The following is a 54983-nucleotide window of genomic DNA, read 5'->3' on the forward strand; positions in this document are numbered from 1 at the left end:
TCTCCCACAACCCCTCGCTGCCGGCGCGCGTCCCCCCCCCCCCCCCCCCCCCCCCCCGCGGCGCGGGGGGGGGCCCCCCCCCCCCCCCCCCCCCCCCCCCCCCCACCCCCCTGCCCGTCAGACCCGCGCGGGCCGCCGCGCCGCGAAGGGGTTGCGGCCCTCCGGGTCCAGGGCCAGGCGCCGCTCGGGGTCGGTGACGCCGCGCCCGGGCTCGGGCGCCAGGCACAGCACGCCCACCTTGCCGAGGTGTTCGTTGCGCTGGACGAGCGCGGCGGCCTCGCCGACCTTCTCCAGCGGGTACACGTCGGACAGGACGGGGGCGAGACGGCCGAGCCGGAACAGCCGGTTGCACTCCCACTGCTCCTGGAGATTGGCGGCGTGGCTGCCCACGACGCGCTTGAGGTTCATCCACAGGTAGCGGTTGTCGAAGTGGTGGTCGTAGCCGGTGCTCGAGCCGCAGGTGACCACCGTGCCGCCGCGCCGGACCACGAAGACGGACAGCCCGAACGTCGCCTTGCCGACGTAGTCGAAGACGACGTGCGGGTCCTCGCCGAGCGCGTCCCGGACGGCCCGCCCGAGCCGCTTGCCCAGCTCGATGGTCTGCTCCGGCGTGCGGTCGGGCCCGGCGTCGAGACCGAGTTCGGCGCGGTTGATGACGACGTCGCAGCCGAGCCGTCGTAGCGCCTCGGCCTTGCGCTCGGAGCCGACGACGCCCACGGCGATGCCCCCGGCGTTCTTCACCATCTGGAGGGCGTAGCCGCCGAGCCCGCCCGCCGCGCCCCAGATCAGCACGATGTCGCCCTGCTTGATCCGGGCTCCCTTGTCGCTCACCAGCATGCGGTACGACGTCGCCGCGGTGAGCAGCACGGAAGCGGCCTCCTCCCACGTCAAGTGCGCGGGTTTGGACAGGAGTTGGCTGGCGCGCACCACGGCGTAGTGGGCGAGGCCCCCGAAGTTCGTCTCGTAGCCCCAGATGCGCTGCTCGGCGCCCAGCATGCCGTCGGCGTGCGTGGCCGGTTCCTGGTCGTCCACCTGGACGCAGCTCACCACCACGTGGTCGCCCGCGGCCCAGCGGCGCACGCCCTCTCCCGCGCGCACGACGACGCCCGCCGCGTCGGATCCGACGACGTGGTACGGCTGGTCGTGGCGGCTCGCGAACCCGCCCTGGCGGCCGAGGCGCCGGAGGAAGGAGAAGGTGGGCACGGGCTCGAACGTCGCCGACCACACGGTGTTGTAGTTGATGGAGCTGGCCATGACCGCCACCAGGACCTCGTCCGGGGCGAGTGCGGGCATGGGCACGGTGTCGACGTGCAGGGTGGTGCGGACGTCACGTTCCTCACCGGGGGCGAACCGGTCCATGTCCTCGGCCCGTAGATGCGCCGCCAGATAGGCGGAGGGCGGCGCCAGGCCCTCCCACTCGCGGGTCGGCGCACCGGCCTGCAGGGCCTCCGTCAGCGCGTCCATGGCAAACCTCTCCCTCGTCGGGCGGTGTCGGGGGACGACCCCCCTCCCGCATAGGGATTGCACGTGCGCGCGTGCGTGTCCGTACAGTCATCGGGGGTACTCAAACGGGCTTGAGGACGAGTACTTCCAGGGCGTAGGTGGCCGCCGGGACCCGCCCTACGCTTGCTGGTCGAACCCCCGTTACGCGCCGATCCAGGGTGGGCAGAGGTGTGACCGAAGAAGGCAGGCAGGGCCGCGCCGACGAGGTGCTCGTCGAGCGGCGCGGCCCGATCCTCGAGGTGCGACTGAACCGGCCCCGGGTGCGCAACGCGCTGACCCGGGCCATGGCGGAGCGCGTCGCCGCGGCCTTCGCGGAGCTGGACGACCGTGCGGAGCTGCGGGTGGGCGTCCTCACGGGCACCCCACCGGCGTTCTGCGCCGGAATGGACCTCGCGGCCTTCGCCCGCGGCGAGCGCGCCTCCCTGCCGGGGCGCGGCTTCGGCGGCCTCACGGAGCGTCCGCCCGCCAAGCCGCTGATCGCCGCCGTGGAAGGGGCCGCGGTCGGCGGAGGCTTCGAAATGGTGCTCGCCTGCGACATGGTGGTGGCGTCGGCGGACGCCACGTTCGCGCTGCCCGAGGTGCGCCGGGGGCTGGTGGCCGCGGCCGGCGGTCTGCTGCGGCTGCCGCGCGCGATCGCTCCCGTCGTGGCGATGGAGATGGCCCTGACCGGCGAACCCATCGACGCGCGGCGCGCGTTCACCCTGGGCCTCGTCAACCGCGTGGTGCCCGCGGGGACGGCCGTCGCGGCCGCCTGTGCGCTGGGGGAGAGGATCGCCGCGCACGCGGACCACGCCGTCCTCGCGAGCAAGGCCGTGCTTGCCCGGGCGCGCGACGGGGAGCTGGCCGCCGAGTACCGCTCGCATCGCGAACTGCTGGCCGACATCATCGATTCCCCGGGCGCGCGCGCCGGGGCACGCGACTTCGTCCGGGGCCGAGCGGGCGGGAGGGACTGAGGCGTCCGCGGGGGATGACCTCGGTGGACGCGGCCTGACCGGTCAGCCCCTGGCTCCGGTGGTCACGTCCGCCTGGAAGGAGTACTTGCGAAACAGCTCGCGGCGCCCGCTGACTCCCAGTTTCCGCAGTGCGCTGCTGACTTGATTCTTTATGGTCTGCGGGGCCAGGGAGAGTTCACTGGCGATTTCCTCGTTGGTGTACCGCCGCAACACGAGGCTCAGCACCTCTTCTTCCCTGCGGGTGATGGCGGGTGACCCGTCGGACGTGACGTTCCGTACGTCGATGTGATTGCGTTCGTTCTTGCTGAGGATCCACATGCGCTGGCCGAGGTGGGTGCGGACCACCGCGTCGACCAGTTCCGCGCTGCCCACGCTCTTGTGCAGGAAGCTGTCGGCCCCGGCCGAGATCGCGGCGACGACGGCGCCGGGTGTGGTGTCCCCGGTGAAGACCACGATCCGGGGCGAGTTCTCCATCGCCTTGACCTGCTGGCACAGATCGGTGCCGCTGGTCGAGCCCTCCAGCTCCAGTTCGAGCACGACGACCCCCGGGCAGGAGTTCTTGACGACGTGCCAGGCCTCGTCGCTCGTCGCCGCCTCGGCGGTCCACGCCACTCTGGTGTCCAGCAGGGATGAGACGGCGTACCTGATGACGGGATGCCGGTCCACGACGAGGACACCTAACGCTTGCATGGAGAACTCCTCACATAGTGAGTGCAGCGGATGCTGGTCGGGTCTGGGGTGCTCCGAGATGCGGCGGCGATCACGCTCCGGACGTCGTTCCAGGGGCGGCGGAGGAAGGCGAGGAGGGCTCTGCCACCGTGCGGCCCGAGGGCCTGTCCACGGCTGACGTCCGCGGGCTGGTCAGGCCGCGGCTCGGAGCCATGACACATCACGTGAATCGGTCGTGAGACAACACTCCGTCGGCATCCCGAGACCGGAATATCTCGCTCCTCGACACTCCCTTGGACAATCCGCGATCGGATTGAGTCGTTCCCTTCTGGCTGTTCCGAAAAGACCAGCCGACTCGCTAGAGACTGCCACGGACGCGCGCTTCATCGGCAGCCACTCGTCGTACCGTGTACGATAAACCGTACGGTACTTGGGGTACCGGTGCTATCCATAGTGGTGAACTTGCCGAGTGTTCTCAGTCTTCTTTGTGTTAGCGCCACAACGGAGACCGGTAGTGCTCCAGATATTGAGAATCGTTTCTGCGGGAACTCCCGGGCCTGGGGCGGCAGTTGGCGCGCGGAGCCGCATGGTGGATGAGGCCGCGGACGGAATGACAATTTCCGGGGTGCGGTGGCGCGAGGGTCGCTAGACGGAGAAGGCCACACGTCCTCCGAACCGGTGCGTGCGCCAGGTGACGGTGCGTGCGTCAGGTGACATCGTGACGACGAGTTCCGGCCTGGGCGCGGCGACGGGGCGTTCGTGGCCATTCGTGGTCGTGATCAGGGACCCTGTGGTGACCCAGAAACACAGGAGCACCCACGTGAAGTCCCCGAAGCACACCCTGCGCGCCCGCGTTCTCGCCCCGTCCCTCGCAGCGGCCCTCGCCGCTCTGCCGCTCGCGGGCTGCTCCACGGAGAGCGGTTCCGCACGGGAGGAAGGGGACGCCGCCACCCGGCCCGAGCTCCGGCGCTTCTACGGGCAGCGGCTGACGTGGAGGGACTGCGGGGACGTCGAGTGCGCCCGGCTCACCGTGCCCAGGGACTACGCGCACCCGGGTGACGGGAAGACCTTCGTCCTGCCCGTGGCCCGGGCCGCGACCGCCGACGAGGGGCGGCGCGTCGGCACCCTCGTCTACAACCCGGGCGGCCCGGGTGAGTCGGGGGTGGCCGACCTCAAGGAGGGCGGGGCCGAGTCCTTCGGGGCCAAGGCGCGGGCCCGCTTCGACATCGTCTCCTTCGACCCGCGCGGCGTCGGGGGCAGCCGCCCCGCGCTCGACTGCCCGGACGACGAGGAGGACGAGGAGGACACCGCCGAGGACGACGGCGCTGAGGAACAGCCTGCGGTTCCCCGCACCGCCGCCGCCCGCGCCCAGGCGTTCGCCGACGCCCGCGCCGAGGCCACCGCGTGCCGCAAGGGAAGCCGCGGCCTCCTCCAGCACGTCGGCACCCGGGACGTGGCCCGCGACCTGGACGTCCTGCGCGCGGCCCTCGGCGAGCGGAAGCTGACCTACGTCGGCTGGTCGTACGGCACGCACCTGGGCACCCGGTATGCCGAGCAGTTCCCGCGCCGGGTGCGCGCCATGGTCCTGGACGGCGCGGTGGACCCCTCCCTCGGCTGGGCGCAGCGGGCCCTGAGCGAGGCCACCGGCTTCCGCAGGGCCGTCGACGACTACGCGGCGCAGTGCGCGGACGTCGTCGGCAAGGGCTGTCCGGGTGCGGGCCCGGAGGAGATCCGTCGCCTGATCCACGGTCTGTACGCGCGGGCCGAGCACGATCCGCTGCCCGTCGACGGCGAGGAGGAAGGTCTCGGTGCGACGGAGGTCGTCGACGCCGTCTCGGTGGCGATGTACACGCCCGAGGAGCAGTGGAAGCCGCTCTCCGCGGCCCTGCGTGCCGCGGCCCGCGGCGACGGCACGAAACTGGCGGAACTCTCCGAGGCCGATGATCCGGGGCCCGCCGCCCGTGCCCGGCGCGCGGGCGACGCCACCGCGGCCGACGAGGGCCCCGTCGACAACAGCGACGCCGCCATCCTCGCCGTCTCCTGCGCCGACGCCGCCTACCCCCGCGCCGCCGAGCCGTACTGGGACGCCCTGGACCGCGCCGAGAAGAAGGCGGGCCTGTACGGCGTGTCGAGCGTGCTGAGCGTCCTGGCGTGCAAGGACCTGCCCACGGGTACGCAGCGGCCGCGCCGGGTGGCGGCAGCGGGGGTGCCGCCGGTCCTCGTGGTCGGCACCACCGGCGACCCGGCCACCCCGTACGAGGAGGCCGAGAGCCTGGCGGAGCAGCTCCCCGGTGGCATGCTCCTGACGTACGAGGCGCCGGGGCACACCGCCTACGGTCGGGGCGACGCGTGCGTCACGAAGCGCGTGGACGACTACCTGGTCGGGCTGCGCGAGGTTCCTGACGGCACCACCTGCTGAGGCGTGCTCAGGCCGGGGGAACGACCGCGACCGGGCAGCCCGCGTGGTGCAGCGCGGCATGGGCCACGGAGCCGATGCGCGTGCCGATGGGGGAGCGGCGCGTCTTGCGGCCGACGACGAGGAGGCTCGCGTCGGGGGTGGCCGCGAGGAGGACCTGGCCCGCGCTGCCGATCTCGACGTGTTCGACCACGGGCACCTCGGGGAACCGCTCGCGCCACGGGGCGAGCGCACGCGTCAGCGCCTGCTGTTCGAGCGGTTCGAGACCACCGGCCTCGTCCGCGACGTGCAGCACGCCGGTGTTGTAGGAGTACAGCGGCGGCAGGGTCCAGGCCCGCACCGCGCGGACGGCCGCGCCGCGGGCGGCCGCGGCCTCGAAGGCGAACCGCAGCACGGCCTCGCTGTCCTCCGGCTCCCCGTGCTGACCCACCACCACCTCGCCCGCCCCGTCGGTCCGGGGCGACGCCTCCGTCCCCGTACCGGCTCGTACGGACACCACCGGGCCGGGGGCGTCGGCGATGACCTGCTGTCCGTAGGACCCGAGCAGGAAGCCGACGAGGGCTCCGTGACCGCGCGAGCCGAGCACCAGCATCTCGGCGCGCTCGGCCTCCTTGAGCAGGGTGTCCACAGGGGTGGCCTGGACGACCTCGGAGGCGATCGTGAGGTCCGGGTGGCGGCCGGAGACGCGCGTCACGGCCTCCCGCACGAAGGCGTCGGCGGCCGTGACCTGCTCGTCCCCGCTGCGGGTGAGGGGCACGTCGGTCGACTGCGGGAGCCAGGCGTGCACGATCCGCAGCGGCGCGCCGCGCAGCGCGGCTTCGACGGCCGCCCAGTCGGCTGCGGCCAGGCTCTCGGCGGATCCGTCCACTCCGACGGCGATGGCGCGGGTCATGGGGCCTCCGTACGTTCTCGGGACGGGGGTGCGGCACCGTGGCCGCTCCTGTCCCTCGTGGGTCTCGTGCTCGGTGTGGTCTCTCCTTGTCCTTTCTCCTTCTCCCTGCCGCTGTCGGCAATCGGAATCAGCCCGTACGGATCTGTGTGAGTTGTGTCAAACCGGGACAGGGCCGCAGGGCCCGCCACCGGGGCGTCGGCAGCGGGCCCCGCTCGGGTCTCAGGCCGCGGGCCTCGGGCGCGGCGTGACGTTCGTGACCGGCAGGCTCTCGCTCGCGCCCGTGATGTAGTAGTCCTTGGGCGTGGAGAAGAGCACGAAGTCGCGGTCGTAGCCCCGGATCTTGGCGCGGACGGTGAAGTTGCCCCGTGCGTCGGTGGTGGTCTTCGCGTTGTACGCGGACTCGTAGTAGGTCCGGAGCAGGACGCGGGTGCCCGCGACCGGGCCGTGCCCGGCGGGCCAGGTGACCTTGCCGGTGACGACGAGGGTGTCACCGGCGCGCACCTTGGTCTTGTTCACCTTGTAGGTGAGGGAGCTGTCGACCGACCGGACGCCGACCGTGGTGTCGGCGAAGGAGAAGTGGCCGTCGTTGGGATCTCCCGGGTCGTAGGAGGCCTGGAACTCGACCTCGTGGCGGGGGAACAGATGGACGCTGTCCCGGTCCAGCCAGCGGTCCGCCGGGACGCCGGAGAGCTTGAACTTCCCCTCGGCGTCGGTGTGGAGGGTCCCCAGAGGCAGGGTCTCCCGCTCGATGGGGTCGATGGGGTCGCCCCACGGGTTCCACGTGTTGTACAGGACGGTCTTGTGGAGCTTGACCGGCGCGCCCGCCACCGGGGTGCCGTCGGCGCGGGTCACGGTGCCGCTGAGCTTGACCTTGCGGTGGGTGAAGTCGGTTGTGGAGACGTTGGAGGTGAGGGTGACTACGAAGTCGTCCGGCGCGCGGTGCGACGCCCGGTCGGCGTCCGCTGCCTGGGCGGACGGCACCCCCAGGGCGAGGGCGAGCGCGGCGGTGGCGGCGAGGCGGGCCACCGGGAAGCGTGAACGCGAGTGCACGTGAACTCCGTGGGTTCGGTGGGTGCGGGATCGGTGGCGCCGGGGGACCGGCGCACCGGCACGGAGTTCGACACGGGGAACGGGGGCTGTGGTTGTAGGCCGTGCGGAGCGTGCATGAGCCGTATGCGGTGTGTTCGACGGGAGGTCACCTGCCCGTCTCCTGGGTGGGCCGGAAGCGCCCGGGCGGCACGCACAGGGGCCTCTCTCATGGGACCGGCCGGGCCCGCGAGGGCCCGACCGGTGCTGCGCCGAGAGGAATCAGCGGCCTGCCGCGGGGCCGCTAGTGGTTGGTGCCGGAGGCCCAGATGGCCTGGCTGCCGTCGTAGATGACGACGTTGCCGTCGTCCTGGATGACGAGGCGGGAGCCGGGGTGACCCGCGGTGTGGGACGCCCAGACGGCGCGGCCGCTGCGGGTGTAGACGACGAGGTTGCCGTCTTCCTGGAAGCGCGTGGTCCAGCCCTGGCCGACGGTCCTGCTGGCCCATCTGGGCCTGTTGAACTCGTCGTAGATGACGAGGTTGCCGTCGGACTGCTGGATGAGGCGGGCCGTGTTGGAGCTCACGGACTCGTTGTGGTTGAGGGTGAACGGCGCGTACCGCACCTGGTCCGCGAGGGGGCCGGGCCGCGTCGATGTGGAGGAGGGGGCGGGGGCGTGGTGTGCGGGGGCGGCGTTCGCCTGGCCGACGAGGGTGAGGGAGGCGAGAGCGGCGGTTGCGAGCAGCGTCGCGGTTTTCTTCCCCACGAAGAGAACTCCTTGGAGTCAGGTAGTTCAGCCACCGGCGCCCTGTTGGGCGCCGCACCGGGACTCTGGCACCGACCCTGGGGCGGAAGGATCGGCTCCGCGTGGGGATGGCGGTTTGACGCCCCTCAATGACCGGAAAATGTGAACGACCTGTGCCCAAGATGGGTGTGTCCCGTGTGCCCGCCTCAGGTGGAGCGCGCGAGGGCGAGCGCCCGGTCGCGGTCGCGGGCCTCAAGGGCGTCGACCAGGGCGGCGTGGTGGTCGTACCGCTCCTGGAGGTGCTCGACCGCGTCGGGCTCGGCGACCGGGAGGAGCGTCGCGTACAGCGAGCGCAGCAGCGCGTTGGGGCTGACGGCGGCGAGCCGCGTGCGCAGCCGGTGGTCGGCGTCGGCGAACGCGACCGGGTCGGCCCGTCGCGCGGCCTCGGCCAGCTCCGTCAACTCCTGTCGAAGCGCCGCCACATCGGCCGGTGAACCGTGCCACAGGGCGTCCTCGACCAGGAGCGGGACCAGGGCGTCCCGGATCCGCCGGGCCTCGTCGGCGCGCGTGCCGTCCGGCTCCTTGGCGTCCAGGGCCAGCACGGAGTTGCCCAGGCGCCGCATGGCGGACTGCTCGGCGGCGAAGAGGCCGCCGCCGGGGCCGGGGCGGACGGTGACGAGCCCGCGCGACTGGAGCAGCCGCAGCGTCTCGTTGAACGTGCCGACCGACACCCCGCAGGTGGCGCGCAGCTCCTCCTTGGTGCCCAGGCGCTCGCCCGGCTCCGCGTCCGCGACCATGGCGGCGATGCGCCGCGCGGCGACCTCGGCGCGGGTGGCCGCGGGGCGCTCCCACTCGCCGCGCCGCAGGGCGGGCGGCTCCATGCCCCCTCGGGTGTCGTCCGTGGCTCCCACAGGTCCTCCCATCCTCGCGACGATCCGTGTAGCGACCCTCGGAATGAATTGATTATGACCAATAGCATCGCATCCCTTGACGTACTTTCAAAGCCTCCTCCATGATCACCATAATCATCATGATGGATTGGAGGGACGCTGTGATGACCGAACAGGACTTCCGGGACCTGATGGCCGGGGTCTGCGCCCCGGTGACCGTCGTGACCGCCGCCGAGGGGGGCGCGCCGCACGGGTCCACCGTCAGCGCCTTCGCCTCGCTGTCGCTGCGCCCGCCGATGGTGTCGGTGGCGCTCGACCACGGGTCGGGGCTGCTCGCCCGCATCCTGGCGACCGGGCGGTTCGGGGTGAACGTGCTCGGCGCGGAGCAGGAGGAGTTGGCCCTGCGCTTCGCCGACCGGTCCGCCGACCGCTTCGACCGGATCCGGTGGGAGTACGACCACGGACTGCCCCGGCTTCCGGACGCACCGGGCTGGCTCGTGTGCGAGCTGACGTCGGCCGTCGAGGGCGGTGACCACCGGCTGCTGCTCGGCACGGTCGTCCACGCCCGCACGGCCGCGGGCGCGCCGCCGCTGGTCTACGGCCACCGGACCTTCGGCACGCACTCCGCCTTCACCCCGGTCGCGTGACTCCCGCCATCCCCTTACGTGTTCGAACCATGGAGACAGACATGACCACCACCGAGACCGCCGCTTCGACCAACGCCGAGTTCGTCAGCCGGGCCACCGCGCTGCAGCCCCTGCTGCGCGAGCACGCCCCGAGGATCGACGCGGACCGCAAGCTGACCGACGAGGTGATCGACGCGCTGGCGGACGCCGGGCTCTTCAAGCTGACCGTGCCCCGGCGCTTCGGCGGACACGAGGCCGACATGCGCACCCTGGTGGACGTGTCGGCCGAGCTCGCGGAGGGCGACGGCTCCACGTCCTGGGTGGTGGCCGTGGTTAACACCTGCAACTGGCTCGCCGCCGCGCTCTTCCCCCTCCAGGCCCAGGAAGAGGTCTTCGGCGCCGACCCCGACGCCCGGGTCACCGGCGTCTTCAGCCCCACCGCCACCACCCGGAAGGTCGAGGGCGGCTGGCGGACGACCGGCCGCTGGTACTACAACTCCGGTGCCTGGCACTCCAGCTGGGCCGTCCTCGGCATCCCGCTGACGGACGAGGGCGGCGAGCTGGTCGACCAGGCGATGGCCCTGGTCCCGCGCACCGACCTGGAGATGCAGGACGTCTGGCACGTCGCCGGGATGCGCGGCACCGGCAGCAACTGCCTGATAGCCGAGGACGTCTTCGTGCCCGAGCACCGGGTCGTCTCCGTGCCGCGCGCCCTCAGCGGCGAGGTGCCGGCGACGCACGGGGAGACGGGCCTGTTCCGCTCCCCGCTCTCGCCGCTGCTCGCCCTCGGCCTGGCCGGGCCCCAAGTGGGCCTGGGGCGCGCCGCGTTGAAGCTGGTCTCCGAGAAGGCCGCGAGCAAGCCCATCTCGTACACGTACTACGAGTCGCAGGTGGACTCGGTGGGCGTGCAGCTCCAGATCGCCGAGGCCGCCATGAAGATCGACACGGCCCAGCTGCACGTGCACCGCGCCGCCGCGGACGTCGACGAGGCCGCGGCCCGTGGCGGCGAGCTCGACGTGCTGACCCGCGCCCGCGTCCGCGCGGACAGCGGACACGCCATCAAGAACGTCCTGGAGTCCATCAACACCCTGCTCAACGTGCACGGCGGCGGCGCCTTCGCCGAATCCAACCCGCTCCAGCGGATCTGGCGGGACGCGAGCACCGCCGGACGGCACGCGGTCTCCACGCCCGCGGTGGGCATGGAGATCTACGGCAAGCTGCTCCTCGGCGTCGAGGAGCGGATCACGCCCTTCGTGTGATCCGGCACGGGCCCGGAGCGGCGACGGCCGCTTTGGGCCCGGTGCCCTCCCGCCGGAGCCCGGCGCGTCACCCGCCCGGCTGCGCCCCGCGGAAATGACGTCGCCGCCCGGCCCCGGCTGTGGAATCATCGGCGGCTCCGCGCTCGGATCCCTGCGAACGGTGGTGCGCTGAGATGTCTGCCGACTGGCAGTGGGACGACACCCTGTTCTCCGGGACAGCCGCGTACTACCGGCGCGGACGGCTCCCGTACGCCCCCGGGCTCGAGGACGCGCTCACCGAGGCGCTGGACCTCGACGGCCGGGGGCGTCTGCTCGACGTGGGGTGCGGCCCGGGCAGCGTCGCGCTGCGGCTCGCGCACGAGTTCGCCGAGGTCGTCGGGCTCGACCCCGACAGCGGAATGATCGCCGAGGCCCGGCGCGCGGCGGCCGGGCAAGGAGTGGCCGAAAAGACCTCCTGGGTGCGGGCCCGGGCCGAGGAGCTGCCCGCCGGCCTCGGCACCTTCACCGTGGTGACCTTCGCCCAGTCCTTCCACTGGATGGACCGCGACCTGGTGGCACGGACGGCGCGGGACATGCTGCGCCCGGGCGGCGTCCTCGCGCACCTCTCGGACCTGAAGACGGAGGACCGGTCTCTCGCGGACCCGCCGCATCCGCCGGTGCCGTACGCGGCGGTGGACGAGCTGGTCAGGCGGTATCTGGGACCGGTCAGACGGGCCGGGCGCGGCGTGCTGCCGCAGGGGACGCCGGGCGGCGAGGCCGCGGTGTTCGTCCGGGCGGGCCTCTTGGGTCCCGAGCGCCTCGTCGTCCCCGGCGGGCAGGTGCTTGAGCGCACGGTCGACGACGTCGTCGCCGGGGTGTTCTCCCTGTCGTTCTCGGCCCCGCGCCTGTTCGGGCCGCGCCGGGGCGACTTCGAGTCGGATCTGCGCGAGCTGCTGCGGAAGGCCGCTCCGGCGGGCCGCTTCGCCGAGCGTCAGCCGAGTACCGAAGTCTTCCTCTGGCGCACCGCGCCTACCGGGCGATAACACCCGTCTCGCCCCTCTTCGGCGGCACGCCCGTCTCTCCTGGCGCGGCCCTTCCGGTCGATCAGCCCTTTATCAAGCCGTTCAGCTCCATCCAGCTGATTGGCCCCTTTTGACCCACCGTTCCCACTCGTGCGCATTCCCTGTCGCATGGGTGAAGAGAGGGTGAATAGCGCCCCGTGCGCCCCAAAGGATCAAGCCAAAGTCTCCGCCCTGGACGGCTTTTGAGCCAGTGACGCATTGCTCGCCTTTGACTTCAACTTGGTGGTGCTTTTACCTTCGATTGCAGCGGTGAACGGGCAGCAGTCCCGCCGCACATCCCCCCTTTCCCTGGAGGTACGACGTGGAAAAGCTCATCGCGAAGATGGCCAAGGACGATGTCTGGAACCAGTGGACGGCCCTGAACTCGCCGAAGGCGTCCGGAAAGGAAGGCTGCATCAGCGCGGACAAGTCCGGCTGCATCAGCGTCTCGGCGAAGTCCGGCTGTATTTCCTGAACACCCGTTAGTTGCCCCTGCTACTACAGGTGCTACGACCGGCCCGGCACGCCCCACGGCGTGCCGGGCCGCCCCCCCACATACCCGAGCAGCCCCGAAGGGTGGTCATGAACGGTCAGCCCAGTGCCGAGGTCATCGCCCAGATCCAGGACATACCGATCTACCGGCCCCACGTCGAGCGCGGCCACTTCCCCATTCTGGAGAAGCCGGAGATAGCCCGTGGCTTTCCCGACAACTGGATGACCCCCACCCTGGCTGCCGCCCTCGCGGCCGGAGAGGCCGAGTTCGTGCTCTCCACGGGCACCAACCACGCGCGGATGCAGATCATCCGGCCCCCGTACTTCCTGCTCAACTCCTACTACCGGCTGTGGAGCGAGCACCCCGACATCGCCGACACCTGGCACGAGGGGTGTCGGCGGGTCTCCCTCACCACCGTCCTCGCCACCGAGCACGTCGCGCGCGTCAACGCCCGCAAGCGGGGCGGCCCGCGGGCCGAGCCCGACCCGCTGCCGGACCTCGACCAACGGCGCCTGGACGAGCGGACGTGCTACGTCAACCTGCGCCGCGACCCGGCCCTGTGGGACCGCGCGGACGTCGAGCGCATGATCGAGGAGATCCGCACCGCGCAGGCCGCCCACCCCCGCGGCCGGTACCACCTGGACTGCTCGGGACCGCACCTCGCGCACCTGGTGCGCAAGGCCGTCGACTGGGGCCTGTGGGCCTCCTTCCCCCGGCCCGCGAGCATCGTGCACGCCTACGAGTACGCGCCGCTCAACGTGCGGCGCTATCTCCGGCACCACTTCACCTGCCCGGTCGTCGACCTGTTCGGCAGCACCGAACTCGGCTACCTCTTCTACAGCGACCGCACCGGCCGCTACCGCCCGTACCTGGACCGGATGAGCGTCGAGCTGATCCCCGTGGAGCCGGGCAGCCGCATCCACAGCCTCATCGTCACCAGCGTGCGCAACCCGCACATGCCCCTGGTGCGCTACCGCTCGGGCGACTGCGTGCGCACCGCCGACGGCTCGCCGGACCCGGACCGCATCACGCGGTTCTGCGGCCGCGAGAAGGAACTCCTGAAGACCCCGCACGGGCCCGTGGCACAGGGCGACCTCGACGACGTGGTCGCCCACGCCTCACCCCGCGTCTTCGTCCACCAGCTCGACGTCCGCGACCCCTCCCGCGCCCTGCTGCGCTACACGACCTTCGACGGCGCCCCCCTCGCGCCCGTCGAGGCCGACACGCTGCGCCAGGGCGTCGCCGCCCTCACCGGACGGGACAGCGACCTGCGCCACCAGGAGCACATCCCCATCGGCGGCTCGGGCAAGTACGCCTGGCTCGCCCAGGACACCTGATCCCCCTCCGCACGCCACGCCACCTCTCCCGGGAGCACCATGACCACGCAGCCGATCGCGTCCGCCGACACCCGTGCGCCCGCCGTCGACCACGTGACCCCCGCCGACCTCGCGTCCCTGCTCGGCGACGCCCTGCACGCCGAGGTGGTGGCCCACTTCGCCGCGACGGCCGACGCGCCGCGGGAGTACGTCGAGCGCCAGGTCACCGAGTGCCTGCGCTATCTGTACCTCGTCTCCCGCCACCCGGACCGGCTCAGCGGGCTCTTCCTCCCCGTCGAGCAGGAGATCGACGAGATCTGGCACTACCTGATCCTCCAGACCCGCGAGTACCGCGCCCTGTGCGAACAGCGGCTGCCCGGCGGCTTCTTCATCGAGCACCGCAGCATCGCGTACGAGGACTACCAGCGCGAGCCGGGCAGAGAGCGGGCCATCGAGGAGGCCCTGCGCTGGATCCCGCTGTACGCGCGGGAGTTCGGCCCCTTCGACGAGGGAGCGCTGCCGCACTGGACGATCGTGCGCTTCCTGCACGAGCAGCTCGGCATGGAGCTGTCCGAGATCAGCGAGCTGACCCCGGCGGAGCCCCAGGAAGCGGGCGGCAGTTGAACGCGCACCCGCGTGCCGACACGGCCGCCCCGACCCGGCTCCCCGTGACCGGCCGACCCGCGCGCACCCCCGCGCCCGCAGCCTCCTGACGGCGATGAAGCACCTCAGCACCGACCGCCCGGACGGCCGGGCCGCTCCCGTGCGCGCCCGGCAGCGCATCCGGCCCGGCCCGGCGGCACGAGCGCGCCACTGGGCCGTCACCACCGTGATCGTCCTGTTGTCCCTCCTCTGCGGCGGGGCCGCCCCGGCCGTCGTCGGCGCGGCCCCGGACGCGGCGGCCCCGTCCAGGCTCGTCGCGCCACAACCGCCCCCGGTCAGCATGGACACGCGGGAACGCACCCTCAGGGACAGCGAAGTCCCCCACCCGCCCCCGCACTTCGTCCGCGGCCGCGCGCACACCACCCCCGCGCACGCGCGAGCCGCCATCCCGCAGGCCCGGCCGGACGCGGCCGACCCCGCCGACACCCACCCGGCCCGCAACCCCACCGGTCCTCGGCCGGGCGCGCCCGTGCCCGCCAGATCGGGTGCCCAACTGCTCGTCCTGCACTGCGTATCGCGCTCCTGAGCGGCGCCGGGCCCCGCCCGCCGACCGCACACCCCACACCGACACCCCCAGGAGACGTCTTCGCCATGGAGACCTTCATCACGCATGCCCGCGGCATGACCGCCCGCATCGCCGAACGACGCGAGGAACAGGAGACGTTCGAGCGGCTCGCCGCCGGGCAGTCCCCGCTCGCCCTCTTCATCACCTGCTCCGACTCCCGGGTCGTGCCCTCCCTCATCACCGGGGCCCGCCCCGGCGACCTGTTCGAGCTGCGCACCGCGGGCAACGCGGTGCCCCCTTACGAGGCCGACCGGCCCGCCAGCTCGGAAGGCGCCACCATCGAGTACGCGATGCGCGTCCTGCGCGTCGCCGACATCGTGGTCTGCGGCCACTCGCACTGCGGCGCCGTCGGCGCCAAGGCCCGCGGCGAGGACCTCGCCGAACTGCCCGCCGTCCGGGACTGGCTGGACCGTCAGCTGTCCAGCGAACTGCCCGCCGACGACGGTCCTGCGGTCGCCGCCGCCGTCCAGCGCCACGTGCGCGAACAGCTGGTACGCCTGCGCGCCTACCCGTGCGTCAGCGAGCGCCTGGAGAGTGGCGACGTGCGCCTGCACGGCTGGTACTACGAGGTCCACACTGGCCTGGTGGCGGCTCATCACGCCGAGACCGACCTCTTCCTCCCGCTGTGAGAACGGGGAGATCCGGTGAAACCCACGAAAGCTGACGTACCGACCATGAAAAGGCCCTCAGTGCGTGACTTCGCCACTCTGCGCGCGGACTTCACCGCGTCGATCGTGGTCTTCCTCGTCGCCGTCCCCCTGTGCGTCGGCGTGGCCGTCGCCTCCGGCGTACCGGCCGAGCTCGGCCTGGTCACCGGCATCGTCGGCGGCCTCCTGACCGGTCTGCTGCCCGGCAGCAGCCTCCAGGTCAGCGGCCCGGCCGCCGGTCTGACCGTCCTCGTCTACGAGGCCGTGCAGGAGTACGGCATCGCGGCGCTCGGCGCCCTGGTGCTGATCGCCGGGCTCCTCCAGCTGGCCATGGGAGCCCTGCGGCTCGGCCGCTGGTTTAGGGCGATATCCGTGGCGGTGGTGCAGGGGATGCTCGCGGGCATCGGCCTCGTCCTCATCGCCGGGCAGCTGTACGCGCTCGTCGACGCGAAGGCTCCCGCGTCCGGCCTGGACAAGCTGGCCGAACTGCCCCGGCTCGCCGCCGACACGGCTGGTTCCGGCGACGCCCTGGCCGCGTTCGCCGTCGGCACCGGCACCATCGCCGTCCTGGTGCTGTGGCCGCGGTGGCGCGGGGCCGCCCGGGTGCTGCCCGCGCCGCTCGCCGGGGTCGCCCTGGCCACGCTCGCCGTGTTCGCCCTCGACCTGTCGGTGGCGAAGGTCGAGGTGCAGGGCCTGGTGGACGCGGTCCAGCCGCCCGGCGGCGACGCCTTCTCCGCCCTGGTGGAGGGCGGCGCCCTCGCGGGCGCGCTCGGCACCATCCTCGCCTTCACCCTGATCGCGTCCGCCGAGTCGCTGTTCAGCGCGGCCGCCGTGGACCGCATGCACGACGGCCCGCGCACCGACTACGACAAGGAGCTGATGGCCCAGGGCGCGGGCAACGCCGTGTGCGGGGCGCTCGGCGCGCTGCCGATGACCGCGGTGATCGTGCGCAGCGCCGCCAACGTGCAGGCCGGTGCCAGGACCAAGGCGTCCCGGGTGCTGCACGGCGTGTGGCTGCTCGCCTTCGCCGCGGCGTTCCCGGCGGCCCTCGGCGTCATCCCGGTGGCGACGCTCGCCGGAGTCCTGATCCACGCGGGCTGGAAGCTGATCCCCGTCAAGGCGTTCGGGCCGCTGTGGCGCGAGCACCGCGGCGAGGCCCTGGTGCTCGCGGTGACCGCCCTCGCGATCGTGGCGACCAACATGTTCGAGGGCGTCCTCATCGGCCTCGCCCTCGCCATCGTCAAGACGGCCTGGGACACCTCCCACGTACACCTGGAGGTCGACGGGCTGGAGGGGACCGGCACGATCCGCGTCCGCGTGGTCGGCAACGCCACGTTCCTGCGCCTGCCCAAGATCCTCGACCAGCTGGAGGCCCTGCCGGGGGACCGCAGGACCGAGCTGGACCTGTCGGGCCTGCGCCACCTGGACCACGCCTGCTCGACGGCCCTCACCATCTGGGCCGAACGGCACGCCACGGTGACGGCGTCCGACCGCGACACGCCACCCGCGGGGAGCGCGAAGCACCGCCAGGAGGACGAGGACCGCGAGGAGCACAAGGAGACCGCGGGAGCGCGGCGCTGACCGTGCGCCCCCGGCTCCGGCGGAGCGGGTGCGGCCCGGACGTGGACCCTCGCGTCCGCGCCCATCCGTGGCCTCAGAGCTGCCCCACCTGAGTGATCCCGTGGTCGCCGACGCGGTCCTGGACGTCGTCGAGGAGGACGCGCAGCAGCTCCGCGAGCTGGGTCTGCTGCGCGGGCGTGAGCGAGGCGATCAACTCGGCGTCGCGCAGCAGGACTTGGTCCACCGTCGCCTCGACGAGCTCGTGCCCGGCCGGAGTGAGGGCGACCAGGACGGCACGGGAGCGGTCCGGCGCCGGGGCGCGGGTGACGAGCCCCTCGCGTTCGGCGCGGGCGACGCGCTGGGAGACCGCGCCCGCCGTCACCAGACAGCGGTGGCCGATCTCCCGGGTGGTGAGCGTGTACGGAGGGCCGCTGCGGCGCAAGACGCTGAGCAGGTCGAGCGTGGCCGTGTCGACCCCGGCGCGGGCGAGCACGGCCCGCCGGTCGTCGCCGAAGAGCTTGGCCAGCTGCCAGATCGGCGTGACGATCCCGATGGAGTCGACCGGGGTGCCGGGGCGCTCGCGCTGCCAGGCCTCGGCGATGGTCCGGGCCGTGGGGCGGGCGTCGGCCGCCTCCTGCGCGCCGTGTGGATCTCTTGTCACGGGGAGCCCCCTCGTACTACGTTTAGATCTAAATTTAGGCCTATATGAACGTGATCGGAGCTCAGCATATGGCACGCACCATCCTGGTCACCGGCGGCGGCACGGGCATCGGCAGGGCCGTCGCGCGGCACTTCGCCGCCCAGGGCGACAAGGTGTTCATCACGGGCCGCAGGCCCGGCCCGATCGAGGAGTTGGCCGCCGAGACCGGCGCCCACGCCCTGGTCTGCGACCACACGCACCCCGACGACCTGTTGCGCCTCCTCGACGCGCTGCCCGAGCGCATCGACGTCCTGGTCAACAACGCGGGCGGGAACGTGGTCTTCGACGCCGACGGGAAGACGGACCTGGCCTCCTACGCCCGGGACTTCCGCGCCAATCTGGAGGCCAACCTCATCAGCGCCGCCCTCACCACCCGGGCGGTGACGGACCGCCTGGCCGAGGGCGGCGCCGTCGTCCACATCGGCTCCATCGCGGCCGACCAGGGAGCGGGATCCTACGGCGCCGCCAAGGCGGGCCTCGCCACCTGGAACATCAGCCTCGCGGGCGAACTCGGCGCCCGGTCCGTCACGGCGAACGTGGTCGCGCCCGGCTACATCGCCGACACCGAGTTCTTCCGCGACAAGCTCACCGAGGAGCGCCGCGGGCAGCTGGTGGCGGCCACCGCCACGGGCCGCCCCGGCACCCCCGACGACGTCGTGGGCGCCGTGGCCTTCCTCGCCTCACCGGCGGCCCGGCACATCACGGGGCAGGTCCTGCACGTGAACGGCGGAGCGCACACCACTCGCTGACCAGCGGGGACAGTGCGGGGCTCAGGGCGCGATCGGCAGCTGGCGCTTGTGCTCGGTGAGGCGGTAGCGGCGGACGATGGCCTCGAAGGCGGGCCCGTCGACCGGCTTGCCCTCCAGGAAGTCGTCGATGTCGTCGTAGGTGACGCCGAGCGCGTCCTCGTCGGGCTTGCCCGGGCTCAGCGTCTCCAGGTCCGCGGTCGGGGTCTTCCACACCAGGGCGGTGGGCGCGCCCAGGGCCTCGGCCAGGGCACGGACGCGCCGCTTGGTGAGGCCGGTGAGCGGCACCACGTCCGCCGCGCCGTCACCGAACTTGGTGAAGAAGCCGGAGACCGCCTCCGCGGCGTGGTCGGTGCCCACGACCAGGCCCTCGTGCGCGCCCGCGACCGCGTACTGGGCCACCATGCGCTGGCGGGCCTTGATGTTGCCGTGGACGAAGTCCTGGTGGTGCGCGTCGCGGAAGGCCGTGCCCCCGGCGAGGACCGCTGCGAGGGCCGCGTCGCTCGCGGGCCGCACGTCGACGGTCAGGGCCTGGTCGGGCCGGATGAAGTCGAGCGCCAGCTGCGCGTCGTGCTCGTCGGCCTGCGTGCCGTACGGCAGCCGCATCGCGAAGAACGTGGCGTCGTGCCCGGCGGCGCGGACCCGCTCGACGGCCAGCTGACACAGCCGCCCCGCGGTCGTGGAGTCCACGCCGCCGCTGATGCCGAGGACCAGCGAGCGCAGGCCCGTGGAGGTCAGCCGGTCGGCGAGGAACGCCACCCGGCGCTCGATCTCCTGCTCCGCCTCGAAGGTCGGGCTCACCTGGAGATCCCGGGCGATCTCCTGCTGGAGGGATATGGGCGCCATGTCGGTCACGGTCGTTCCTCGGTCGGGGTCGGCACGCGCCGTCGGCCGGGGCCGCGCGCGTCCAGGGACGGAAGAACTCTAGAGGAAGGCCGCGCGGCCCCCGCCGCCAGGCGGCTCAGGCCTTGGTCGGCAGCTCCACGGGGGCCTCGGCCCGGCCGTCGGCCTCCTCGGCGGGGGCGGGATGCGGGGCGCGGGCCTTGAGCACCTCGTTGACGCGCGCGGTATCGAGGTCGTTCTCCCAGCGGGCGACGACGAGCGTGGCCACGCTGTTGCCCGCGAGGTTGGTCAGGGCACGGCACTCCGACATGAACTTGTCGATGCCGAAGATGAGCATGATGCCCGCCGCCGGGACGGTGCCCACCGTGGACAGCGTCGCGGCAAGGGCGATGAAACCGGCACCGGTGATGCCGCCGGACCCCTTCGAGGTCAGGATCATGACGGCGAGCAGCCCGAGCTGCTGGCCGATGCTCAAGGGGGTGTCGGTCGCCTGGGCGATGTAGACGGCCGCCAGGGACAGATAGATCGAGCTGCCGTCCAGGTTGAAGGAGTAGCCCGTGGGCACCGTCAGACCGACGATGTCCCGTCTGACGCCGAGGCCCTCCAGCTTCTGCATCAGGCGCGGCAAGGCGCTCTCGGACGACGAGGTGCCCAGGACCAGGACGAACTCCTCGCGCAGATAGCGGAGCAGCCGGAAGATGTTGATCCTGAGCGCGGCGGTGACCGCGCCGAGCACCACGACCACGAAGAACGCGGACGTGCCGTAGAAGAGCCCGATGAGCTGCCCGAGGCTGGTGAGCGTGGAGACGCCGTACGCGCCGATCGTGTAGGCCATCGCGCCGAAGGCGCCCACGGGAGCGGCCAGCATCACATGGTGGAGGATCTTGAAGGCTACGGCACTGAGGCGGTGGACGCCCTCGACGACCGGTTCGCCGACGGGACCGACGGCCTTGAGGGCGACGCCGAAGAGCACCGAGAGGAAGATGACCTGGAGGACGTTGCCCTCGGCGAAGGCGCCCACGGCGCTGTGGGGGACGATGTCGGTGAGGAAGTGCCACCAGTCCTGTTCCTGCCCGTCCTTGACGTACTGCCGCGCGTCGCCTTCCAGGCGCAGCGCGCCCGGGTCGGCGTGGACGCCCGCGCCGGGCTGGAAGACGTTGACGGCGACCAGGCCCACGAGCAGGGCGGCGAGCGTCCCGGCCTGGAAGTAGAGCAGGGACTTCAGGCCCACGCGGCCGACGCGGCCGAGGCTGTCGACGCCGCCGATGCCCGCCACGACGGTCAGGAAGACGATCGGGGCGATGAGCATCTTGATGGCGGCGACGAAGGTGGTGCCCACCGGCTCCAGGGCGGTGCCGACCGAGGGCCACAGCCAGCCGGTGAGCACCCCGGTGACGATGGCGGTCAGGACCCAGAAGTAGAGCTGCCGGTACCAGGGCCGCTGGGGCGCGGGTGCGGGGGACGCGGGTGCTGCCATGGCGTTACTCCTCGTCGAGGAACGGGCGCAACCGGCCTTCGGGCTGCTCGCGGCGGCCGTCGGCGGCAAAGGGGGCGCAGGGGGGCGCAGGTCAGAGAAGTTCGAGGACCTTGTCGGTGAAGGCGGCGGTCGTGGCGGTGCCGCCCAGGTCGGCGGTGCGCACGTCGGTCTTCGCGAGGACGCCCGCGACGGCGTCGGTGACGTCCTTGGCCGCCGCCGGATGGCCCAGGTGGTCGAGCATCAGGGCCGCCGACCAGATCGCGCCCAACGGGTTGGCGATGCCCCGGCCCGCGATGTCGGGCGCCGAACCGTGCACCGGCTCGAACATCGAGGGGAACTCCCGCTCCGGGTTGAGGTTCGCGGCCGGGGCGATCCCGATGGACCCGGCGATCGCGGCCGCGAGGTCGCTGAGGATGTCACCGAAGAGGTTGGAGGCGACCACCACGTCGAACCGGCCCGGGTCGAGGACGAACTTCGCCGCGAGGGCGTCGATGTGCTCCTGCTCCCAGGCGACCCGGGGGAAGCGGGGCGCGCGCTCGGCGACGAGCTCGTCCCAGAAGGGCATGGTGTGCACGATGCCGTTCGACTTCGTCGCCGAGGTCAGACGGCCGCCCCGGCGCGCCGCGAGGTCGAAGGCGTAGTCGAGGACCCGGCTGACACCGGCCCGCGTGAACACGGCCTCCTGCACGGCGAGTTCCTCGGGGAAGCCGCTGTTGAAGCGCCCGCCGACCTGGCTGTACTCGCCCTCCACGTTCTCGCGGACCACCACGAAGTCGACCTCACCGGCGCGCGCGTTCCGCACGGGGCTCTCGATGCCCTCGAAGACGCGGATGGGCCGGAGGTTGACGTACTGGCGAAAGCCACGCCGGATCGGGATCAGCAGGCCCCACAGCGAGACGTGGTCGGGCACCTCGGGGTGGCCCACCGCGCCCAGCAGGATGGCGTCCTTGTCGCGCAGCTGGTCGAGGCCGTCGTCCGGCATCATCGCGCCCTCGCGCAGATACCGCTCGCAGGACCAGTCGTCGTACGAGGTGTAGGTGAGGCCGAAGCCGTGGCGGCGGCCGAGGACGTCGAGGACCTGCTGCGCGGCGGGCAGCACCTCGGTGCCGATGCCGTCGCCGGGGATCAGGGCGATGCGGTGGTTCGTCATGCCGTCGATTCCAGCAACGGGCCCGTACCGGCGTCCAAGACGCATACCGGATCTGCCTGATAGGCGGCCCTTATCAGGAGGCCTCGTCCGGGGCGCGGGACGCGACGGCGGCCGCGGCGAACGCGGCAGCGGCCGGGGACAGCACGCCGCGCCTGCTGACCAGGGCGATGTCGAGCGTGGTCGCGGGCTCGATGTCCAGGACGCGGGCGCCCGCCCGCCGGGCGAACTCCCGCCAGGAGTCCGTGACGACGGCGAGCCCGACCCCGGCCAGGACCAGCGGCAGCAGGGCCACCCGGTGCTCGGTCTCCGCGGCCACGGTGAAGTCGACGCCCCGCTCGCGCAGCGCGTCCACGTAGGCGCGCATGCCGGTGCCCGGCTGCCCGACGATCAGCCGCTGCCCGGTCAGCTCCGCGCAGCCGAGCGCGTCCCGCCCGGAGAAGGGGCCGCCGGGCGGCACCACGAGCACGAACCGCTGCCGCCCGAGCACGTGCGCGGCGACCTCCTTCTCCGGCACCGCCCCGGCGGTCGCGAGCAGCCCCAGCTCGACCGCGCCCGTGCGCACCAGGTCGATGACGTCCCGCGCGGTGAAGGCCGCCTTCACGGCCACCGAGACGCCCGGGTGGTCGTCGCTGAACGCGTGGATCAGCGTGGTGAGCGGCTCCACCGCCTGCGACGGCATGGAGGCGATGTCGAGGCGGCCCGCGCGCAGCTCGCGCACGGCGTCGACGCTCGCCCGCGCGGTGTGCAGGCTCCGCACGGCCGCGCGCGCCGGTTCGATGAGGGCCTGACCCGCCTCGGTGAGGACCGCCCGGCGGCCGACGCGGTGGAAGAGTTCCGTGCCGATGTCACGCTCCAGGGCCCGGACCGCCTGCGAGAGCGAGGGCTGCGACACGTACAGCGCCGCGGCGGCGCGGTGGAACCCGCCGCGGTCGACGATCGCGAGAAAGTACTCCAGCTGCCGGACATCCATGGCCGCACCCTCTCAGAAGCGCTGCCCGCGGCCCGCTTCCCCTCCGGCGAAGGCCATGACCCCGCGCAGCAACGGTCGGTCAGCCGATCAACTGGCGCACCGGGGCGAGGTGAAGCTGTGGGACACGGTGGGGCAAGGCCATCACCGGCAGCCACTGACCGGGGGCGGCTACCCGAGCCACACCCCCGCCCGCATGAGCACCCGCCCGGAGAGCTCGGACTCGCCGCGCCAAGCCAGCACGGTGTCCGGAGTCACCCGCAGATAGACGTACGACCCCTCGTCCGTTCGCGGGTCCCAGCCGAACTTCGCCGCGAATCCGGCCGCGCCCTCCTCCGGCACCTGTGGTGCGGGGAAGCAGTCCGCCGTCCCGCGCAGCTGCACCACGTCGAACGTGTCCGGCAGGGCCAGGCGTACGCGGGGGTCCGCGCGGAGGTTGCGCGCGGTCACGGTGGTCTCGCCGGTGCAGAGCCACAGCGCGTGCCCGTCCCACCAGAACCACAGCGGCACTTGGTGCGGGCCGTGCTCCGGATGGGCGGTGGACACCCAGACGTCTCGTTCGCGGTCCAGGCGTGCCAGCGTGTCGTGGGTGCGTTCCCGCACGTCGCGGCGTGTGGTGTCGGTGCTCTGCATGGGGAGCGACCGTAGCCGGTGGTGCGGGGAGCGCGCATGGGGCACCGGACCTACGTCCGAGGTCCGAGACCGCCCGGGAGGGTCAGCGGCGTACGTACGCGTTGAGCGGTGACACCCCGTCCAGGTCGACCTGGAGCCCGCGCAGCGCCTCGGAGTGCAGGAATGTGCGCGTCGGCACGTACAGCGGCACGGCCGCCGCCTCCTCCATCACGCGGCGGTCGACCCTCGACCACAGCTCGCCCGCGGCGGTCACCGAGTCCGCGCCGTCGGCGGCCTCGATCGCGTCGTCGACCTCGGAGTTCTTGAGGCGGGAGTAGTTCGACGAAGCGGGGGCGGCGGTCTCGCTGTCGAAGTAGTCCGGCAGGAACGAGGAGGCGACAGGAAGGCCACCGCCGACGGCCAGGCGGAACAGGTCGTACTTGCCGTCGCCCGCGTTCTTGAAGTAGTCGGTCGGCTTGTCCTGCTTGAGTTCGACCCGGAACCCCGCCTGCTTCAGTGCCGCCTCGATCACCTCGGCGCGCTGGGCGTCCGCCTCCGTGCCGTAGCCGAGGGTGATCCGGTAGCCGCTCTTGCCCGCGTCCTTGAGGAGTGCGCGCGCCTTGGCGGGGGACCCGCGCTCCCCGGCGTCGTACAGGTCGAAGGGGTGGGCTCCGCGCACGCCCGGGGGCAGCAGGTTGTGCTGGACCGTCCCGTTCTCGCCGCCCGCCGCGAGGACGTCGGCCGCGGGCAGCGCGGTGGCGATGGCCTTGCGGACCGCGCGGTTCTTCACCCGCTGCGTGTTGATCATGTACGTCTGCACATACGAGGAGGGCGCCGTCAGACGGCCCGCGCCGGAGGCCTTGTCGAGGTCGCCCTTGGCGAGGGTCCCGGTGAACGTCATGACCGCCTCGCCCGGCCGCGCCGCCAGCGTGCGGGACTTGATCTGGTCGTCGCTGACGCCGCCCTCCATCCGGTACGAGTCCGGGTAGGCGGTGCGCAACGGGTCGGTGGTCGCACGCCAGGCGGGGTTGCGTGTGAGAACGAGGTCCTTGCCGCTCTGGTAGGCGTTGATCTGGTAGGGGCCGGTGGACGGCAGCGTCCCGGAGTTCACCGGGGTGTTCTTGACCTTGTCGGGCAGGGGCGCGCCGGTGGGGCCCGCGAGCGCGACGTTGAAGTCCGAGCGGGGGACTTCGAGATGGAAGACGATCGTCCGGTCGTTGGGCGTCTCGATGGCGCCCGGCGGCAGCGAGCGGGCGCTGGTTCCCGTGGTGGCGTCCTTGCCGAGGAGCCAGCTGCGTACGGTCTTGTCGCCGAGGGAGAACTGCGGGCCGAGGGTGCGCTCGACGGCGTGGGCGAAGTCCTTGGCGCGCACGGGAAGCCCGTCGTTGTACGTCAGTCCCTCCTTGAGGGTGAACGTCCAGGTCCGGCCGCCCGCCGTGGGCCGCCCGGCGTCGGTGGCCAGATCGCCGACGAGCTTGACCGAGCCGTCGGGCAGCGTCTTGAGGCCCGTCAGACTGCGGTAGACGAGGCGCGAGACGAGGCGTTCGGCGCCCGACCACATCATGCCCGGGTCGATGGTGGTGGGCTCGTAGGGGTCGAGGACCGTGACGGAGCCGCCCCTGCGGGCGCCGCCGACGGCGGGCGAGGGGCCCTTGGAGTCCGCGGCCGTGCCGATGGTCAGCGTCTCGGTCCTGGCCTGCTCGGCCACCGCGGGGCCCTTGGCGCCGATCCGGCCGCCCTTCCCGCCGCCGGTGCCGCGGCCGTCCGAACTGCCTGAGCCGCCGTCCTTCGCCGTCTTGTCGGCGTCGCCTCCGCCGTCCTTGTCGAAGGGGTTGACGACGGCGAGCACGGCGACGAGCGCGGCGACGGCGACGGCCGCCCCGGCCGGAAGCCACCATCTGCGCCACCACGGACGGGGTCCGCTCCCGGCCGCGACCAGCGGCTGCGGCACGGGCCACGGCGTCGGCGGACCCTGGGGCATGGGTGGGGCGAGCGGGTACTCGGCCGCTCCCACGGGCTCCAGGGGCGCGGCCTGGGGCGCGGGCACGGGTGCGGGCGGAGGCGTCGGCACGGGCCGGAGCCCCGCCGTGCGCGCGAGGGCATCGAGGGCCTGACGTGCCTCGTCGGCGCTGGGCCTGCCGGTCGGGTCCTTCGTCAGCGTCCGGCCGACGAACGCGTCCCACTCCGGGGTGAGTTCCGGCCGCCGTGCGGAGGGCGGGTCCGGGGCCTCGTACACATGGCAGTGCATCAGGGCGGCCTCCGACGGCGCGTCGAAGGGCGGCGATCCGGTGAGCATCTCGTGGACCATGCAGCCCAGCGAGTACACGTCGGTGCGCCCGTCGGCGGGCCCGCGCGTGAACCGCTCGGGGGCCATGTAGTGCAGCGTGCCGATGGGGGAGTCGGAGGTGCGGGTGAGGTAGCCGCCGGTCGCCCCGGTCGCGTCGAGGAACTTGGCGATGCCGAAGTCGAGGACCTTCACCGTGCCCTCGTCGGTGACGATCACGTTGGCCGGTTTGATGTCCCGGTGCACGATGCCCGCCCGGTGGGCCACGGCGAGGGCCCGGCACACCTGCCCCGCGATGTCCGCCACTCGCTCCGGCGCGAGGCCGTCGCCCTCGGTGAGCAGCGCGTTCACCGTACGGCCCGTGAGCAGCGGCATCACGAGGTACGGGACGTCGCCGTCCGCGCCGTGGTCGAAGACCGGCACGATGTATGAGCTGTCGAGCGCCGCCGCGGCCCGCGCCTCGCGGACGAAGAGCGCCAGCATCCGCTCCCGCTCGGGCCCCGACGTGTGCCGGGGCAGCCCGAGCAGCTTGACGGCCACGTCCCGGTCGAGGCGCGCGTCGCGGGCCCGCCAGACGGCGCCCATGCCTCCCGCGCCTATCCGCTCCGTGAGCGTGTACCGCCCGTCCAGGACCGTGCCGCGCATTACTTACCCCAACCCCCGAAAGGCTCGCCCGCCGTGGGCGGCAAGGTCAATTTACCCGCGCGGTGGCGGAGTTGGAGAGGTTTGGTGACGCGGACGCGGACGACCGCGTCTCATCGGCGTTTCGCCGAGGCCTCACCGGCGTCTTCCCGGCGTCTCGACGGCTGGTGTGGCCCCGGCCCGGCGGGTCTTCAGGTGAGCTGAAGGCGGTCGTCGAGCCCCGCGGCCTTGAAGGCGGCCACGACGTCGTCGCGGCCCTCGGTGAAGTGGGCCCAGCTGTCGCAGTGCACGGGCACGACCCTGCGCGCCCCGAGGATCGCGGCGGCCTCGGCGGCCTGGGCGCTGTCGAGGACCAGCAGGGCGCCGTCGAAGACGGGGACGCGCGGCGCCCCGGCGAAGAGGATCGCGGTGTCCACCGGGCCGAAGCGCGCGGCGATCTCGCGGACCAGGCCGAGCGAGGCGTTGTCCCCGCTCACGTACACCGTGGGCAGATCGGCCGAGGTCAGGACGAAGCCGACGACCTCGCCGACGGTGGCCTCGACCTCCTCGGTGCCGAGTTCCTCCGGGCCGTGCAGCGCGGGCACGCCCGTCACGGTCACCGTCCTGCCGTCGGGCCGGTCGAGGTCGACCGACGCCCACGGGGCCAGGCCCTGCGCGGCGCCGCCGAGGCGGCGGGCACCGCTGGGGGTGGTGAGAGTGAGGGGTATCTCCGCGAGGAGGGCCCGGCCGGACTCGTCGAGGTTGTCGGGGTGTTGGTCGTGCGAGAGCAGGACGACGTCGATGCGGCCGAGCTCGGCGGGCGTGGCCGCGGCGGGCGCGGTCTTGACCAGCTCGCGGCCCGGTAGCGGATAGCTGCGGGGCGCGTCGAAGGTGGGGTCGGTGAGGAACGTCAGACCGCCGTACTCGAAGAGCGCGGTGGGGCCGCCGACGACGCGGACGGGAATCCGCTCGCCGGGCGTACCGTCGGCGGCCGCGGGCGAGGAGGGGCTGGAAGCAGCCGAGGGGGAGCCGGAAGAAGTCATGGGAGAGCACCTCACGGATGAGTAGTGGTGTATCCGTGAGGTGAAGCTAGTTGGTCCTCATGGATGAGCGCAAGCCATACCATGAGAGTCATGAAGGACAGCGTGACCGCCGAGTCGGAGCTGCCGCCCGCGCCGGGCGCCGAGCGGTACCCGGCCCTCGCCTTCGCCGACAGCGCGATCGCGCTGCCCGGCGGCCAGTTCCTCGATCTGCTCGGCAGCCCCGCCGCGGCGAACCGATGGCTCGTCGAGCACGGCCTCGCGCCCGACGACGCCGGACTCCAGGAGATGTGCGCCGCGCAGCTGCGGACGCTGCGCGAACAGATCCGGGCCCTGCTCGCCTCCCGCGTCGACGGGCACCCCGCGCCCGAGAGCGCGCTCGCGGCGGTCAACGAGGCCCTGACCCGGGCGCCCGCGGCCTCCCTGCTGCACTGGGACCCCACCCGCGGCCTGTACCGGGCCGCCTCGCACCCCACCGCCCAGATCGTCGAGCACGCCCTGGCCGCCCTGGCCGCCGACGCCGCCGACCTCCTGACCGGGCCCGACGCCGACCGCCTCACCGCCTGCGGCTCCACCCCCTGCAACCGCTACCTGCTGCGCCACGGCCGCCGCCACTGGTGCTCCACCCGCTGCGGCGACCGCGCCCGGGCGGCCCGCGCCTACGCGCGGCGCACCCGGGCCGAGGCGTGCTGAGGCCCGGGCCCCGACCCGTCAGTGGCCCGTGGAACCATCGATCCGCTCGCGGAGGATGTCGGCGTGGCCCGCGTGCCTGCCGGTCTCCTCGATCATGTGCACCAGGACCCATCGCATCGAGGGTCCCGGCCCCCGGCCTGGCGGTCGAGGGGCGGGCAGCGTCAGATCGGGGCAGGCGTCGATGACGTGGTTCGCCCGCTCGACGGTCCTTCGGTAGTCGGCCAGCACGCTCTCGACGGTGTCCTCGGCGGACGGCCGCATGGTCGTGTGCCAGGGGCCGACCTCCTCGCCGAGGAAGTAGAACCGCTCGACGATCGCCAGATGCCTGACCAGGCCGAGGAGGTTGGTGCCCGACGGCACCCCGCCCGTGCGGACCTGCGGTTCCGGTACGCCCGTGACCTTGGCGGCGACCGCGTCGCGCAGCTGGTCGAGGCAGCCGAGGAGGACCGCCTTCTCGTCGGGGGCGGTCGACGGCGCGCGGGTGTCCTCGGCGCTCATGCGGCGGCCCGCCGGACGAGCAGGACGTTGTCGACGACGGTGGCGGTCTCACCGGCGGGTCCGACGGCCCGGCGGCGCGGCATGTCGGCGCGCACGACGGACCACCGCGCCGGGTCGAGAGCGAGCGCGGCGGCCGTCTCGTCCGGCGTGGGGTAGTGCACGTCGGGGTCCTGGTTCCACGACCAGGGCGCGGTGGAGCCGTGGTCGACGACCAGCAGGAGGCCGCCGGGCCGCAGCGCCCGCGCGGCGGTACGCAGGATGCGGGCGCGCGGCAACTCGAACGGGGTCTGGAAGTACTGGGCGGAGACGAGGTCGAACCGGCCGATGGGAAAGCTGTCGGCCAGGTCGTGCCGTTCGGCGGTGACCAGCTCGGCGACACCGAGTGCGCGGGCGTGGGTCCGCACCTGTTCGACGGCGGTGGCGGAGATGTCCACGGCGGTCACGTGCCACCCCTGCCGGGCCAGCCAGAGGGTGTCGCCGCCGGGGCCGCAGGCCAGGTCCAGGGCGGCGCCGGGGCGCAGCGGCGCGGCGACCTCGGCGAGCAGCGGGTTGACGCGCGTGGCCCGGCCGCTCCGGGCGCGGTAGATCCGCTCCCAGAACTGGGCGGCGTCCTCTTCCGCCGCGCTGTCGGTGGGCTGGGGGTGGTGGGTGGAGTCCATCAGGGGTGTCCCTTCGTCTGAGCCGTCTGAGCCGTCTGAGCCGTCCGGGCCGTCTGAGCTGTCCGGGCCGTCGAGCCTTCCGAGTCGCCCGGGCTGGGCTGCCGGAGTCACCCGAGCCCTCTGCACGGCCGGAGCCATCCGAGCCGTCCGCCGCGTCCGCGCATCGGCGCCGTCGGCTCCGGCGATGTGCCGCCAGCATCGCCAGGCCCTTTCCGCTCTTGCAAGAAAAGTTGCGGATCTGCATCATCGGGCAGCATGGACACCCCCACGGAGGACGTGCTGGCCGGAGTCGGGCCGCGGCTGCGCGCCCTGCGCCAGGCGCGCCACACCACGCTCGCGGCGCTGGCGAGCGAGACCGGCCTGACGGCCAGCACCCTGTCCCGCCTGGAGAACGGCAGGCTCCGCCCCACGCTGGAACAGCTCCTGCCCCTGGCCCGGGCGCACGGCGTCCCGCTCGACGACCTCGTCGCCGCGCCGCCCACCGGCGACCCGCGCGTACACCTGCGGCCGGTGCGGCGGTCCGGGCTCGTCCTCGTGCCCCTGACCAGGCGCGCGGGCGGCGTCCAGGCATACAAGGTGATCTATCCGCCCGCGGACCGCTCACCGGCCGTGACCTTGCAGTCCCACGAGGGGTACGAGTGGTTCTACGTCCTCAACGGGCACGTCAGGTTCGTCCTCGGCGACCACGAACACCGCTTCGGCCCCGGCGAGGCCGCCGAGTTCGACACCCGCGTACCGCACTGGATCGGCAGCGCCGACAGCAGCCCCGCCGAACTGCTCGCCCTGTTCGGCCCGCAGGGGGAACGGGCCCATGTGACCCCGGCCGGGCACTGACCGCGCGAACCGACCGGCCCGGGACCGGCGGAGACAGGGCCCGGCCCCCCGCAGGCGCGGGTCTACGCCCCGATGTCCTCCTGCCACAGCTGCGGGTGGGCCTGCGTGAAGGCGGTCATCAGGGCGACGCACTCGGGGTCGTCCAGGATCACGACCTCCACGCCGTGCTCGGCCAGCCAGTCGTGCCCGCCGTGGAACGTCCGCGCCTCGCCGACGACGACCCGCGAGATCCCGAACTGCCGGACCAGGCCGCTGCAGTACCAGCACGGCGAGAGCGTCGTCGCCATCGTCGTACCGCGGTACGTCCGCTGCCGCCCGGCCGCCCGGAAGGCGGCGGTCTCCGCGTGCGCCGACGGATCGCCGTCCTGCACGCGGCGGTTGTGACCGCGGCCGAGCAGGGTGGACCCGTCCGGCGCGTACAGGGCCGCGCCGATCGGGATCCCGCCCTCGGCCAGACCCGAGCGAGCCTCCTCCAGCGCGGTACGCACCATCCGCCGGTCCGATTCCCTCACCATGGGCCTGTCCTCCTGAGCTGCGGGCGACGCGGTTCGCCCAGCGTGGCACGTACCGGCCCCAAGACCGTGCCGGACAGTTGTTGTCGCGCCGCGCAAGCTGCCCTATCGTCTCTCTCCACACAGCCACGGCCGGTCCACCAGCGGGCGCGGGCACGCCGGGGCCGACGGGGAAGAGAGCGCCGGGGGGCGGGATGGGGCGCCATCTGTACCACCTCAGTGCCGTGGTCGACGAACTCGCCCCGGCGATGGTGGGGATGCCGCCCGGCGGGGGACCGTGGACCAAGCGCAGGTTCCCGCACGCCCCGCCCGTCGTGGAGATCGTCGGTGACCGGGCGACGGGCAAGACAGCCGTACTCGACGCGCTGTACGCCGGATACCACGCCCATGTGCCGACGGCCCACGTGGACCTCGCCGAGCCGCCCTACTCGGCGGCTGGGCAGACGGATCGCGAGCGCCTGGACTCGGCCAACGCCTCGCCGGTCACCAACCTCCTCTTCCAGATGTGCTACGAACTGTCCACCGCCCCCAAGGGGAACGGCCGCCCCCTGTCCTTCCCCCGGCTCTCTCCCGCGCTGCTGCTGGTGACCGCGTGGCGGCGGGAGGCCGCCACCTCGGGTCCCGTGCCACCGGCCGACCTGACGGCCGCGGAAGGGGAACTGAGGGAGCTGCTGACCGCGCGGCACCCGGACCCCAGGGTCCGGGACGCACTGCTCAGACGCTGGTTCACCGCGCTGGGCAGCGTGGTGGCGGGACTGCTCCCGGGCGTGCCGGGGCTGGAAGGCGTACTCCAGGCCGCGTCGGAGACGCTCTTCGACCGCAAGGGGCAGGCGCCCCGCCTCGCGTGGTGGCGCTCCCGACTGGACGACGCCAACGGCGACGCGGTGCGGCGGCTGTTCCTGCTCGTCCAGAAGTTCCGCCGCCGGGGACCGGACCGCGCGGCGGTGGAGGCCCACCTGCTGGACGCGCTGCTCGCGGACATCGACGGCGCCTACGGCCCCTGGGGGCGCAAGACCCGCCACCCCCCGCTCATCCTCCTCGACAACGTGGACGACGTTCTGCGGAAACGCCTTCTCGACCCGTTCGTCGAACGGTACGCGCGCCTCGCACAGGAGCGCCCGGGGCACAGCCGGGCCATGCTCCCCGTCGTCTTCGCGTCCTCCCTCGGCCGCGGCTGCGATCCGGGCCTGACACCCACCACCGTCGAAGCGCCGTGGCACCGCACCGAGCTCTGCCCGCCCCGCACCTGGCTGCTGCGCCTCGGGATCCCCCACGTGGGCGATCCGCACATCCGCGCGATGCTCAGCGGTACCGACTATCCCGCCGCTCTTCCGGCGGTCGTCGAACGACTCAGCGGGGGCCGCACGGGCTGTGCCCTGCTCCTGACCGAGACAGCGGTGGAGCGGATCGAGGGCTCCGACCCGCTCGACCTGGACGAACTCCTCTCGCTGCCCTCACCGGACGCCGGGCAACCGCTCGCCGTGCGACTGCTGGACCAGCTGCTTCCGGACCCCGCCCTGCGGGACCAGGCCCTGGCGGTCGCGCCCGCGCTGGAGACGGGCGCCGCGGCCGACCTGCTGCGGCTGCCCCGGTCGGACTTCCCCGCGCCCCCACCCGCCCTCCAGGTCAGACGGCTTCTCGACGGCACCCTGGAGCGGCCCCACTGGAACCACCGCCCCTGGCCGTCGGCGTACGGCAGAGCCCCCCTGATCACCGACCGGGCGCTGCGCGCGATCCTGCTCCACCGACTGCGCACCGAGGGCGGCCCGGAGCGCTGGTCGCACATCCACTCCCGGCTCGCGGGCCACTACAACCCCGGTGACGTGCTGGCCGCCGACTCGGTCCGCCACGACCCGCGGTATCTGCACCACGCCCTGGCGCTTGGCCTGTTCGACTCCCTGGTCGTGCGGGCGCTGCACCACCGCTATCTGCGCAGCGCGCCCTCCGACTGGCTGCGCGACCTCAACCTCGTCGCCGCCGCACCCCAGGCGTTCGACGGCTTCGCGCCCGAACACGCGCCGTCCAGCGGCGATCTGCCACCGTGCCCGGCGTGCGCCGATCAGGAGAGCGGGGCCGAGGCGCACGCCGCGATCCGGCTGCTGCTCGCGTCCGTATGGCGGCTGTCCGCGCCGTCGGCCGCTCCTCCGTCGGGCCACGCGGACCGGCGCGCGGTGCTCGTACGGGCCGCGCTGGAGGCGCTGTGCACGGACTACGGCCGCCGCCCGCGGCCCGGCCAGGCGTACAACGCGTACATCGACGCCGTCGCGGCCGACGGCTGGATCGATGCCCTGGTGAACGGCGTACAGGCCCCCGATCTCCCCGTCGTGTGAGGTGGTGTGATGGACATGCCCTTCCGCCGGTGGTGGCGGTGGCACACCGCGAAACCGCCGATCGTGCGGTTCGTCCACTGGCTGCTGGTGTCCGCGCTCGTCGCCTCGCTGGGGGTGTGGGCCGGTCTGGAGCTGAGCGACACCTCCTGCGCGGCCGGGGTCGACCAGCGTGGTGACGACGACGAGTGCACGGGCGTCACCGACGGCGCGTACGCCTTCAACGACGCACTCCGTCCCGTCTCGGCCCGCATCAAGGAAGAGAACGACCGCGTCACCCGTGGCGACAAGCCCTACGCGACCATCGCCCTCATGATCCCGATGACTCCGGGAGCGGACCAGCGGGCCGAACGCGCCGAGGTCCTCCGGGAGGTCCAAGGCGCCTACCTCGCCCAGTACCGGGCCAATCACGAGAGCAAGGAAGAGCCGCCGATCCGCCTCGTCCTGGCCAACCCGGGCCGTGAGATGGCCCGTTGGAGAGAGGTCACCGACCAGCTCGCCGCGATGTCGGCGTCCCGCGAGCACCGGCTGCGGGCGGTCTTCGGCTTCGACGTCAGCGTCGGGCGGACCGAGCAGACCATCGACCGTCTGACCAACGACAAGGGCATCGCGGTCGTCGGCGGCCCGATCACCGCCGACGGGCTTGCCAACGACGCACGGCACCCCCGGCGCTATCCGGGCCTGGCCAAGGTCGTCCCCTCCAACCGGGAGCAGGCGCGGGCACTCACCCACTCCCTCCACGTCGAACCGGCGCGGACGTTCCTCGTGGAGGACACCTCCGAGAACGACCTCTACGCCCGCTCGCTGCGTGCCGCCTTCCGGGCCGAGACCAAGGGAACGCCGTACGCTCCGGAGCAGTACGACGCCGACAAGGTCACGGCCAACGACTTCGTCCAGATGGTCAACAACCTCTGCGACTCCAAGGCGACCACGGTCTACTTCGCGGGCCGTCCGCGCGCCCTGAGCCAGCTGGTCGCCGCCCTGGGCAAACGCGGTTGCGCCTCGCGGCACTTCAGGGTGGTCACCGTGTCGGGAGCCTCCACCCTCGCCCTCGACCCGACCATGGACTGGGGCGCCTTCTCCCACGGCGCCGGACTGACCGTCGAGTACACCACGATCACCCATGAGGACGCCTGGACCACAGGACACCCGCCTGCGACCGGGGGTTCGGCCGCCGACTTCCACGCGCTCGGCCGGCTCGTCAAGAGCGCTCGACGCGACTCCTCCGTCGGTGACATCGGCCCCACCGGCCTCGCGGACGGACGCACCATCACCGCCCACGACTCGGCCCTGACCGCGATCGCCGGAATCCGCAACCGGGTGGTCGCCAAGGACCAGGTGCCCGCCCAGGACGGCATCGCGGCGGCATGGCCACGGCTCCACGGCCGTCAGCGCGTCAACGGCGCCAGCGGCTGGATCTGCCTCAACGGCTACGGCACCCCCTACGACAAGGCCGTCGCCATCGTGCGGCTTTCGCCCGACCCCCGGCGGCACATCCAGTTCGAGAAGCTTGCCTGGCCCGAGGGGAAGCCGCCCAGCGCCCAGTGCAGGGCCGAGCCCGAATGAGCGGTCAGTTCGCGCCCCCGCCCGCGAGCGGTCCGCCACGCCCGCGTTGCGCCCGGGCGGGCGACGCGGGAAGGTCGAAGGAGGCGGACGAGGAGGCCATGGCATGCCCATCGCAACGGTCAACCCGGCGACCGGCTGGACCGAGCTGACCTTCGAGCCACTGAGCGCCGAGGAGATCGAGGCGCGGCTGAGCCGCGCCGCCGCGGCCTTCGAGCGCTACCGCACCACCGGCTTCGCCGACCGCGCCGCCCTGCTCCACCGCGCCGCCGACCTGCTCGACGAGGACACCCCCGACATCGCGCTCACCATCACCTCCGAGATGGGCAAGCCCGTGCGGGCGGCCCGCGCGGAGGCCGCCAAATGCGCCAGGACCATGCGCTGGTACGCCGACCGCGCCGAGGCCCTGCTCGCCGACGAGCGGCCCGACGACGGCGACGTACGCGACTCCGGCGCGTCCCGGGCCTTCGTCCGCTACCGCCCCCTGGGCGTGGTCCTCGCCGTGATGCCGTGGAACTTCCCGCTGTGGCAGGTGGTGCGGTTCGCCGCGCCCGCCCTCATGGCGGGCAACGTGGGGCTGCTCAAACACGCGTCGAACGTGCCGCAGACCGCCCTGTACCTGGAGGACCTCTTCCTCCGCGCGGGCTTCGACACGGGCTGCTTCCAGACGCTGCTCGTCGGCTCCGACGCCATCGAGTCCATCCTGCGCGACCCGCGGGTGGCCGCCGCCACCCTCACCGGCAGCGAGGACGCGGGCCGCTCCGTCGCCGCGATCGCCGGTGACGAGATCAAGAAGACGGTCCTCGAACTGGGCGGCAGCGACCCCTACCTCGTCCTGCCGTCGGCCGACGTCGACGCGGCCGCCACCACCGCCGTCACCGCGCGCACGCAGAACGCGGGCCAGTCCTGCATCGCCGCCAAGCGGTTCATCGTGCACACGGACGTGTACGACGCCTTCCTGGAGCGCTTCACCGCGGGCATGCGGGAGCTGACCGTCGGCGACCCCACGGACGAGAGCACCGACGTGGGCCCCCTCGCCAGCGCGCAGGGCCGCGACGACCTGGAGGAGCTCGTCGACGACGCCGTGCGCCGCGGCGCCACCGCCGTCTGCGGCGGCGGGCGGCCCAAGGGCCTCGACCGGGGCTTCTATTACGAGCCGACCGTCCTGGTCGGCATCACCACCGAGATGCGCGTCCACCGCGAGGAGACCTTCGGCCCGGTGGCCACGGTCTACCGCGTGGCGGACCTGGAGGAGGCCATCGCCGTGGCCAACGACACCTCGTTCGGCCTGAGCTCCAACGCCTGGACCACCGACCCGGCCGAACAGGAGCGCCTCGTACGCGATCTGCGGGCGGGCGGGGTCTACTTCAACGGCATGACCGCCTCGCACCCGGCCTTCCCCTTCGGCGGAGTCAAGCGCTCCGGCTACGGCCGCGAGCTGTCGAGCCACGGCATCAAGGAGTTCTGCAACGCCACCACCGTGTGGCACGGGGCCTGAACGCCCGGGAGACCGGCAGGTGGCAGCCATGGAGCCCGTCGAGGCACTGAACCGCATCGCCTTCCTGCTGGAACGCGTCCACGCGCCCACCTACCGGGTACGCGCCTTCCGCACCGCCGCGGCCGCCGTCGCCGCCCTGACGCCGCAGGAGCTCGCCGAGCGGGTCCGTACGCACACCCTGGAAGCCCTCAAGGGCATCGGGCCCAAGACGGGCGCGGTGGTGCGCGAGGCGCTCGACGGTCAGGTGCCCGGCTACCTCGCCCGCCTGGAGGAGGAGGCCGAGCAGCCCCTGGTGAGGGGCGGCGCCGAGCTGCGGTCCCGGCTGCGCGGCGACTGCCATCTGCACTCCGACTGGTCCGACGGCGGCAGCCCCATCGAGGAGATGGGCCGGGCCGCCGCCGCGCTCGGCCACGAGTGGGCCGTCCTCACCGACCACTCGCCCCGGCTGACCATCGCCCGCGGCCTGTCGCCCGACCGGCTGCGCGAACAGCTGCGGGTGGTGGCCGCGCTCAACGAGACGTGGGCCCCGTTCCGCCTGCTCACCGGCATCGAGTGCGACATCCTGGAAGACGGCGGCCTCGACCAGGAGCCCGAGCTCCTCGCCCGGCTCGACGTCGTGGTCGTCTCCGTCCACTCCAAGCTGCGCATGGACGCCGAGGCGATGACCCGCCGCATGGTCAAGGCCGTGCGCAATCCGCACGCGGACGTCCTCGGCCACTGCACCGGCCGCCTCGTCACCGGCCGCGGCCGCCCCGAGTCCACCTTCGACGCCGACGCGGTCTTCGCCGCCTGCGCCGAGTCCGGCACGGCCGTGGAGATCAACAGCAGGCCCGAGCGCAAGGACCCGCCCCGGCGGCTGCTGCGCCGCGCGGTCGACGCCGGGGTCCTGTTCGCCATCGACACCGACGCGCACGCGCCCGGCCAGCTCGACTGGCAGATCATCGGCTGTGCCCGCGCCGAGGAGTGCGGGGTACCGGCCGAGCGCACCGTCACCACCTGGAACGCCGAGGACCTGCTCGCGTGGACGAGCAGGTCCGGGCAGGGTCCGGCCTGAGCCGGTGTCCTCCGAGGTGGGGCGCGGTCAGTTCGTGAGGGTCACACAGGGCAGACCGACGCTCGCACCGCCGCGGAAGCCCTCCGCGCACAGCCGCGTGCCCGCCGGGAAGTGCCGCTGGGGGTAGGCCTGGTCCCGGTAGGTGCGGAACGCGGCGACGTCCTCCACCTTCGTGTGGGCGCTCCAGCCGTTGGTGGTCCACACGCGCGCGCTGATGCGGTGCGGCTGGTTGGTGTTGGTGACCGACACCTCGACGCGGCCCAGATAGGTCCCGGTGTCGTACGTCTCGATGCAGACCGAGTGGTTGCACCACTTGCCGTCGGCGACCGCCGAGGGACCGGTGGCGACGACGCAGCCGAGGGCGGCGGCCAGCGCCCCGACCCCCGCGGCGATCTTCCTGGTGATGTCGAGCATGGTGAGCCACCCTCATGTGTGTCGCGACGCCCGTGACCAGCTCACGGACTCCCGGCCGGACCAACGCGGCGCAAGATCATTGGTTACGGGACCCGGGGCGGCCAGACCGGTGAGTCGACTGTGACCAGGGCCCTAGGCCGACGCGCGGCCGTCTGCGAGCATGCGCCGATGACCGAGGAAGGCGAACACGCACGGCTCTGGGCCGCGCCCGGCAGCGCGCAGGTCGAGCTGCTGTCCGCGCGGTTCGAGCGCTTCGCCTTCGACCGGCACAGCCACGAGGAGCTGTCCGTCGGCGTCATCGAGGAGGGCGCGGAGGGGCTGCACCTGGCCGGGGGCAAGGTCGTGGTCCCCGCGGGGCAGCTGGTGATCCTCAACCCCGGGCAGGTGCACACGGGTTTCGCCGCTGAGGAGTCCGGCTGGCGGTACCGCATGTTCTACTTCGACACCGCCATGGTCGACGAACTGGCCGAGGAACACCTGGGCGTTCGGGACGTCTGGTTCGGGCGGACGGCCGTGCCCGACCCCGAGCTGTTCGCGGGCCTGCGCCGCGTGCACCGCGCACAGGAGCGCGCCCAGGACCCCCTCACCGCCGAGTCCCTGCTGCTCGGCGCGCTGACCACGGTGCTGCTCCGGCACGCGAGCACCGGCCGGGCCCCCGCCACCGGGCCACGGCGGGACCCGCGCCGGGGCCCGGACCTGGCGCGGCAGCTGCTCCACGACCGCTGGGCCGAGCCCGTCACGGTCGCGGAGCTGAGCGCCGCCGCGGACATGCCGCGCGCCTCCCTCATCGCCGCCTTCCGGCAGGCGTACGGGCTGCCCCCGCACGCCTACCTGCTGCGCCTGCGCGCCAACCGCGCCCGCCGTCTCCTCCTGACCGGACAGCGCCCCGCCGAGGTGGCCGCCGTCACCGGCTTCGCCGACCAGGCCCATCTGACCCGCGTCTGCAAGCGCTACTTCGGCGTGACGCCGGGGGCGATCCGCCCCTGACCGCGGCCGCCCAGCTCGCCGCGTACGTCAGTACACCGTGAGACTTTCGTTCAAGACCGCCCCCGCGCCGCCGCGCCAGGCTGGCCCCGTCGAACAAGGAGAGACGGAAGGCGGCTGAACAGACATGGTGTGGGCGATGGCGGTGTCCCCGCTGGTCGTGGTCCTGGGGATGATCACGGGACTGCGCCGGGCGGCGCACTGGGCGGCGGTCGTGGGGGCGGTCCTCGCGGCCCTGCTGATCTGGTGGCTGCCGGACTTCGCGCTGGCGGGCGACGCGGCGGCCGGGACGGCGGGCGGGGCCGGGCTGCTGGTGCTCAACGCCGCGGCGGTGATGCTCCCCGGCGTCTATCTGAGCCAGGTGCTCACCCGCCGCGCGGTGCACGAGGCGTTGCAGGAGTGGGTGCGCGCGCTCCCGCTGCCGGGGCCCGCGACGATCGCCCTCGTGGTGGCGGGCATCGCCCCCACGGTGGAGGCCCTCACCGGCTTCGGCGTCTCGCTGCTTGTCACCGTGCCGGTGCTGCTCGCCCTCGCGCCGCCCGCGACCGCGCTGCGACAGGCCATGCTCGGCATGAACATCATGCCGTGGGGCACCCTCGGCCTCGCCACCGTCATCGGCGCCGCCCTCACCGGCACCGGCACGGCCGACCTCGGCACCGCCACAGCCGTCACGAGCGCCCTGGTCTTCCCCCTGGTGACCGCGTGGGCCGCGCTGCTCGCCCGGCCGCGGCGACGGTTCCGTACCGCCGTGGTGGCCGCGGGCGCGGGCGGGCTGCTCGCGCTCGGGCTGCTCGCCCTGAACCGCCTCGGCGCGGTCCAGCCCGCGGGCGTCCTGGCCGGGCTCGTGACCACCGGTGCCGGGCTCGCGCTGTGCGCCGCCCGCCGCGGGCGGACCGGCTCCGGCGCCGCCGGTCGGCTGCTGCCGCCGCGCGCGGTCCTGTCCGCGTACGGCCTCGTCCTCGGCGGCATCGCCCTGACGCGCGTCGCCAAGGCGGTGGGCGTGCCTCCCCTCGCCCTGCACGCGGGCGACGTGAGCTTCGCGCTGCTGAGCTCGCCGGGCCTGCCGCTGCTCGCCGCGGCCCTGATCCTGGACCGGGGCCGCCCGCACAGCCGGGACGCGCGCACCGCGCTGACCCGCGTCGGCAGGCCGCTGCTCGCCCTGACCGGGTTCGTCGCCCTGGGGCGGCTGATGGCGGACAGCGGCATGATCGGGGAGCTGGGCTCCGCCGTCGCCGGGGCGCCGCCGCTGGTCATCGCCCTGGCCGCGCCCGCGCTCGGCATGCTCAGCGGCTTCCTGACCGGCTCGAACGTCGGCGGCAACGCGCTGATGATGCCGCTCCAGGAGCGCCTTGCCCCGGACGGCGCGGGCCTCGACACCTGGTTCGCCGCCCTGCAGAACAGCGCGGCGGGGCACACCGTCTTCACCTCGCTGCCCATGATCATGCTGATCCTGGCGGTGGCCGGTGACCGCGCCAAGTCCGCGGGCGTCACCGAACGCGGCCTGCTGCGCTTCGGCCTGCGGGTGGCCGCCGCGGTGTACGCCGCCCTGGCCGTGACGGCGGTCGCCGTGGTGGTCATCGGCGGAGCCGCCTGACCCGCCGCGGGACCGCTGAGCCGGGGCCGATCGCGCGCGGGCGCGCCTCGCCCCGGCTCGGGACGTCACCCGACGAAGTGCCCCCCAAGGCGCTCCACCAGGAGGAACCCGCCGATGCCGATCATCATCGCGCCGCTGACCCGGGTGACCACCCGGGCCGCCGCCGGCCGGGCCTTGAGCACGGTGCCCGCGAGAACGCCGACGCCGAGGTACACCACCGCGCAACTGGCCATGTGCAGCGTGCCGAGCAGTCCGCTCTGGACCGCGACGGGCCAGCCCGTGCCCGGGTGGATGAACTGCGGGAACAGCGAGAAGTACAGCAGCAGCGCCTTGGGGTTGAGGCCGCTCGTGCCGACCCCCTTCCACGCGATCCGCCAGCGGGAGTCCGCCAGGGCCTCGGTGGCCGCCTGCGGACTCGCGGGGCGGGCCAGGACGCCCCAGCCGAGCCAGATCAGATACACGGAGCCGAGCACGGTGAGGGCCGTGAGCACCGCTCCGGAGCTCGCGACGATCACGACGAGGCCCGCCACCGCGAGCAGCGTGTATCCGGCGTACCCCGCGACCAGACCGGCCACCGCCGGGACCACCGACCGCTCCCGCAGCCCCGCCGAGATCGCGTACGCCCAGTCCGCGCCGGGTGTGCAGACCAGCAACAGGTCAACCGCCAGGAAGGCCGCCACCGTGCCCGTGTCCATGCTGAATCGTTTCCTCTCCCCTGGTTGTTCGAAAGGGAAGGCTAGGAGCTTTTCGGCCAAAGGTGTTTCCGTAATTACTCCGGGATCCGGCATGGCGGGGGATAATCTTCCGCATGGACGCCCTAGACCGGAAGATTCTTACCGAGCTGCAGCAGGACGGCAGGCTCACGGTGACGGAGCTGGCCGCCCGCGTGCGGCTGAGCGTCTCGCCCTGTCACCGGCGCGTGCGTGACCTGGAGAAGTCCGGGGCGATCCGCGGCTATCGCGCCGTGGTCGACCCGCCCGCGCTCGGCCTGAACTTCGAGGCGCTCGTGTTCGTCACCCTGCGCTGGGAGGACAGCGACACGGTCACCGCGTTCGAGGAGGGCGTGGCCGACGTCCCCCATGTGATCCAGGCCCAGCGCCTGTTCGGCGAGCCCGACTACCTGCTGCGCGTCGCCACCGCCGACCTGGCCGCCTACCAGCAGCTGTACGACCAGCGGCTCGCCACCCTGCCGGGCGTCCAGCGCCTGACCTCCACCCTCGTCATGAAGCACGTGGTCGACGACCGCCCACTGCCCCAGTAATCCCGCCCGCACCGGGGGGGCCTTGCCCCCGGCCGACCGGGGGAGCACGATGGCGGCAGAGGGGCTTTCCCTGAGGTCTGGAGCGTCGACCGGCCCGATGCAGGGGGCGGTCAGGGGAATGTGCAAGGGCTGTCCCGGCCACACCATGTGCCGCCCGTCAGCGGACGGCAGCCCGCACGCAGTCAAGGTGGCCCGATCATGGGTACAGCTCGCGAGGAGCGGTTGGCCGCCGCGTTCATCGACCTGGCCGACATCCTCTCCGATGACTTCGACATCATGGAGTTCCTGCACCGGCTCTCCGACCACGCCGTCGCCCTGCTCGACCTCGCGGACTGCGGTGCCATGCTGCTCAGCGCGCAGGGCGAGGTCGTGGACGCCACCGCGACCAGCGAAGCCGCCCGGCAGCTCGAACTCGCCCAGATCGAGATGGAACAGGGGCCCTGCTGGGACTGCGTCCAGACCGGTGTCCGCACCGTCGACACCGTCCTCGACAGCGCCGCGGCCCGGCGGAAGTGGCCCCGCTTCGCGCCCCTCGCGCTCGCGCGGGGCTTCGCCGAGATCGTCGCCCTGCCGATGAGGCTGCGCGGCCAGACGGTCGGCGCGCTCAACTTCTCCCACACCCACACGAGGCTGCTGTCCGCCGCCGACCTGCGCCTGGGCCAGGCCCTCGCGGACGCGGCGGCCATCGCCATCCTCACCCAGCGCAGCCTGCACGACCAGCGGCTGCTCGCCGAACAGCTCCAGGCCGTGCTGGACAGCCGCGTCGTCATCGAACAGGCCAAGGGCGTGCTCGCCACCCGCGCCGGGATCAGCCTCGACGCGGCCTTCGACCGGATGCGCCGACACGCCCGGCACCACCGGCAGCGCCTGACCCAACTGGCCCTCCATGTGATCGAGGATCCCGCCGAACACCTCACCGGCCCTCTGTCATAACCCCCCTTCCAGGGTGGCCAGGACGTCCTGGCCACCGACAGGCGGTGACTGGCATGACCGGCTACCCCCCGCCCACCACGTCCCTGACCCGAGCCCTGCACAACGCGCCGCCCGAAGCCGGGCTGCCCGGCCTCTCCGCCGCCGACTGCGCGACGGCCCTCGGCCTCGACGGCCTGACCGTCGCCCTGATCTCCCCGACAGGCCCCACCGAACTCGTCTGGCACGACCCCGCCGACCCCATCGGCCCGGCCCTGGACGACCTGCAGTTCACCCTCGGCGAGGGCCCCACGGCCGACGTGGCCCGCACCGGCCTCGCCGCCCTCCAGGACGACCTGAACGACATCCCCGCCGCACGGTGGCCCTTGTTCACCCCGGCCGCCCTCGGCCTCGGCGCCCGCACCCTCATCGCCCTGCCGCTGGCGCTCGGCGCCATCCGCCTCGGCGTCCTGACCGGCCACCGCACCGTCCCCGGAGCCCTGACGACCACCCAGCGCGGCGACGTCATCGCCCTCACCAACGCGATCGCCTTCCTCGCCCTCACCTCACCCGAAGCCACCGTCGGCCTGCACAGCCCCCACACCGACCACAGCACCCTGCACCGCGCCGAGGTCCACCAGGCCACCGGCGTCATCGCCGCCCGCCAGTCCCTGCCCTTGCAGACCGCGCTGCTCCGGCTGCGCGCCTACGCCTACAGCCACGACCGCGCGCTGCTCGACGTGGCCCGCGCCGTACTCGACGGCACCCTCCGCCACCTCAACAACGGGAGCTGCGCGCACGAGTGACACCGGAGCCGGGCGGCGCCACCTCAGCCGAGCAGCGCCGCGGCCGCCGCCAGCAGGTCCTGGTTGTGCCCGGTGACGTCGCGCTCGGTCAGCCGGTGCAGCTCGTCCGCCTCGACGCCGAGGTCCTCCAGCGGTACGTCGACGTTGCCGCGGGCCCGCGTGGCACGCCGCAGCGCGACGCGGAACCCGGCGCCGCGCGGCAGCTCGCCGAGGAGCTCGGGCAGCCACACGCGCAGCAGCTCGTGCGTCCACACGTTGGCGCCGCCCGCGCCGGTGCGGTGCGCGGTGCCGAGGACCGGCCCGAGCCCGTTGTCCTGGAAACCGGCGGCGAAGACGTCGGCGGCCGAGTACGACAGCGCGTCGGTGATCAGGACCTTGGGCCCGGAGTGGCGCGGCAGCCCCGCGGTGACCGCCTCCGGGTCGGTGAGCGGAAAGGCCTGCGAGTACACCTCGCCGGTCTCCACGGCGGCACGGATCGAGGGGGTCCAGACACGGAAACCCGGGTTGGCCCTGGCGAGGGCGAGCGCGGCCCGCGTGGTGGACAGCGAGAAGCTCACCGGCGCCACGGGGTGCGGGCTCAGCACCTGCAAGGCGGACTCCGCGGCCGGGACGTGGCCTCCCGGGTTGCCGCGGATGTCCACGATCAGGCCGCCCTCCGGTGCGCGGGCCGCGATCCGCGCCACCTCCTCGGCGAACGGCCGCGCCCCCGCGACGTTGAACGAGTAGACGCGTACGTACCCATAGGCGCGGCCACGGACGCGCACCGTCCGGTAGCGGACGACGCTGCGCAGGGCCCGCGCGGCCGAGCGCCGCGCCTGCGGCGGCGCGAAGAGCGCGCGCTTGACCTGCCGCGCGGCTTCGCTCCCCACGTCGATGCCGAGGCCGGTGGCCAGCGTCGGCACGGGGTCCTGGGCGCGCCCGGCGCGCTGCTCGACGGCCCGCACGCGCCACGGGACGCGCGTCTCGCGGCGGCGGCCCCCGACGGTGCGGTACGTCAGGAGCACGCGGTGCTCGTCCGGCGGGGGACCGGTCCGCAGCGGGCGCAGCGTCAGGGACTCCAGGCCGCGCGCCAGGCGCGCGTCGAGGTGGGAACCCGCCTGCGCGGCCGCGTTGCGCTCGATGGCGCGCTCGATCGGCACCCCGTTCCAGGCCTCCAGCTCGGCGCCGACGTCGAAGCCGGCGTGCACGAGGGCCGGATCGACCTTGGAGACGATGTGGTGGGGCGTGCCGTCGGGGTCGGCGTAGCGCTCGACGAGGAAGCCGAGCGTGGCCACGTGGCCCCGGTAGGGGTCCGGCAGTTGGTAGAGGGTGTGCAGATCGCGCAGCCCCCGGAAGACGTCCGTGAGTTCGGCGTGGAACTGCAGCTCGCTGAGCGGCGCGAGGCGGCGCTCCAGGAGGCGGAGCCGCTGCACGGGGTCGGTGGCGTGCATCGCCCGCTTCAGCGGAAGGTGCACGTACAGCTCCTCGAGCAGCACGCGCGCGGCGGCCACGAGGCGGTAGCGGTCCGCGAGCGGCAGCGGGTCGGCCTCGACCCGCCGCATGAACTCCGCGAGGCCGACCGAGTCCGGCAGGGTCTTGTCCGGTTCGGCGAGCGTCCGCCTCATGGGTAGTAGTCCGCGAGGTGCTGGAGCTCGGGCACGCCGCCGCGCGCCACGGCGGCGAAGTAGGCGGCGTCGTGGGCCAGCGGGTCGAGGCGCGGGATGACCAGGTCCAGCGGGACCTCGCCCGCGGCGGCGAAGGCACCCGTGTCGCCCTCCGGCATGTCCCCGAACAGGGCGAGCGGCGCGTCGGGGTCGTCGAGCGGACCGCCCCAGTCCGCGAGGGCGTCCTGCGCGGCGCGCCAGGCGGCCACCGGATCTTCGCGGACCTTCTCCAGGGCCCGCTTGACCCCCGGCCAGTCGAGCGTGGCGTCGGCCCGGTGCGGATCGCGCACCGCCACCCGCCGGGAGAGCCCGGCCACCGTGAGCGCGCTGGTGTCCGTCGCGCCCGCCGCGGCCATCAGCGCCCGCGTGCCGTAGAACGGGCGGCCGCGCACAAGGACCAGGCGCACGTGCCGCTCGGTGGCGTCGATGAGATTGCGGTACGGGTCCGTGGCCGGGTCGTGGCGTTCGAGGACGAGCAGGTCCGCGGCGCTGCCGCGCTCCAGGCGGCCCACCTGCGGTCCCCAGGCGGTCGCGAGGGCGTCGCCGGGGTTCGCGGTCACCATGTCGCACAGCTCGCGGTCGGTGAAGCGGCCGCCGAGCTCGTGGCGGTTGACGGAGTCGGCGACCTTGAGCTCGCCGAGCACGTTCTTGGTGCCCGAGGGCGACCAGTCGGAGCCGAGCGCGATGCGCAGCCCCTTCTTGTCGGCCTCCACCACGTCCGTCGTGGTGTGGTAGAGCCAGTAGTTGGAGAACGGCGACCATACGACGGTGGCCTTCTCCGCGGCGTTGAGCGCGGTCACCGCGCGCTGCCACTTCTTGAAGTCGGCCGCCGTCAGGGCGGTGCCGTGCACGCCGATCAGGCCCGGCTTCAGGCACGGTTCGAGGTCGTCGAACTCGCGGTGCACGATCGTGCCGGGCTTCCCCTCGGCGACGTGGTAGATCAGCAGCCGCGTGCCGTCGAGCTTCGGCGCCCGCTCCTCGCGCAGCTCGTCGGCGTCGAGCTGGAGCGCGGCCGTCATCACCATGTCGGCGCCCGCGGGCAGCTTCTCGTTGTCGATGGTCCGCAGCAGCCAGCCGTCGACGGGGCGGGTCGACAGCGGGGCGCCCTGGATGGCCGTGACCCCGCCGACCAGGGACTTCACCTCGACGTACTTGATCAGTGCCTCGGGTGCCGCCTGGCCGAGCACCTTGGCGGGCCAGGTCACCGACGTCGCGTAGTCGGGCGGGTGCTTCTCGCCGACCCAGCGGTCGTGGTGCAGATAGGGCACTCCGACCGCCTCCCACAGCGGGAGCGTGTTGTAGAGGAGGTGGTTGTGCAGGTCGATCAGGCCCGGCAGGATCAGCGCGCCCGTGTCGATGACCGGCGCCGAGGAGAAGCCCGCGGGCGGCGCCTGCCCGGCCTCCCGCACCGCGGCCAGACGGCCGTCGTCGCCGACGTACACGGCGCCCGGGTCGAGGATCCGGTGGTCGCTGTCGCAGGTGACCACCGTGCCGCGCAGGACGAGGGCCATCAGCCCGGCGCCTTCCAGAGCAGCGTGTGCTTGTCGTCGGGCGAGGGGCGGCTGACGGAGTTCGCGCCGCCCTGGGCGCGCACCCAGGCGTCGTCGCCGAGGAAGTCGGGGGCGCCGAAGGGCAGGTCACGGCGGGGGATCGCGCCGTAGTCGGATTCCAGGAACTCGGTGCCGTAGTTGGGCCCGGTGTTGTCGCCGTCCGGGTCCGGTGTCACGACCGACCGCAGCTGTGTGATGGCCGCACGCCAGCCGTCGAGCAGGGCCGCCGGGTCGTGGCTGGAGGGGTGGGGCACTTCGACGAGCGGCACCGGCGGCCGCGTCGGCCACAGCCGCACCGCCTCCTGGGCCATGAAGCCCATGGCGACGACGGCCTCCAGGGTCGGGTCCGTCGCCCGGTCGAAGACGGCGTTGCGCCACTGCGTCTGCGGCGGGTCGGCGAGCCGCTCCTTCATCGCGAAGGCCCGGCTCGGCTGGACCGCGTACGCCCACGCGTTGAGGCAGACGTAGGAGCGGGTCAGACCGAGCTTCGTGAGGAAGCCCTGGACGCGCTGGCCGGCGTTGCCGACGAGGCTGCGCCCGGCGATCCGCTCGGTGGGGCCGGGGTCCGAGGCCACGATCAGGACGCGCGCGGAGCCGTCGAGCCGCCCGCGGTAGAAGATCGGCCCCCAGTCGAACCAGAACGCGTCCTTCACGGGCGGCTCGGGCACCTGGGCCAGCAACTCGGCGAACTGGGCCGTGGGCCCGCGGTCGAACTCCGCCATGGCGCAACGCCTCCTCACCGGCCGGATGGTGCGCGCCCGTGAGCACACGGGCCCTTCGGCGGCGGGCCGGGGGCCCGGCGGCCGAAACCGGTGTCGGAATCAGTGCATCACTCCACCCCGAATGGCGCAAATGGTGGTATATCGACCGGCCGAGCCTCGCTCTGTCGAGGAATCGATGCCTCGACAGAGCGAGTACTGGGAAGGGCGGCTGCCCGGTGAGGTGCGGCAGCCGCCCGACTCACCGGGAGCCGGCGGCGGCGCGCTCGTCGAGGTCGTGGATCTCCCGCATCTCCTCCATGAGGTCGAGGAGCTCTGGCGTGAGGAACTCGTTGACCGGGCAGGCGCCGGAGAGCGCCGAGAAGTAGCGGTCGGACAGCTCGCCGCTCGTGGCGGCCGCGCGCAGCAGGTCCAGATGGTGGCCGGGCGGGTTCAGCTCGGCCGTCTTCAGCGTGCTCTTGTAGTCCGGGATGAGGATCTCGGTCCGCTGGGCGGCGAACTCGTCGAGCGACTTCCGCAGCCGGTCGGGGTCCTGGAGGGTGTCACCGATCCGGTCCACCAGGAGCTGGGCCTGGATGAAGGCGTCGGTGATGCCGCGTGCCGTGATGGAGTCCTTGTGGTGGCTCGCGTCGCCGACGAGGGCCCAGCCGGGACCGGCCGCCCTGCGGAAGAAGTTGAGCTGGTTGCCGGTGCCGAAGAGGCGCTCCACCTGGGTGCCCGCGTCCAGCTCCGCGCGCACCTCGGGCGCGGTGCGCCGCGCGGTGTCGAGCAGGGCCGCGAGGCCGTCGCCCTTGACCTCGGCGAAGCGCGCCTGCGGGAAGTACGCCGCGACCAGCGTCGCGCCGTCGTTGGTGGGCACCGTGCCCACCCAGCTGCCGCGGGACTGATAGAGCCGGAACCGCGTCGGCAGGCCCTCCCAGTAGCTGTAGTAGCAGCAGGTGAGCGTCGGGTCCTCGATCTCGTACGGCGCCTTGACCTTCGCCGCGACCGTGGAGCGCATGCCGTCGGCGCCGATGACCAGACGGGCGCGCTCGACCACCTCGCTCCCGTCGCTCGGCTTGAGCCGGACGCCCACGACCCGGTCGCCTTCGAAGACGAGGTCGGTGACCGAGCAGTTGTCGCGGAACTCCACGCCCGCGTCGACCGCGGCCTTCGCGAGGATCGGGTCGAGGAGGAAGCGGCGCGGCGCGTACGACGCCTGCTGGCCCTCGACCGGCCAGGAGGAACCCTCGATGCGGACGCCCGCGTACGTGTAGGCGGCCCTGTCCAGCGGCGGACAGCCGGTGGCCACCACGTCCGGCAGCACGCCCCACTTGCTGAGGAGCGCGACACCCGGCTGGTGGATGTACAGGGTCGACAGCGTCTCCTTGGGAAAGGCGCTGCGCTCGACCATGAGCACCCGGTACCCGGCGCGGGCGAGCAGCATCGCTGTCGGAGAGCCGGCGACCCGCGCCCCGACCACGATCACGTCGTACACGAAATACCTCCTCGTCGGGCACCGACTCGTCCGGGCCGGGCTGTCCTGCGAAATGACGCAAGGGCGGAAAGTGAAAAGGGCGGTGCGGTGGCGCGCGTACGGCTCCCCGCGGAGATCTCAGCGGAAGTCGCGGGGAGAGCCGAAACGGAATGAGGTGGTCACCGAAAGCGCCGCGTACGGAAAGGAATGATGGCCAACCATAGCCCCGCCTTCGCCCATTCTTCGTCCAGCGCCGCCTTTTCGACTCCGCGATCGACTTGCCGCTGTCCTGGCGACGAGACGGCCGTCCGGACGCGTCGCCGTACTGGCTGCGGGACTGCCTCACCCCGAGGGCAACTGCCACCGTCCCGGCAGGAGTTGGGGTGGGGTGCGGCCCGGGCGGGAAGTGGACTCCCGTGTATGGGGGTTGATCAGGTGTCGTGCCCCGATTCGGAATCCCTAAGGGGCGCCCGCTCGGTCGTGCGGAAAGCGGCGCGCCCGACCGGCCGTCCGGGATTCGGGCGCGCCCCCTGGGGCCGAAGGAATCAGCGGCTCAGCGGCACCGTGAACTGCTTCAGCCAGGTGCGGCGGGCGAAGTCGCGGGCCTTGATGACGACGGAGTTGCGGTGCACCTCGACCTGGAGGCCCTGGTTGAAGGAGCCCTCGACGGCGACCTCGCCGCCCTTGCCGTCGTCGCGGTAACCGGTCTGGATGGCCCCGGTGTTGACCACCGTGAACCCGTGGAGGTTGGCGGTGCCCGGCACGACCCGGCGCACCACCCAGTCGGACAGGTCGAGGTCCCAGTGGGTGTGCCCGGAGAAGAGGAAGACGTCGGGGTGGCGGCCGAGCAGGTCAAGGAGCCGGTCGGCCTGGAGGTAGTCGCTCGCGTAGAGCTTGTTGCGGGTGCCGGAGACCGTGTTGGGCAGCGGGTGGTGGGTGATGACCATGACGGGCTTGCGGCGGCGCGACCAGTGCCAGAGCCGGTCCTCAAGCCAGGCGAACTGCGCGTCGCTGAGCCACACCTCGTCCCAGAGCTTGGGGTCGTGGAAGTGCGCGTACCGCTCAGTGCCGAGGGCGAGCACCGGGATGCCGCCGAAGGAGGTCTCCGCGTGCACCGAACCGCGCCCGGCGAACCGGTAGAAGCTGCGGAAGAGCGAGTCCTCGGTGGTGCCGTTGGGCCAGGTGTCCTGGGCGAGGGTGTCGGGGTCGCGCCACTTCGGCACGTAGAACTCGTGGTTGCCGATCGCCCAGGACATGGTGCGCGGGTGGGAGTGCCGCCGGAGTTCGGCGGTGACCTGCGCGTACTCGAAGTCGTAGCCGCGCGGCGTGATGTCGCCCGCGACGGCGAGGCCCGCGCTGCGCGGGTTGACGGCCGCCATGTCGTCCAGGGCGCGGCCGAAGTCGCCCAGGTCGCCCTGGATGTCGCTGATGACGTTGAACCGTACGGGGTCCCGGCCGAACCACCGCTCGGTGTGCGCGGCGGGGGCGGCGTAGGCCTGCGGGGTGAGGGCGGTGGTCGCCAGGGCGCCGCCGCTCGCGGTGAGAAGGGTTCTGCGGTCCATGCGTGGCTCCGTAGGGGTGTGGTGGACGGCGAGGGGAGTGACGTACGGGGTGCGTCGTCGGTGAACATCACGGGGGTCGATGCCGTCCCTGCCACGCGCGGGGGGCATGTATGTGTATCGAGCATGAACATCTGACGGGCCGCCGGGCGCGGGCCCGGCCCGGAAGTATCGGTCGGCCGTCGGCTTGCGGCCGTCCCCGCGCCCCGGCGATGCCGACTTTGGTTACGGCGGACAGGACCGAAGCCCGATGAGCGGCACGCCACCGACGGCCGAAGCTGGGGGCGATCCGACCGGGCAACGGTCCGACCGCGACGAAGGGGAGCACGTGAAGCGGAACGAGGGCATGACCAGAGGAGGGTTCCTCGTCGGCGCGGCAGCGGCGGCGGGCGCCGCCGCGCTCGCGGGCCCGGCCCTGGCGGCGGCACCGGCCGCGGCCGCGCCCCGCCCCGGCACCGAGCCGACGGCCACCGCCCGGCGCGGACTGACGTACCGGGGCGTCATGTACGAGTGCGGCGACGGCGATTCGCCCCACACGAGCTGGAACGCCCGGCGGATGCGCGCCGACCTGCGGAGCATCAGGCGCGCGCTGCACGCGAACTCGGTCGTGGTCTACGGCACCGGCGTGGAGCGCATGGCCGCCACGGCCGCGGAGGCGGCCGAGCAGGGCCTGCACGTATGGCTCCAGCCGCGCCTGGGCGACGTGCCCGAACGCCAGATCCTCGACCACCTCGCCGAGACCGGCAGGCAGGCCGAACGGCTGCGCCGCCAGGGCGCCCGCGTCTACCTCAGCGTGGGCTGCGAGTTCGTCCTGTTCGTCCCCGGCATCGCGCCCGGGGACGACGCCCTGGAGCGGATCGAGAACATGCTCAAGGGCAACTGGGACCCCAAGGAGGCACAGCGCAAGCTGGACCGGCTGATCCCGCTGGCCGCGCGTACCGCGCGGCGCGTCTTCCACGGCCCGGTGACGTACGGAGGCGCGCACGAAGACGTCGTCGACTGGAGCCTGTTCGACATCGTCAGCGTCAACTACTACTCCTACTTCGCCGACCCGCGCGGCTACTACAAGGAGCTCGACCCCTACCGGAAGTGGGGCAAGCCCGTGGCCATCACCGAGTTCGGCACCTGCACGTTCCGGGGCGCCCCCGAGGCGGGCGGCATGGGCTGGAACAGCATCGACTACAGCAAGCCCAAGCCGGAGGTGCGCCCGGGCCTGCGGCGCAGCGAACGCGTCCAGGCGCGGTATCTGACGCAGGTCCTCGACGTGTTCGAGCGGATGAACCTGCACGCGGCGATGGCGTACGAGTTCGTGTCCCCGGAGATGCCGCACCGCCGCGAGCGGCGCTATGACCTGGACATGGCCAGCTACAGCCTCACCAAGCCCATCTGGGGGACCGAGGACGACCCGACGGCGCGCTGGCACTGGGAGCCCAAGGAGTCCTTCCACGCGGTGGCCGAGCACTATGCCCGGGCGGGCCGCGGCGCCTGAGACCCCGCGCGGGCGGGCGCAGGAACCGGCGCCGGGCGGCATACGTTGTCGTTCACGAGCAAGGCGGGCCGGGCTCGCCCGCCGACGAGGGAGATGACGCGATGAGTGAGAAGGCCCGGAAGCTGTTCGAGGCACTGGACCTCGACCACAACGGGACCCTGACCCGCGAGGAGGTGATCACCGCCTTGCGGACCAAGGGCCCGTCCCTGGCCGCGTCCGGGGACCTGCCGTTCTGGGGGCTCGGGGACGCCGAGGACTCCTCGGCACTGTTCGACGCCGCCGATCAGAACGGGGACGCGGTGCTGACCCTTGAGGAGTTCTCGGCGGAGGTCGACCGCCGCTTCGGCTGGCGCTGAGCCGCACACGGCCTCCGCCCGGTCCGCCGCGCCCCTGGAGCCGCCGCCGCTGAGCCGTCCGAGCGAAGTCGAGCAACCCCTGCCCGCCGCGGCAGTTACCCATGGTGCTCCTGGACAGGGGCTGAGCCACGGCTTATGAGAAGGGAAACCTTGTGCTGAAGAAGGTTATGGCCGCGACCGCGGTCACGGCTTCCGCGGTGGGCATGGTCGGCGCGGTGGCGCCCGCCGCGAGCGCCATCGGCGACGACCACGGCACTACGTCGAAGAGCGGCAACGGCGCGTCGCAGGCGTTCGGCAACTCCGCCACGCACGGCGACATGAGCCTCCAGGGTTCGATCGTCCAGGGCTCGCTCAACAAGCCCTGCTTCGGCGTGCCGGTCAAGGTGAACGCCGGGTCGATCGTGGGCCTCCTGGTCCCGGTCGCGGTCCAGGACATCCCGATCCTGTCGGCGCCGCAGAACCAGCAGTGCGCTGAGAACTCGACCCAGGCCAAGGGCGACGAGCCGCTCTCGCACCTCGCGGACGACATCTCGGCCCTGTCCGGCAACGGCGCGGGCAACGGCTGACACCCACCCGCCCCTCCCTGCCCCAGCGGGCCGCCGCACCTCCTCCCGGCGGCCCGCTGCGCTGCCCGGGCCCGGTGCCGCACGAGCCCGTCGGCGTGGACGCGCTCCGGCTGGGCCGGGGGACGGCTGGGGCTCAGCCGAAGCGCTGGATGCGGGGGGCGAAGGTGCTCTCGGGGCCACCGGCGCGGCCGACCGACCACACCGTCGTCGTGCCGGGCACCGCCGCCAGGCGCAGCACCGCCGAGTCGCTCTCTCCGGCCACCGCCGGTTCGTCGTACTCGCTGAACGACTGACCGTTCCAGGCGAGGAAGTCTGGCCCGGGTATCAACGGCGGATTGCTGCCCGGCGGGGCCCACTTCAGCGAGCGGACCACCGCCACCCAGCCCAGCTCACCGGACGCGGTGGGCGCCAGCGAGTTGACCGCGCCGAAGGTGGTGGGCAGGGCGACCCGGTTCCACTTCTCCCCGTCGAAGCGGACGAGCAGCGGCGGGATCGGCTTGCCCGGCGGGCCGCCGACGAACCCGGCCGTGCCGCCCGCCCACACCTCCGTGGGCGAGACGGCCAGCACACTGCCCACGGCCGACCGCGGGAAGCCGTCCACGATTGTCTGCCGCCACTCCTTGCCGTTCCAGTGCGACACGGCCGCGGCGGAGTCGCTCGAGCCCGCGGCCCAGACGTCGTCGGCCGCCTTGATGTGCAGGCCGAACACGGATCCCGGGGGCACCGGCAGGTCCTGCCAGCCGTGCCCGTCGTGGCGCAGCAGGGCCTGCGCGCCGTCGCGTTTACCGATCAGCCAGGTCTCACCGGCTCCGGCGACGACTGCGGTCAGGGCGACGCCGCGGGGCGGCCGACGCTCGGACCAGGCGGTGCCGTTGAAGCGGAGCAGACGGGCGGCGCCCGCCGTGTCGCGGCCGACCGCCCAGACGGAGGTCGGCGCGGTCGCGGCGACGGACAGCAGCTCTCCCTGCCAGCGCGCTCCGGGCAGGCCCTGGCGCTGCCACGCGGTCCCGTCCCAGCGCAACAGCAGCGGGAAGCCGGGCGCCGAGCGGCCGACGGCGTCGGCGCCCACCGCCCACGCCCGGTCGGGCCCCAGCGCCACGGCCTCGTTCAGCGCGGCCTGCGGGCGCACCTGCGCCGGGACCGGGACGTGCTGCCAGGACGCGGTGTCCGCCGCGGCCGGGCTCAGGCCGGTGAGGAGGGTGAGGGCGACCGCGAGGGCCGCGACGAGCAGTCTGCGTGCCATGGTCAGCCTCCCCGGCGCTCGCTCATCAGGTTCGGTTTCGAGCCGTAGATCTCGACGGTCCCGAGGGACAGCAGCGAGGTCCCGGCCTTCACCAGGGCTCGCGGATTGACGTCGATCGCGTTGGTGCGCTTGGGGCCGTAGGAGAAGGTGGTGCGGGAGCCGCCCACCCGCGCGTACTTCGACTGGAACGCGCGGTCGCTGCGCACCGGCAGCCACAGCGCGCCGTCCGGGCCGCGCACCATGCCTTCGGTGTAGGTGTCGCCCAGCGGCGGGTAGGTGGTGCGCCAGGCGTGTCCGTCGAAGGTCATCAGGTAGGTGCGGCCCACGCCGTCGGTGTACTGGCTGCCGCCGATCGTGGCCCGGCCGGAGGGTTCGAGCAGCATCGTGTGCACGTTGCCGTTCGTCGGCAGGGGCACCTTCGCGTCCCGCCACGCCGTGCCGTCCCAGTGCAGGACGGCCATCCCGCCGGTCCGCCTGTCCGCCCAGGCCCAGACGTCGTCGGCCGTACGAGCGGTGATTCCCATCAGGAACAGCACATCGTCCGGGGTGGACCGCGTGGTCCAGCCGGAGCCGTCGTAGTGCAGGACCTTCAGTCCGGTGGAGTCCTCACCGACCACCCACGCGCCGCCCGGTACCGCGGCGAAGTCCTGATAGGTCCACAGGGTCTGCGGCAGCGGCACGGCGCTCCAGGTTCCCGCCGCCGACCTGCGCAGGATCTCCCCCGACCCCGCGCGGTTGTGGAAGATCCACACCTCGTCGCCGACGAACTGCACCTTGCCGAGCCAGCCGGGCTCGCCCGCGCCGGGGAAGGTGGTGTCGCGGCTCCACGCCGTGCCGTCCCACCGGTACAGCAGCGGCCGCAGCCCGTCGGCGGTGTGTTCGTAGGCCGTCGCCCACACGTCGCGCGGTCCGCGGGCGGCGAGGTCCTTCACGGTCACCGGCGGGGCCGCCGCCGGAACCGGCAGCGCCGACCAGCCGGATCCCGCCGTCGTGTCCGGTGCCGCGGTGGCGATCGGCGACACCACCGCGGCACACGCGAGCACCAGGCAGACAACGACCGCACGGAGACGGTTCACCAGACCCCCCGAGAGAC

52 protein-coding genes are annotated in these 54983 nt (G+C 73.1%); 26 read left to right on the plus strand and 26 right to left on the minus strand.

What is annotated here, in order from left to right:
• Nucleotides 1-117: 117 nt before the first annotated feature.
• On the minus strand, nucleotides 118-1464 hold the full coding sequence (gene ccrA / locus ACIG3E_RS39270) for a crotonyl-CoA carboxylase/reductase (protein WP_399625668.1): 1347 nt from the start codon (nucleotides 1462-1464) through the stop codon (nucleotides 118-120).
• A 209-nt stretch (nucleotides 1465-1673) separates the two neighbouring features.
• Between ccrA and ACIG3E_RS39275 the strand changes: the two genes are divergently transcribed.
• Nucleotides 1674-2456, plus strand: coding sequence for a crotonase/enoyl-CoA hydratase family protein (locus ACIG3E_RS39275; protein ID WP_399625670.1), 783 nt, complete (start codon nucleotides 1674-1676; stop codon nucleotides 2454-2456).
• Between the two features lie 42 nt (nucleotides 2457-2498).
• Here the strand turns inward: ACIG3E_RS39275 and ACIG3E_RS39280 are convergent, their stop codons facing one another.
• The gene (locus ACIG3E_RS39280) at nucleotides 2499-3146 is read right to left on the minus strand and encodes a response regulator transcription factor (protein WP_399625672.1); all 648 of its coding nucleotides are present in this window, start codon (nucleotides 3144-3146) and stop codon (nucleotides 2499-2501) included.
• A 799-nt stretch (nucleotides 3147-3945) separates the two neighbouring features.
• Between ACIG3E_RS39280 and ACIG3E_RS39285 the strand changes: the two genes are divergently transcribed.
• On the plus strand, nucleotides 3946-5544 hold the full coding sequence (locus ACIG3E_RS39285; protein ID WP_399625674.1) for an alpha/beta hydrolase: 1599 nt from the start codon (nucleotides 3946-3948) through the stop codon (nucleotides 5542-5544).
• A 7-nt stretch (nucleotides 5545-5551) separates the two neighbouring features.
• Here the strand turns inward: ACIG3E_RS39285 and ACIG3E_RS39290 are convergent, their stop codons facing one another.
• The 4 genes from ACIG3E_RS39290 to ACIG3E_RS39305 all read right to left on the minus strand — a co-directional run bounded on the left by ACIG3E_RS39290 (nucleotide 5552) and on the right by ACIG3E_RS39305 (nucleotide 9115).
• On the minus strand, nucleotides 5552-6433 hold the full coding sequence (locus ACIG3E_RS39290; RefSeq protein ID WP_399625676.1) for a universal stress protein: 882 nt from the start codon (nucleotides 6431-6433) through the stop codon (nucleotides 5552-5554).
• Nucleotides 6434-6652: 219 nt separating this feature from the next.
• Entirely contained in the window at nucleotides 6653-7483 is an 831-nt protein-coding gene (locus tag ACIG3E_RS39295; protein ID WP_399625678.1) for an acyl carrier protein, read from the minus strand.
• 280 nt (nucleotides 7484-7763) lie between these two features.
• A complete protein-coding gene (locus ACIG3E_RS39300) occupies nucleotides 7764-8225 on the minus strand; it encodes a hypothetical protein (RefSeq protein ID WP_399625680.1) in 462 nt (153 codons plus the stop codon).
• Between the two features lie 185 nt (nucleotides 8226-8410).
• Complete coding sequence (locus ACIG3E_RS39305; RefSeq protein ID WP_399625682.1) at nucleotides 8411-9115, minus strand: FadR/GntR family transcriptional regulator; 705 nt, start codon at nucleotides 9113-9115, stop codon at nucleotides 8411-8413.
• Between the two features lie 143 nt (nucleotides 9116-9258).
• On the opposite strand from ACIG3E_RS39305, the gene ACIG3E_RS39310 reads away from it, so the two are divergent.
• The 9 genes from ACIG3E_RS39310 to ACIG3E_RS39350 all read left to right on the plus strand — a co-directional run bounded on the left by ACIG3E_RS39310 (nucleotide 9259) and on the right by ACIG3E_RS39350 (nucleotide 17284).
• Nucleotides 9259-9741, plus strand: coding sequence for a flavin reductase family protein (locus ACIG3E_RS39310; RefSeq protein ID WP_399625684.1), 483 nt, complete (start codon nucleotides 9259-9261; stop codon nucleotides 9739-9741).
• A gap of 41 nt (nucleotides 9742-9782) precedes the next feature.
• A complete protein-coding gene (locus tag ACIG3E_RS39315; protein ID WP_399625687.1) occupies nucleotides 9783-10979 on the plus strand; it encodes an acyl-CoA dehydrogenase family protein in 1197 nt (398 codons plus the stop codon).
• Between the two features lie 173 nt (nucleotides 10980-11152).
• Complete coding sequence (locus ACIG3E_RS39320) at nucleotides 11153-12001, plus strand: class I SAM-dependent methyltransferase (protein ID WP_399625689.1); 849 nt, start codon at nucleotides 11153-11155, stop codon at nucleotides 11999-12001.
• 340 nt (nucleotides 12002-12341) lie between these two features.
• Nucleotides 12342-12494, plus strand: coding sequence for a hypothetical protein (locus ACIG3E_RS39325; RefSeq protein WP_171075619.1), 153 nt, complete (start codon nucleotides 12342-12344; stop codon nucleotides 12492-12494).
• A 107-nt stretch (nucleotides 12495-12601) separates the two neighbouring features.
• Nucleotides 12602-13849 carry a hypothetical protein gene (locus ACIG3E_RS39330; RefSeq protein WP_399625691.1) on the plus strand — a complete coding sequence of 416 codons (1248 nt, stop codon included), beginning with the start codon at nucleotides 12602-12604 and terminating at the stop codon, nucleotides 13847-13849.
• 39 nt (nucleotides 13850-13888) lie between these two features.
• The gene (locus ACIG3E_RS39335; RefSeq protein ID WP_399625693.1) at nucleotides 13889-14452 is read left to right on the plus strand and encodes a hypothetical protein; all 564 of its coding nucleotides are present in this window, start codon (nucleotides 13889-13891) and stop codon (nucleotides 14450-14452) included.
• 94 nt (nucleotides 14453-14546) lie between these two features.
• Nucleotides 14547-15017, plus strand: coding sequence for a hypothetical protein (locus ACIG3E_RS39340; protein ID WP_399625695.1), 471 nt, complete (start codon nucleotides 14547-14549; stop codon nucleotides 15015-15017).
• Nucleotides 15018-15082: 65 nt separating this feature from the next.
• Entirely contained in the window at nucleotides 15083-15685 is a 603-nt protein-coding gene (locus tag ACIG3E_RS39345; protein ID WP_242714544.1) for a carbonic anhydrase, read from the plus strand.
• Between the two features lie 45 nt (nucleotides 15686-15730).
• Nucleotides 15731-17284: a SulP family inorganic anion transporter gene (locus tag ACIG3E_RS39350; protein ID WP_399625698.1), complete on the plus strand. Its 1554-nt coding sequence runs from the start codon at nucleotides 15731-15733 to the stop codon at nucleotides 17282-17284.
• A gap of 73 nt (nucleotides 17285-17357) precedes the next feature.
• Here the strand turns inward: ACIG3E_RS39350 and ACIG3E_RS39355 are convergent, their stop codons facing one another.
• The gene (locus ACIG3E_RS39355) at nucleotides 17358-17924 is read right to left on the minus strand and encodes a MarR family winged helix-turn-helix transcriptional regulator (protein ID WP_399625699.1); all 567 of its coding nucleotides are present in this window, start codon (nucleotides 17922-17924) and stop codon (nucleotides 17358-17360) included.
• A 68-nt stretch (nucleotides 17925-17992) separates the two neighbouring features.
• Here ACIG3E_RS39355 and ACIG3E_RS39360 point away from each other — a divergent pair, with 68 nt between their 5' ends.
• Nucleotides 17993-18712 carry an SDR family NAD(P)-dependent oxidoreductase gene (locus ACIG3E_RS39360; RefSeq protein ID WP_399625701.1) on the plus strand — a complete coding sequence of 240 codons (720 nt, stop codon included), beginning with the start codon at nucleotides 17993-17995 and terminating at the stop codon, nucleotides 18710-18712.
• A gap of 21 nt (nucleotides 18713-18733) precedes the next feature.
• Here the strand turns inward: ACIG3E_RS39360 and nadE are convergent, their stop codons facing one another.
• From nadE to ACIG3E_RS39395, 7 genes are all read right to left on the minus strand, one after another.
• Nucleotides 18734-19555 (minus strand): ammonia-dependent NAD(+) synthetase, encoded by an 822-nt coding sequence (nadE, locus tag ACIG3E_RS39365; protein ID WP_399625703.1) that lies wholly within the window; start codon nucleotides 19553-19555, stop codon nucleotides 18734-18736.
• Between the two features lie 115 nt (nucleotides 19556-19670).
• Complete coding sequence (gene dctA, locus ACIG3E_RS39370; protein WP_399625705.1) at nucleotides 19671-21029, minus strand: C4-dicarboxylate transporter DctA; 1359 nt, start codon at nucleotides 21027-21029, stop codon at nucleotides 19671-19673.
• 91 nt (nucleotides 21030-21120) lie between these two features.
• The gene (locus ACIG3E_RS39375; protein WP_399625707.1) at nucleotides 21121-22179 is read right to left on the minus strand and encodes a tartrate dehydrogenase; all 1059 of its coding nucleotides are present in this window, start codon (nucleotides 22177-22179) and stop codon (nucleotides 21121-21123) included.
• 73 nt (nucleotides 22180-22252) lie between these two features.
• Nucleotides 22253-23149: a LysR family transcriptional regulator gene (locus ACIG3E_RS39380; protein ID WP_399625709.1), complete on the minus strand. Its 897-nt coding sequence runs from the start codon at nucleotides 23147-23149 to the stop codon at nucleotides 22253-22255.
• A gap of 168 nt (nucleotides 23150-23317) precedes the next feature.
• Nucleotides 23318-23779 (minus strand): pyridoxamine 5'-phosphate oxidase family protein, encoded by a 462-nt coding sequence (locus ACIG3E_RS39385; protein WP_399625712.1) that lies wholly within the window; start codon nucleotides 23777-23779, stop codon nucleotides 23318-23320.
• Nucleotides 23780-23861: 82 nt separating this feature from the next.
• On the minus strand, nucleotides 23862-26687 hold the full coding sequence (locus ACIG3E_RS39390) for an ABC transporter substrate-binding protein (protein WP_399625715.1): 2826 nt from the start codon (nucleotides 26685-26687) through the stop codon (nucleotides 23862-23864).
• A 188-nt stretch (nucleotides 26688-26875) separates the two neighbouring features.
• Nucleotides 26876-27706, minus strand: coding sequence for an MBL fold metallo-hydrolase (locus ACIG3E_RS39395; protein WP_399625717.1), 831 nt, complete (start codon nucleotides 27704-27706; stop codon nucleotides 26876-26878).
• A gap of 90 nt (nucleotides 27707-27796) precedes the next feature.
• On the opposite strand from ACIG3E_RS39395, the gene ACIG3E_RS39400 reads away from it, so the two are divergent.
• The gene (locus ACIG3E_RS39400; RefSeq protein WP_399625719.1) at nucleotides 27797-28396 is read left to right on the plus strand and encodes a CGNR zinc finger domain-containing protein; all 600 of its coding nucleotides are present in this window, start codon (nucleotides 27797-27799) and stop codon (nucleotides 28394-28396) included.
• Nucleotides 28397-28414: 18 nt separating this feature from the next.
• Here ACIG3E_RS39400 and ACIG3E_RS39405 read toward each other — a convergent pair whose 3' ends face one another.
• Together ACIG3E_RS39405 and ACIG3E_RS39410 are read right to left on the minus strand one after the other, a co-directional pair.
• Nucleotides 28415-28894 (minus strand): DinB family protein, encoded by a 480-nt coding sequence (locus ACIG3E_RS39405; RefSeq protein ID WP_399625722.1) that lies wholly within the window; start codon nucleotides 28892-28894, stop codon nucleotides 28415-28417.
• Nucleotides 28891-29553, minus strand: coding sequence for a class I SAM-dependent methyltransferase (locus ACIG3E_RS39410; RefSeq protein ID WP_399625725.1), 663 nt, complete (start codon nucleotides 29551-29553; stop codon nucleotides 28891-28893). Before ACIG3E_RS39410 ends, ACIG3E_RS39405 begins: the two co-directional genes overlap by 4 nt.
• Before the next feature lie 255 nt (nucleotides 29554-29808).
• Between ACIG3E_RS39410 and ACIG3E_RS39415 the strand changes: the two genes are divergently transcribed.
• Nucleotides 29809-30387: a helix-turn-helix domain-containing protein gene (locus ACIG3E_RS39415; protein ID WP_399625727.1), complete on the plus strand. Its 579-nt coding sequence runs from the start codon at nucleotides 29809-29811 to the stop codon at nucleotides 30385-30387.
• A gap of 62 nt (nucleotides 30388-30449) precedes the next feature.
• On the opposite strand, the gene ACIG3E_RS39420 is transcribed toward ACIG3E_RS39415, so the two are convergent.
• Nucleotides 30450-30902, minus strand: coding sequence for a nucleoside deaminase (locus ACIG3E_RS39420; protein WP_399625729.1), 453 nt, complete (start codon nucleotides 30900-30902; stop codon nucleotides 30450-30452).
• 191 nt (nucleotides 30903-31093) lie between these two features.
• Here ACIG3E_RS39420 and ACIG3E_RS39425 point away from each other — a divergent pair, with 191 nt between their 5' ends.
• The 4 genes from ACIG3E_RS39425 to ACIG3E_RS39440 all read left to right on the plus strand — a co-directional run bounded on the left by ACIG3E_RS39425 (nucleotide 31094) and on the right by ACIG3E_RS39440 (nucleotide 37341).
• Complete coding sequence (locus tag ACIG3E_RS39425) at nucleotides 31094-33229, plus strand: hypothetical protein (protein WP_399625731.1); 2136 nt, start codon at nucleotides 31094-31096, stop codon at nucleotides 33227-33229.
• A 9-nt stretch (nucleotides 33230-33238) separates the two neighbouring features.
• Nucleotides 33239-34792, plus strand: a complete 1554-nt coding sequence (locus ACIG3E_RS39430; RefSeq protein WP_399625733.1) for a hypothetical protein — start codon at nucleotides 33239-33241, stop codon at nucleotides 34790-34792.
• Nucleotides 34793-34895: 103 nt separating this feature from the next.
• Nucleotides 34896-36287, plus strand: coding sequence for an NADP-dependent succinic semialdehyde dehydrogenase (locus tag ACIG3E_RS39435; RefSeq protein WP_399625735.1), 1392 nt, complete (start codon nucleotides 34896-34898; stop codon nucleotides 36285-36287).
• Nucleotides 36288-36315: 28 nt separating this feature from the next.
• Nucleotides 36316-37341 (plus strand): PHP domain-containing protein, encoded by a 1026-nt coding sequence (locus ACIG3E_RS39440; protein WP_399625737.1) that lies wholly within the window; start codon nucleotides 36316-36318, stop codon nucleotides 37339-37341.
• Between the two features lie 27 nt (nucleotides 37342-37368).
• On the opposite strand, the gene ACIG3E_RS39445 is transcribed toward ACIG3E_RS39440, so the two are convergent.
• Nucleotides 37369-37755, minus strand: a complete 387-nt coding sequence (locus tag ACIG3E_RS39445; protein ID WP_399625739.1) for a hypothetical protein — start codon at nucleotides 37753-37755, stop codon at nucleotides 37369-37371.
• 168 nt (nucleotides 37756-37923) lie between these two features.
• Between ACIG3E_RS39445 and ACIG3E_RS39450 the strand changes: the two genes are divergently transcribed.
• Together ACIG3E_RS39450 and ACIG3E_RS39455 are read left to right on the plus strand one after the other, a co-directional pair.
• The gene (locus ACIG3E_RS39450; RefSeq protein WP_399625741.1) at nucleotides 37924-38742 is read left to right on the plus strand and encodes an AraC family ligand binding domain-containing protein; all 819 of its coding nucleotides are present in this window, start codon (nucleotides 37924-37926) and stop codon (nucleotides 38740-38742) included.
• Nucleotides 38743-38878: 136 nt separating this feature from the next.
• A complete protein-coding gene (locus ACIG3E_RS39455) occupies nucleotides 38879-40333 on the plus strand; it encodes an L-lactate permease (protein WP_399625743.1) in 1455 nt (484 codons plus the stop codon).
• Nucleotides 40334-40398: 65 nt separating this feature from the next.
• On the opposite strand, the gene ACIG3E_RS39460 is transcribed toward ACIG3E_RS39455, so the two are convergent.
• The gene (locus ACIG3E_RS39460) at nucleotides 40399-41028 is read right to left on the minus strand and encodes a LysE family translocator (protein ID WP_399625745.1); all 630 of its coding nucleotides are present in this window, start codon (nucleotides 41026-41028) and stop codon (nucleotides 40399-40401) included.
• Nucleotides 41029-41141: 113 nt separating this feature from the next.
• On the opposite strand from ACIG3E_RS39460, the gene ACIG3E_RS39465 reads away from it, so the two are divergent.
• From ACIG3E_RS39465 to ACIG3E_RS39475, 3 genes are all read left to right on the plus strand, one after another.
• Nucleotides 41142-41594: an Lrp/AsnC family transcriptional regulator gene (locus tag ACIG3E_RS39465; protein ID WP_366792916.1), complete on the plus strand. Its 453-nt coding sequence runs from the start codon at nucleotides 41142-41144 to the stop codon at nucleotides 41592-41594.
• Between the two features lie 198 nt (nucleotides 41595-41792).
• The gene (locus ACIG3E_RS39470) at nucleotides 41793-42527 is read left to right on the plus strand and encodes a GAF and ANTAR domain-containing protein (protein WP_399625748.1); all 735 of its coding nucleotides are present in this window, start codon (nucleotides 41793-41795) and stop codon (nucleotides 42525-42527) included.
• A gap of 53 nt (nucleotides 42528-42580) precedes the next feature.
• Nucleotides 42581-43309, plus strand: a complete 729-nt coding sequence (locus tag ACIG3E_RS39475) for an ANTAR domain-containing protein (protein ID WP_399625750.1) — start codon at nucleotides 42581-42583, stop codon at nucleotides 43307-43309.
• Nucleotides 43310-43332: 23 nt separating this feature from the next.
• Here ACIG3E_RS39475 and ACIG3E_RS39480 read toward each other — a convergent pair whose 3' ends face one another.
• The 5 genes from ACIG3E_RS39480 to ACIG3E_RS39500 all read right to left on the minus strand — a co-directional run bounded on the left by ACIG3E_RS39480 (nucleotide 43333) and on the right by ACIG3E_RS39500 (nucleotide 50239).
• The gene (locus ACIG3E_RS39480; RefSeq protein WP_399625752.1) at nucleotides 43333-44913 is read right to left on the minus strand and encodes a S41 family peptidase; all 1581 of its coding nucleotides are present in this window, start codon (nucleotides 44911-44913) and stop codon (nucleotides 43333-43335) included.
• Nucleotides 44910-46463, minus strand: coding sequence for an amidohydrolase family protein (locus ACIG3E_RS39485; RefSeq protein ID WP_399625754.1), 1554 nt, complete (start codon nucleotides 46461-46463; stop codon nucleotides 44910-44912). Before ACIG3E_RS39485 ends, ACIG3E_RS39480 begins: the two co-directional genes overlap by 4 nt.
• Nucleotides 46463-47224, minus strand: a complete 762-nt coding sequence (locus ACIG3E_RS39490) for a hypothetical protein (RefSeq protein WP_399625756.1) — start codon at nucleotides 47222-47224, stop codon at nucleotides 46463-46465. Before ACIG3E_RS39490 ends, ACIG3E_RS39485 begins: the two co-directional genes overlap by 1 nt.
• Before the next feature lie 238 nt (nucleotides 47225-47462).
• Nucleotides 47463-48698 carry an NAD(P)/FAD-dependent oxidoreductase gene (locus ACIG3E_RS39495; RefSeq protein WP_399625759.1) on the minus strand — a complete coding sequence of 412 codons (1236 nt, stop codon included), beginning with the start codon at nucleotides 48696-48698 and terminating at the stop codon, nucleotides 47463-47465.
• A gap of 524 nt (nucleotides 48699-49222) precedes the next feature.
• Complete coding sequence (locus ACIG3E_RS39500) at nucleotides 49223-50239, minus strand: metallophosphoesterase family protein (protein ID WP_399625762.1); 1017 nt, start codon at nucleotides 50237-50239, stop codon at nucleotides 49223-49225.
• A gap of 325 nt (nucleotides 50240-50564) precedes the next feature.
• On the opposite strand from ACIG3E_RS39500, the gene ACIG3E_RS39505 reads away from it, so the two are divergent.
• From ACIG3E_RS39505 to ACIG3E_RS39515, 3 genes are all read left to right on the plus strand, one after another.
• Nucleotides 50565-51725, plus strand: coding sequence for an abortive phage infection protein (locus tag ACIG3E_RS39505; RefSeq protein WP_399625764.1), 1161 nt, complete (start codon nucleotides 50565-50567; stop codon nucleotides 51723-51725).
• 101 nt (nucleotides 51726-51826) lie between these two features.
• The gene (locus ACIG3E_RS39510; RefSeq protein ID WP_366792923.1) at nucleotides 51827-52081 is read left to right on the plus strand and encodes an EF-hand domain-containing protein; all 255 of its coding nucleotides are present in this window, start codon (nucleotides 51827-51829) and stop codon (nucleotides 52079-52081) included.
• A gap of 152 nt (nucleotides 52082-52233) precedes the next feature.
• Complete coding sequence (locus ACIG3E_RS39515) at nucleotides 52234-52647, plus strand: rodlin (protein ID WP_399625766.1); 414 nt, start codon at nucleotides 52234-52236, stop codon at nucleotides 52645-52647.
• A gap of 133 nt (nucleotides 52648-52780) precedes the next feature.
• Here the strand turns inward: ACIG3E_RS39515 and ACIG3E_RS39520 are convergent, their stop codons facing one another.
• Together ACIG3E_RS39520 and ACIG3E_RS39525 are read right to left on the minus strand one after the other, a co-directional pair.
• Nucleotides 52781-53890 (minus strand): hypothetical protein, encoded by a 1110-nt coding sequence (locus ACIG3E_RS39520; protein WP_399625768.1) that lies wholly within the window; start codon nucleotides 53888-53890, stop codon nucleotides 52781-52783.
• A 2-nt stretch (nucleotides 53891-53892) separates the two neighbouring features.
• On the minus strand, nucleotides 53893-54966 hold the full coding sequence (locus ACIG3E_RS39525) for a hypothetical protein (RefSeq protein WP_399625771.1): 1074 nt from the start codon (nucleotides 54964-54966) through the stop codon (nucleotides 53893-53895).
• Nucleotides 54967-54983 lie beyond the last annotated feature (17 nt).

The sequence above is a fragment of the Streptomyces sp. NPDC053474 genome, from assembly GCF_044544845.1.
Classification (GTDB): Bacteria; Actinomycetota; Actinomycetes; order Streptomycetales; family Streptomycetaceae; genus Streptomyces.

What these genes read in the sequence shown, in the direction of transcription:
- ccrA (WP_399625668.1), bottom strand. Translation starts at nt 1,464, where the DNA reads ATGGACGCGCTGACGGAGGCCCTGCAGGCCGGTGCGCCGACCCGCGAG.
- ACIG3E_RS39280 (WP_399625672.1), bottom strand. Translation starts at nt 3,146, where the DNA reads ATGCAAGCGTTAGGTGTCCTCGTCGTGGACCGGCATCCCGTCATCAGG.
- ACIG3E_RS39290 (WP_399625676.1), bottom strand. Translation starts at nt 6,433, where the DNA reads ATGACCCGCGCCATCGCCGTCGGAGTGGACGGATCCGCCGAGAGCCTG.
- ACIG3E_RS39310 (WP_399625684.1), top strand. Translation starts at nt 9,259, where the DNA reads ATGACCGAACAGGACTTCCGGGACCTGATGGCCGGGGTCTGCGCCCCG.
- ACIG3E_RS39315 (WP_399625687.1), top strand. Translation starts at nt 9,783, where the DNA reads ATGACCACCACCGAGACCGCCGCTTCGACCAACGCCGAGTTCGTCAGC.
- ACIG3E_RS39320 (WP_399625689.1), top strand. Translation starts at nt 11,153, where the DNA reads ATGTCTGCCGACTGGCAGTGGGACGACACCCTGTTCTCCGGGACAGCC.
- ACIG3E_RS39330 (WP_399625691.1), top strand. Translation starts at nt 12,602, where the DNA reads ATGAACGGTCAGCCCAGTGCCGAGGTCATCGCCCAGATCCAGGACATA.
- ACIG3E_RS39335 (WP_399625693.1), top strand. Translation starts at nt 13,889, where the DNA reads ATGACCACGCAGCCGATCGCGTCCGCCGACACCCGTGCGCCCGCCGTC.
- ACIG3E_RS39340 (WP_399625695.1), top strand. Translation starts at nt 14,547, where the DNA reads ATGAAGCACCTCAGCACCGACCGCCCGGACGGCCGGGCCGCTCCCGTG.
- ACIG3E_RS39345 (WP_242714544.1), top strand. Translation starts at nt 15,083, where the DNA reads ATGGAGACCTTCATCACGCATGCCCGCGGCATGACCGCCCGCATCGCC.
- ACIG3E_RS39350 (WP_399625698.1), top strand. Translation starts at nt 15,731, where the DNA reads ATGAAAAGGCCCTCAGTGCGTGACTTCGCCACTCTGCGCGCGGACTTC.
- ACIG3E_RS39360 (WP_399625701.1), top strand. Translation starts at nt 17,993, where the DNA reads ATGGCACGCACCATCCTGGTCACCGGCGGCGGCACGGGCATCGGCAGG.
- nadE (WP_399625703.1), bottom strand. Translation starts at nt 19,555, where the DNA reads ATGGCGCCCATATCCCTCCAGCAGGAGATCGCCCGGGATCTCCAGGTG.
- dctA (WP_399625705.1), bottom strand. Translation starts at nt 21,029, where the DNA reads ATGGCAGCACCCGCGTCCCCCGCACCCGCGCCCCAGCGGCCCTGGTAC.
- ACIG3E_RS39375 (WP_399625707.1), bottom strand. Translation starts at nt 22,179, where the DNA reads ATGACGAACCACCGCATCGCCCTGATCCCCGGCGACGGCATCGGCACC.
- ACIG3E_RS39380 (WP_399625709.1), bottom strand. Translation starts at nt 23,149, where the DNA reads ATGGATGTCCGGCAGCTGGAGTACTTTCTCGCGATCGTCGACCGCGGC.
- ACIG3E_RS39385 (WP_399625712.1), bottom strand. Translation starts at nt 23,779, where the DNA reads ATGCAGAGCACCGACACCACACGCCGCGACGTGCGGGAACGCACCCAC.
- ACIG3E_RS39390 (WP_399625715.1), bottom strand. Translation starts at nt 26,687, where the DNA reads ATGCGCGGCACGGTCCTGGACGGGCGGTACACGCTCACGGAGCGGATA.
- ACIG3E_RS39395 (WP_399625717.1), bottom strand. Translation starts at nt 27,706, where the DNA reads ATGACTTCTTCCGGCTCCCCCTCGGCTGCTTCCAGCCCCTCCTCGCCC.
- ACIG3E_RS39400 (WP_399625719.1), top strand. Translation starts at nt 27,797, where the DNA reads ATGAAGGACAGCGTGACCGCCGAGTCGGAGCTGCCGCCCGCGCCGGGC.
- ACIG3E_RS39405 (WP_399625722.1), bottom strand. Translation starts at nt 28,894, where the DNA reads ATGAGCGCCGAGGACACCCGCGCGCCGTCGACCGCCCCCGACGAGAAG.
- ACIG3E_RS39410 (WP_399625725.1), bottom strand. Translation starts at nt 29,553, where the DNA reads ATGGACTCCACCCACCACCCCCAGCCCACCGACAGCGCGGCGGAAGAG.
- ACIG3E_RS39415 (WP_399625727.1), top strand. Translation starts at nt 29,809, where the DNA reads ATGGACACCCCCACGGAGGACGTGCTGGCCGGAGTCGGGCCGCGGCTG.
- ACIG3E_RS39420 (WP_399625729.1), bottom strand. Translation starts at nt 30,902, where the DNA reads ATGGTGAGGGAATCGGACCGGCGGATGGTGCGTACCGCGCTGGAGGAG.
- ACIG3E_RS39425 (WP_399625731.1), top strand. Translation starts at nt 31,094, where the DNA reads ATGGGGCGCCATCTGTACCACCTCAGTGCCGTGGTCGACGAACTCGCC.
- ACIG3E_RS39430 (WP_399625733.1), top strand. Translation starts at nt 33,239, where the DNA reads ATGGACATGCCCTTCCGCCGGTGGTGGCGGTGGCACACCGCGAAACCG.
- ACIG3E_RS39435 (WP_399625735.1), top strand. Translation starts at nt 34,896, where the DNA reads ATGCCCATCGCAACGGTCAACCCGGCGACCGGCTGGACCGAGCTGACC.
- ACIG3E_RS39440 (WP_399625737.1), top strand. Translation starts at nt 36,316, where the DNA reads ATGGAGCCCGTCGAGGCACTGAACCGCATCGCCTTCCTGCTGGAACGC.
- ACIG3E_RS39445 (WP_399625739.1), bottom strand. Translation starts at nt 37,755, where the DNA reads ATGCTCGACATCACCAGGAAGATCGCCGCGGGGGTCGGGGCGCTGGCC.
- ACIG3E_RS39450 (WP_399625741.1), top strand. Translation starts at nt 37,924, where the DNA reads ATGACCGAGGAAGGCGAACACGCACGGCTCTGGGCCGCGCCCGGCAGC.
- ACIG3E_RS39455 (WP_399625743.1), top strand. Translation starts at nt 38,879, where the DNA reads ATGGCGGTGTCCCCGCTGGTCGTGGTCCTGGGGATGATCACGGGACTG.
- ACIG3E_RS39460 (WP_399625745.1), bottom strand. Translation starts at nt 41,028, where the DNA reads ATGGACACGGGCACGGTGGCGGCCTTCCTGGCGGTTGACCTGTTGCTG.
- ACIG3E_RS39465 (WP_366792916.1), top strand. Translation starts at nt 41,142, where the DNA reads ATGGACGCCCTAGACCGGAAGATTCTTACCGAGCTGCAGCAGGACGGC.
- ACIG3E_RS39470 (WP_399625748.1), top strand. Translation starts at nt 41,793, where the DNA reads ATGGGTACAGCTCGCGAGGAGCGGTTGGCCGCCGCGTTCATCGACCTG.
- ACIG3E_RS39475 (WP_399625750.1), top strand. Translation starts at nt 42,581, where the DNA reads ATGACCGGCTACCCCCCGCCCACCACGTCCCTGACCCGAGCCCTGCAC.
- ACIG3E_RS39480 (WP_399625752.1), bottom strand. Translation starts at nt 44,913, where the DNA reads ATGAGGCGGACGCTCGCCGAACCGGACAAGACCCTGCCGGACTCGGTC.
- ACIG3E_RS39485 (WP_399625754.1), bottom strand. Translation starts at nt 46,463, where the DNA reads ATGGCCCTCGTCCTGCGCGGCACGGTGGTCACCTGCGACAGCGACCAC.
- ACIG3E_RS39490 (WP_399625756.1), bottom strand. Translation starts at nt 47,224, where the DNA reads ATGGCGGAGTTCGACCGCGGGCCCACGGCCCAGTTCGCCGAGTTGCTG.
- ACIG3E_RS39500 (WP_399625762.1), bottom strand. Translation starts at nt 50,239, where the DNA reads ATGGACCGCAGAACCCTTCTCACCGCGAGCGGCGGCGCCCTGGCGACC.
- ACIG3E_RS39510 (WP_366792923.1), top strand. Translation starts at nt 51,827, where the DNA reads ATGAGTGAGAAGGCCCGGAAGCTGTTCGAGGCACTGGACCTCGACCAC.
- ACIG3E_RS39520 (WP_399625768.1), bottom strand. Translation starts at nt 53,890, where the DNA reads ATGGCACGCAGACTGCTCGTCGCGGCCCTCGCGGTCGCCCTCACCCTC.